Below are 55,446 nucleotides of genomic sequence, written 5' to 3'. Positions count from 1 at the left end.
CCTCACCCCCATCCCCGGCGCCCCCATGGGCCTGCTGGAATCCGCGCCCGGATGCGCCTTCGCGCCCCGCTGCCGCTTCGCCGAACCCGGCCGCTGCGACACGGCCGCGCCGCGGCTGGAGCAGCACGGCCCGGCCCAGGTCGCCTGCCACCGCGCCGCCGAACTCCGGGAGGACCGTTGACCGCCACCGATTCCGCCCCGCCCCTCCTCCAGGTCACGGGGCTGCGCAAGACCTACCGCACCGGCGGCACGGAGGTCGTCGCCGTCGACGGCCTGTCCTTCTCGCTGCGCTCGGGCGGGGCGCTCGGCATCGTCGGGGAGTCCGGTTCCGGGAAGACCACCACGGCACGGATGCTGATCGGTCTCGAACACCCCGACGCGGGCGAGATCCTCGTCCAGGGGGAGCCGCTGGCCAGGTCCGTACGGGGGCGGGCGGCCCGGCTGGCGCGGGCCAAGGCGGTCCAGATCGTCTTCCAGGACCCGTACCTCTCGCTGGACGCCCGGATCGGCATCGGCGCGACCATCGACGGCGTCCTGCGGCTGCACGGCTCCCACGACCGCGCGGCCCGCGCGCGGCGGGTCGGAGAGCTGCTGGCCCAGGTCGGGCTCGGCGAGCGCGAGGCCGCCGCCCTGCCCCGCCACCTCTCCGGCGGGCAGCGCCAACGCGCCGCCATCGCCCGGGCGTTGGCGGTGGACCCGGCCGTCCTCGTACTCGACGAGGCGGTGTCCGCGCTCGACGTGTCGGTACAGGCGCAGGTGCTCAACCTGCTGTCGGACATCCGGCGCGACACCGGCATCGGGCTCGTCTTCGTCAGCCACGACCTCGCCGTCGTCCGCTACGTCTGTGACGAGGCCCTGGTCATGTACCGGGGCCGGACCATGGAACACCGCCCCGTGCGTGAACTGCTCGCCTCCCCGCAGCACCCGTACACCCAGCTGCTGCTGGCGTCCGTTCCGCACGTGGGATGGGACCCCGACTCGATCAGCCGACGGCGCCGCGAGCTGGATCCGCTGACGGGGGGAGGTCCGTCTGGGGTATGACGCGGCGCGCGCAAAGTCCTACTTTGCTCGTAAGAGTGCCGTCTGTCCGTCAACGTACGGTGAAGTACATGGACAGGAAAGCGGGACGTGGCGGACGGGGCGGCAACGGTTGTGCGTGGATGGCGGTGGGGGCGGCCCTGGTCGTCGTGGCCGGTATCGCCGTCCTCGGCAGCGACATGACCTGGCTCAAGAGGTCGGTCGGCGGGGCCGGCTGGTACCTGACGTACGAGGCCAAGGGCGCGGACGGGCACACGTCGCAGGCCCGGGAGATCTTCTACGGCCGGAACGTCGACAGGTACAAGTCAGGTGTCTCCACCGAACGTGTCGGGTCCGTCCCGCTGCCCTGGACCCAGGAGGCGGTGATCAACGTCGGCGAGAAGGCCAGGGTCGAGGTCCGCCCCCAGAAGGGTGGTGTGGCCTCGTGCCGGATCCTCCTCGACGGCATCCGCGAGGTCGCCTCGGGCACCTCGCCCGCCCCGGGCGAGCCGGCGGTGTGCGAGGTCGTCACCAGCTCGACCCCGGAGAAATGGGACCGGAAGTAGTGCCGGCCCCCGAGTGGGCGGGAGGGTAGCCGCGGTCCCGTACGAGTTCCCCGGCGAGCCGGCTGAACGCACGGGCGGCAGCGGGCTGGTAGGCGCTCTCCCGGCGCAGGAGGGCCACGGTGCGCGCGGGCAGGGCCGGGTCCAGGGGGACCGGGGCCAGGTGGGGGTGGTCGTCGGTGACGGCATCGGGCAGGACGGTGACCAGCGGGGTGCGCCGGACGATCTCGGTGAGCGCCTGGATGGAGTTGGCTTCCACGGCGATGCGCGGCCGCACCCGGTGGGCGTCGAGGTAGGCGTCGATGTGCCCGCGTGTCGCGAAATCCCCGCTGAGCAGGGCCAGATGACGCCCCGCCAGGTCCCGTACGGGCAGTGGCTCCGGGTCCCCGCCCTCGGGCAGGTGCGCGGTGGCAGCGACGAGGCTGAGCGTCTCGGTGAACAGCGCGACCGCGCCGATCCCGGGCAGGTGGGCGCCGTGGAAGGCGATGCCGAGGTCGAGTTCGTCGGCCAGCAGACCCGCTTCGATGCGGTCCTGCGTCAGCTCCTTCACGTCCAGGCTGATGCCCGGGTGGCGGGAGTGGAGCTCCGCGGTGAGCGGCCCGACGAGATAGGCGGTGAAGGTCGGGGTGACCGCCAGCCGTAGGTGCCCCCGGGAGAGGTCGGCGACGTCGAGTACGGCGCGCTCCGCCGCCGCCAGGTCCCGCAGCGCCCGCCGGGCGTAGTGCGCGTACGTTTCGCCGGCGTCGGTCAGGCGTACGGTCCGCCCGGTGCGGTCCAGTAGCTGTGCGCCCACCATCCGCTCCAGCTGTTTGACCTGCTGGGACAGGGTGGGCTGGGAGATCCGCAGCTCCTCGGCGGCGCGCGTGAAACCGGCGTGCTCGGCGACGGCGAGCAAATAGCGCAGATGACGTAGTTCCGGAGCCATGGACAGCACTATAGATGACATCGATGGCTGGTATGAACATCACGTCTTGGACACTATGGATGCAGGTCATGCATGGTGGAACTCGTCAGCCCCACGGGGCCGACAGCCACCGAAGGGAGTGACCGTGCACGACCTCACCGAGGGCGTCACCCGATTCCGGCGCGACGTCTACCCGGCCAAGGCGGAGCTCTTCGCCCACCTGGCCGCGACCCACCGGCCGAAGACGCTGTTCATCAGCTGCTCCGACGCCCGCGTGGTGCCGGAACTGATCACCCAGAGCGAACCGGGCGAGCTGTTCGTCATCCGCACCGCCGGCAACCTCGTCCCGGCCCGCACCACCGGCCCGGACGGCGTCGCAGCCAGCATCGAGTACGCCGTGGCCGTCCTCGGCGTCACCGACATCGTGGTGTGCGGGCACTCCGCCTGCGGTGCGATGACCGCCCTCGCCGAGCAGCACGACCTGAGCGCCGCGCCCGCGATCGCCGACTGGCTGCGCCACGCGGCCCCAGGCGGCGGATCGCAGCAGGTGGAAGCCCTGGTGCGCGAGAACGTCCTCGCCCAACGGGCGAATCTGGCCACCCACCCGGCGGTGGCCCGCGCCCTGGCGGCCAAGGCGGTCACCCTGCACGCCTGGGTCTACGACATCCCCACCGGAACCGTCGAGCAGCTCGGCGACACCGCCACCCGCCGGCCCGTCCTCGCGGTCTGACTCCGCTCCCTCCCCGCGAACGCGCCCCCTTTCGAAAGGAAGCACTCCCATGGTGCATGCCCAGTTCGACCCCGCCGCCCGTCAGAGCCTGGCCCTCGCCGCCGTCGACGCCAAGATCCGCAGGGACCTGTCCTGGCAGCAGATCGCCGACGCCGCGGGCCTGTCGGTCGCCTTCGTCACCGCCGCCGTACTCGGCCAGCACCCCCTGCCGGAGGCCGCGGCGAAGGCCGTCGCCGAGCTCCTGGGCCTGGACGACGACGCGGCGCCGCTGCTCCAGACCATCCCGACCCGCGGCTCGATCGACGGCGCCATCCCCACCGACCCGACCATCTACCGCTTCCACGAGATGCTCCAGGTCTACGGCACCACCCTCAAGGCCCTGGTCCACGAGCAGTTCGGCGACGGCATCATCAGCGCGATCAACTTCAAGCTCGACGTGAAGAAGGTCGCCGACCCCGAGGGCGGCGAGCGCGCGGTCATCACCCTGGACGGCAAGTACCTCCCGACCAAGCCGTTCTGACCGCTCGTACGGAGACAAGCCCCCAGCCCCCGGCCACCAGCCCCCGCCGGGCGCGAATCGCCGGGATGATGAACACTTGTCCTTCATGAGCGAACAGCACAGCAGTCAGGTCAAGGCCGGCCCGGGTGGGGCGATGACCGACGAGGTCGGCGTCATCACCGGCGATCTCACCGTCACCACCACGGCGCAACCGCAGGGCCTGGCCCGGATCGACGTCCAGTACACCGACGCGGACGAGTGGTACACCCTGACCGGGAGCCCCGTACCCGTGCCGGCCGGGGGTCTGGCCGATCTGCACGCGCGGGTCCTGGACGCGGTCCGGGCCGGGGGCGGGGCCGAGGCGCCCGGCGCGTGACGGGGACGGGCGTCAGGCGTCGAGCCCGATGGCGTTCTTGGCCCGGGCAACGGATTCCTCGGAGGCCGGGCCGCCCGGGTTCTCGGTGGCCAGGGCCTGGTTGAGGGTCACGAACGGCCGCATGCGCTCCTCGTAGCGGCCGAACGCGGCACGGTGGCCGGCGCCCGCCCGGCCCAGCTCGTCGGCGAGTACGTGGGCGCCGACCAGGGCCAGGCTGGTGCCCTGCCCCGACAGCGGGGAAGCGCAGTAGCCGGCGTCCCCGAGCAGTACGACCCGGCCCCGCGACCAGCGGTCGACGTGGATCTGGGCCATCGCGTCGCAGTAGAAGTCGGGCGCCTCGGCGGCGGCCTCGGCCAGCCTCGCCGCCTCCCAGCGCAGCGCCCCCAGCTTCTCGGTGACCAGTCCCCGCAGCCAACCGGTGTCGCGGTGGTCGCCGTCGAGGGGGCCGGACTCGAATCCGAAGGCGATCCGCAGCTCGGTGTTGTCGCGCACGGGCATGATGCCGAAGCCCGCGTCGCCGTCCCGAAGCCATGTCTGCCAGTTGTCCAGCCCGAGGAAGTTCTCCGCGCTGAACACCGACACGTAGCTGCCCAGATGCCGGGAGAACTGCTCCTGCGGCCCGAACGCCAGCCGCCGTACCGTCGAGTGCAGTCCGTCGGCTCCCACCACCAGATCGAAGGTGCGCGAGGGGCCGTGCGCGAAGTCGGCGCGCACGCCGTCGTCGCTCTCGGTCAGGGCGGTGAGGCTGTCGCCGAAGAGGTGCTCGACGTCCTTGCGCGTGCGCTCGTGGAGCAGGCGGACCAGGTCCTCCCGCAACAGCTCGATGTCGGCGCTGTCGAGGCGCCCGCTGCTGAAGGTGGCCTCGGTGGACCGGTCGATCTCGTTGCCGTCGGCGTCGAGTATCGACATGCCGCGCATCCGGGTGCGTAGCTCCCGCGCCTGCTCCAGGAGCCCCATGCGGTCGACGACCTCGAGCGCGACGCCGCGGATGTCCACGGCCTGGCCGCCCCGGCGCAGGGCGGGGGAGCGTTCCACCACCGTGGGCTCGAGGCCGCGGTGGTGGAGCAGGTGGGCGAGTGCGGACCCGGCGATTCCGCCACCGGAGATCAAGACAGTGGTCATGTCGAAGCTCCTTCGATACGGTGTACGCAACTGAATGTACGGCGTACTCGAACCGCTTCCAACTGGCCTTTTGCGACTACTGTACTAGGGCAGAAGCCACGGTTGAACGTATCGCGGCCGGTAGCCTCTGCACTAGTACAGGGCTGGCAGGCCGGAAAAAAAGAATGGGAGAGGTGATTCGGCGTGGCCGAGACAACCGATGACGCACCGAACGCGCCCTACGCACGCATCGCCGCCGACATCCGGCGCCGCATCCGGGACGGCGAGCTCGCGCCGGGGGACCGGGTCCCCTCGACCCGGCAGCTGGCCAGGGACCACGGGGTCGCGCTGGCCACCGCCACCAAGGCGCTGACCGCGCTGCGCATGGAAGGGCTCGTGGAAACCCGCCCGCGCGCGGCCACGGTCGTCGCGGGCCGCGCGGAGCCGCGGCCCCCGCAGCGGCGTGCCGTCCCGCCCGTGGACCAGGAGCTGACGCGGGCGGGGATCGTCCGTACCGCCATCGCGATCGCCGATGCCGAGGGGCTCGCCGCGCTCTCCATGCGGGGTGTCGCCGCGCGGATGGGCGTGGCCGCGATGTCCCCGTACCGCCATGTCGGGAGCAAGGAGGAGCTCGTCCTGCTCATGGCGGACGCCGCCTTCGGGGAGCTGGCGTACCCCGACCCGGGCCCCGAGGGCTGGCGGGCCCGCCTGGAGCTCGGCGGGCGCACGATGTGGCGGCTCTACCGCAGGCATCCCTGGCTCGCCCACCTCGGCCCGCTCGGGCGCCCCCTGATGCTGCCGAACCTCATGGTGCACGCCGAGTGGATGCTCGGAGCCCTGGACGGGCACGGTCTCGACGCGGTGACCATGTTCGACCTGCACGTGCTGCTCTACGGCTACGTACAGGGCATCGCGGTCAACCTCGAACAGGAGGCCCAGACCGAGGCGGCCACCGGTCTCACCGAGGACCAGTGGATGGACCTCCACGCCTCGTCACTGGACGCGCTCGTCACGTCGGGCCGGTTTCCCGTCTTCGCGCGGACCGTGACCGCACTCCAGGAGGGCTACGACCTGGACCTCGACGCGCTGTTCGAGTTCGGCCTGCGGCCGCTGCTCGACGGGATCGCCCGCATCATCGGCCCTTGAGCTTGGCCCACACGGTCTCCAGTGCCTGGATGTCGGAGTCGTCCAGCCGGTCGTCGAAGACCTCCCGCAGGGCCTCCCGGCGGGTGGCGTCGGCCTCGGCGAACGCCTCGCGGCCGGCGGCGGTGAGCGCGACGCACACGGATCGGGCGTCGGTGGGGGAGGGTGCCCGCTCCACCAGGCCGCGGGCCTGGAGCTGGTCGACCACGCGGGAGACCTGGCTGCGGCTGAGCAGCGTCCTGGCCCCCAGGGCGGAGGCGGCGACCGGCTCGCGCTGGCCGCTCAGCCAGAGCATCACCTCGAACCAGGACAGCGGCAGGTCGTGGGCCCGCGACAGGGCCTGGTCGATCCGGGCCGAGAGCGTGGTGCCCGCCCAGATCAGACCGTAAAAGGCATGATCGCGAGGGGTGAGGTCACCCATGGTGAGGTCGGTGCGTGGCATGAGGCGAGGGTACCTGTTTGCGTGTGCGCGCACATATCTATATTGTGTGTACACGCACAGAAATGGAGAACCCCATGACCACCGCGAACACCCCCAAGACGGTCCTGATCACCGGCACCTCCTCCGGCATCGGACTCGCCGCAGCCGTGGCCGCCGCCGAGGCCGGCTGGCAGGTCGTCGCCACCATGCGCGACACCGGCAAGGCCGATCCGCTCCGCCGCGCTGCCGCCGCGGCCGGCGTCGCCGACCGCATCCAGGTCAAGCGTCTGGACGTGGTCGACCACGGATCCGTCACCGACTGCCTCGACGAGGTGCTCGGCGAGTACGGCCACCTGGACGCCGTGGTCAACAACGCGGGCGCCGGCCGCGTGGGCACGATCGAGCAGGGCAGCGTCGAGGACGTCCGCGCGACGATGGAGGTGAACTTCTTCGGAGTCGTGGCGGTCACCCGGGCGGCCATGCCGCACCTGCGCGCCTCGCGGGGCCGCGTGATCACGGTCACCAGCGTGGGCGGAGTGGTCGGGCAGCCCTTCAACGAGGCCTACTGCGCGGCCAAGTTCGCGGTCGAGGGCTTCATGGAGTCGCTGGCCCCGGTCGCCGCGACCGTCGGCGTCGGCGTCACGGTCGTCGAACCGGGCGCCGTGGCCAGCGAGTTCGTCGCGAGCGTGGGCGTGGACGTCCCCGCACTGCTGGCGGCGGCGGGCCCGTACGCCCCGGCGCTCCAGGCGTACATCGAGCGCACCATGAAGACCTTCGGCCAGGCGCAGACCCCGGCCGAGGCGGCCCGGCCGATCGTCGAAGCCCTGACCGCCGAGGAGCCCGCGTTCCGGGTGCAGACCTCCGACTGGGCCCGCGACTTCGTCGCCGCCAAGCTCTCCGACCTGGACGGCTCCGCGGTCCAGGCCGTGACGGAAAGCTGGATGCGCTGACGCCGGCCGCGGCCACGCGGCGGGGCCCGCTGCTCTCGCTGCATGCAGGGAGTCTTTCGGATCCTGTACCGGCGCTCCAGCGCTGTGGACTTCGGTGGCTTCATGACCACCCACCGATCGACCACCCGGCGGCCCGGCTCGTCACATTTCCCTGGCGCGCCGGGTCAGAGGGGCATGACTGCCAAGACGATCGCCCTCGCCCTCCCGCTCGCCGCCGTCCTCGTCGCCGGGGTCGCGACCACGGCCGCCGCCGCCCGCCCGACGCCCTGGCGCAGTGCCTGGGGCACTTCGCAGCAGGCACCCGCGCACACCGACTGGTACCCCAACTGGTCCGAGGCGGGCTTCGCCGACCACTCCGTACGCCAGGTGATCCGCGTCGGCGCCCAGGGCTCCGAGCTGCGCGTACGGCTCTCCAACGCGTACGGCACCACCCCGCTTCGGCTGACCGGCGCGAGCGTCGCCCGCAGCGCCGGCGGAGCCGCGGTGCAGCCGCAGAGCGTACGCCCGCTCCGCTTCGACGGGACCGGCGCGGTGACGATCCCCGCCGGCCGGGAGCTGTCGAGCGACGCGCTGGACCTGCCCGTCGCCGCCTTCGAGCAGCTCACCGTCACCCTGTACTTCGAGGGCCCCACCGGCCCGGCCACCTTCCACAACGCCGCCATGGCGACCACCTACCGGGCCGGCGGGGACCACCTCGGGGACGCCTCCGCGGAGGCGTTCACGGAGCAGAGCTACTCCTGGTACTACCTGGCCGGCATCGACGTGAAGAGCGGCGCCGGCCCGGTCGGCCGCCCGGGCGCGGTCGTCGCCTTCGGCGACTCCCTCACCGACGGCTTCGGCTCCACGCCCGGCGCCGACCGCCGCTACACCGACGCCCTCGCCGACCGCCTCGCCGCGGCCGGGCGTCCGCGCCCCGTGGTCAACGCCGGCATCGGCGGCAACAAGCTGCTGGGCGACTCCGAGTGCTACGGCGAGAGCGGCCTCGAACGCTTCCGCCGGGACGCGCTCGCCCGCCCGGACGTGCGTACCGTCATCGTCCTGGAGGGCACCAACGACATCGTCCAGCCCGACCTGCCCGCCGACCACTGCAACACACCCAGCCCCAAGGTCACCGCGCAGGAGCTCATCGCCGGCCACCGGCGGCTGATCCGCGAGGCCCACGCCCGCGGCGTCCGGATCCTCGGCACCACCATCCCGCCGTACTGGGACCGCGACGCCGCCTACTGGACCGAGCGCGGCGAGAGCGTACGCACCGCCGTCAACACGTGGATCCGTACCAGCGGGGCCTATGACGGCGTCGTCGACCTGGACCGGGCCGTGGCCGACCCGGCCGACCCGCGGAAGATCCGGCAGGAGTACGCCGCGCCCGACCACCTCCACCTCAATGACGACGGGTACAAGGCGCTGGCCGCCACCATCGACCTGAACTCCCTCTAGTGCTGTGACCGGAAAGGTTCACCGCGTCGCGCCGACCGGTACGGCGCCTCGCCGTGTTGTCGGACCGCGCAAGTACGTCCTGTGCTGTGACCGGCCCCGGAGCCGCCGAGCACAAGATCGCCCGATCCGGGGGCCGCTGGCGGGAACTGGTCCGCGCCGCGAGCCACAGGCAGCACAATCGGGGTGTGACCGATGATCCTTTCCTGTGGCTCGAAGACATTGACGGTGCGGACGCGCTCGCCTGGGTGGCGGAGCGCAATGCGGAGACCCGGGCGGCGCTGACGGCGGACCCGGGCTTCCTCGCCCTGCAGAGCGAGCTGCGGGAGGTGCTCGACGACACCGGCCGCATCTCCTACACCACCCGCCGGGGCGAGTTCCTCTACAGCTTCTGGCGGGACGCCGGGCATCCGAAGGGGATCTGGCGTCGCACGACGCTCGACCAGTACCGCACGGACGACCCCGAGTGGGAGCTCCTCCTCGACGTCGACGCCCTCGCGGCCGACGAAGGGGAGAGCTGGGTGTGGGCCGGGGCGAGCGTGCGGTACCCCGACTACCGGCGGGCCCTGGTGCGGCTGTCGCGGGACGGCTCCGACGCCGTCTGCGTCCGCGAGTTCGACCTCGCCGCGAAGGCCTTCGTGGCGGACGGGTTCCGGCTCCCCGAGGCGAAGACGGGCATCAGCTGGATCGATGACGACCACGTCTTCCTCGCGACCGACTTCGGCCCGGGGACGCTGACCGACTCCGGCTACCCGCGCACCGTACGCCGCTGGCGCCGCGGTACCGCGCCGGAGCGTGCGGAGCTCGTCTTCGAGGCGGCGGCCGGGGACGTGTCCGCCTTCGGCTGGCACGATGCGACCCCCGGTTTCGAGCGCAGTTTCGTCGGCCGCCGCCCGACCTTCTTCACCAGCGAACTCTTCCTCCTCCCAAACGCCGGAGCAGGAGCCGGAGCCGGCGAACGAGCGGCGGAGCCGGTGAAGGTGGACGTGCCCGCCGACGCCGACGCGGACGTCTGGCGGCAGTGGCTGCTGGTGACGCTGCGGACGCCGTGGCTCGGGCAGCCGGCCGGATCGCTCCTCGCCTTCGACTTCGAGGGGTTCCTGGCGGGGGAGCGGGAGCCACAGGTGCTGTTCGCACCGGACGAGCGCACGGCACTGGCCGGGTTCTCCCCGACCCGGCGCCATCTGATCCTCAACACCTTCGCGGACGTGTCCACCCGCATGGAGGTCCTGACCCCCGGCCCGCAGGGCTGGACGCGCGCACCGCTGGCCGACGTCCCGCGGCTGGCCTGCGCCACCGTCACCGACACCGACCCCGACGTGAGCGACGAGTACTTCCTCGACGTCGACTCCTACCTGCGGCCCTCGACCCTCTACCGCGGCGAGATCGGGGTGGGCACGGAGACCCTGAAGTCCGCGCCCGCCCACTTCGACACCACCGGGCTGTCGGTACGGCAGCACTTCGCCACCTCGCCGGACGGCACCCGGGTGCCGTACTTCGTGGTGGGCCCCGACCCGGACGCCACCCCGCACACCGAGGCCGGCCCCGGCCCGACGCTGCTCTACGGGTACGGGGGCTTCGAGCTCTCCATGGTGCCCGCGTACAGCGGGGTCACCGGCCGGGCCTGGCTCGCCCGCGGCGGCACGTACGTCGTCGCCAACATCCGCGGCGGCGGAGAGTACGGGCCCCGCTGGCACCAGGCCGCCCTCGGAGCGGACCGGGTCCTCGCCTTCGAGGACTTCGCGGCGGTCGCCGCCGACCTGACCGCCCGCGGGATCACCACCCCCGGCCGGCTGGGCATCGCCGGCGGCAGCAACGGCGGACTGCTCATGGGGGCCATGCTCACCCGCTACCCGGAACTCTTCGGCGCGATCGTCGCGCAGGTGCCGCTCCTGGACATGCTGCGCTTCCACCGGCTCCTGGCAGGGGCCTCCTGGACGGCCGAGTACGGCGATCCCGACAACGAGGCCGACCGCCCGCACCTCGCCGCGTACTCGCCGTACCACAATCTGGCCGCCGGTCAGATGTACCCGCCGGTGCTGCTGATGACCTCGACCCGCGACGACCGGGTCCACCCCGGACACGCCCGCAAGACGGCCGCCCGCCTGCGCGAACTCGGCCACGCGGTCCTCTTCCACGAACACACCGGCGGCGGCCACGCCGGCGCCACCGACAACGAGCAGAGCGCCTTCAACCGGGCGCTGACCCACACGTTCCTGTGGCGGCACCTCGGCGAGCAGACCGCCTGACCGCCCTGACGGGGCGGGTACGCCGTGCCCGGGCCGGGCACGGTCATCCCACCGGCAGCAGCTCCGGGCGCTTCGCGGCGCGGCCGTCACCGGAGGACCGGCCGCGCAGCCGGCGCCCGAGCCAGGGGCCGAGGAACCCGGCCACCCAGCGCAGTTCGGCCGCCGCGGCCTGCGATGCCGTGGGGAGCGCCCGCGGCGGCAGCGGGAGGGTCCAGGAATCGTCGCTCCCGGGCAGCCGGACGGCCGTGGCGATGGCCGCGGCGATCCGGGCGTGGCCGAGGGGGCTGGCGTGGAGCCGGTCGGAGGTCCACAGGCGCGGGTCGGTGGCGACGGTCTCCCGGGCCGCGTCGGCGACCGCGACGCCGTGCCGGGCGGCCGCGGCGCGGACGTGCGCGTTGAGGTCGAGCACGCGGGACCGCAGCGGCCGCGCCAGCGGAGCGATCTTCCCCACGTCGGGGAAGGTCACGGTCGCCACGCGCGCCCCGGCGGCCGTGAGCGCGGCGAACATCTCCTCCAGGTGCCCGGCCACCTCCGCGGCGTCGAAGCGCGGCCGCAGCAGGTCGTTGACCCCGGCGACGACGGTGGCCAGGTCCGGGCGCAGGGCGAGCGCGGGCTCCAGCTGCTCGGCCCGGACCTGGCCGGCGAGCCGGCCCCGCACGGCGAGATTGGCGTACCGGACCTCCGGGTCGGCCGTCGCGAGGTGCTCGGCGAGCCGGTCGGCGAAGCCGCGCAGGCCCACCGTGTCGTCCCCGTCGCCGAGCCCCTCGGTCTGGCTGTCGCCGAGGGCCACGTAGCGCAGGTATTCACCGTTCGGCACAGGTCGTCTGCCTCTCCCGTAGAACGTCCGCCATCCGCAGGCACCAGTCCCGGTGCTCCCGCTCGAAGGCCAGGCCGCGCAGGCCCGTGAGGTACGGGCCGATCCGCTCGCCGTGGCGCAGGAACTCCTCCTCGTCCGCGTCGCCGCGCATCTGCCGCAGCAGCTTGCCGAGGAGCTCGATCTTGCCCTCGGCCGCGGACGCCCGCTCCACGAGCTGCTCGATCACCGGACCGGTGCCGATGAGGTCGGCGGACTGCACCTTGACGAGGAGGTCGTCGCGGATGAAGGAGGGCTTCGGCGTGGCCGCGGCGAACCGTTCCAGCTCGGCGCGGCCGGCGTCGGTGACGTGGAACAGGCGTTTGTTGGGCCGCGTCTCCTGGACCACCTGCCGACCCGCGACCAGGCCTTCCTTCTCCAGCTTGGCCAGCTCGGCGTACAGCTGCTGGGGCAGCGCGTGCCAGAAGTTCGCGACGCCGACGTCGAACGTCTTGGCCAGCTGGTATCCGCTGTACTCGCCGTCCAGCAGCGCCGCCAGGACGGCGTGTCGCAGGGCCATCGAAGACCACCCCTTCCCTTTCCTCGTCCGTCCCTGCATGATACTCAAAAAACTGACTAGTCACATTCTTGAGTATGAAGATAAGCGACCGAGCATCTGGAGGGGTCATGGAGACTGCCGAACGATTCCGTGCTGCCGTGGAGAAGCGCGATTTCTCCGTACTGGACGAGCTGTTCGCGGATGACATCCGCTTCTACAGCCCGGTGAAGTTCACGCCCTTCGAGGGCAAGCCGATGGTGCTGGGGCTCTTCGGCGTGCTGCTGCGCGTCTTCGACGACCTGCGCTACATCGGGCACTTCGAGGGCGTGGCCGAGACCAGCGCCGACGGGTCCGAGGCCCCCTCGGTGATCCTGCCGTTCCGGGCCACCGTGGACGGCAAGCAGATCCACGCGATCGACATGCTCCAGTTCGACGAGACGGGGCGCGTCAAGGAGTTCACCGTGATGGTCCGCCCCCAGTCCGCGGTGCACGCCCTGAGCCAGGCGGTCCTCGCCGGCCTGGTCGCCGACGGCCTCGTCCCCGCGCCGGCGCCCGAAGGCAGCTGAAACTTTCTTCCGCTCACGTGTCACATCCGCGCTCCGCGTTCCGTCAGTGCGGTGGATGACGAGCTCGGGCCGGTGCGCAAGGCGCCGGCGGCTCACGAGACGCGAGACGGAAGAGAAGCTCATGAACGCCCGTATGAAGAACCCCGCGATGGTCCTGCCCGACGCCATGAAGGGGATCCAGAACCTCTACAAGGCGATGTACCAGGGCGGCGTGCCGCAGGAGCTCATGGAGCTGGTGCACCTGCGCGCGAGCCAGATCAACGGCTGCAGCGCCTGCGTGTTCGCCGGGGTGGAGAACGCCAAGAAGGTGGGCGAGACCGACGAGCGCCTCCACGCGGTGGCCGCCTGGCGCGAGGCGCCGTTCTTCACGGACGCCGAGCGCGCCGCCCTGGCCCTCGCCGAGTCCGCGACCCGCCTCGCGGACCGCACCGGCCAGGCGGTGCCGGACGCGGTCTGGGACGAGGCCGCCGACCACTTCGACGAGCAGCAGCTCGCCGCGATCATCCTCATGATCGCCACGACCAACTTCTTCAACCGGCTCAACGCCACCATCCAGGAGCCCGCCGGCGCGACCTGGAGCTGACGCAGACCGCCCGCGGGCGGGCGAGTGCACTCGCCCGCCCGGGTGGCCAACCTGTGAGTGACCTGTACAGTTCCGCTGACCTGACGGCGGTATCAGGACTGTCATACATTCACGGGGGCGGGATCCAGGGATGAGCACGTGCACTTCAGCCGGAGAACTGCGGCGGGAGAGCCGTACCCGTGACGGAGCCCACCCTCCCGGCCCGGACGCCGGGCGGCGCCTGGTCGTCCTGGACGGAGTCCGGATCCTTGCCGCGCTCTTCGTTCTCCTCTACCACTACCTGGTCCTCGCGAGTGCCTGGGGCGGACCGACGGCCGACATCTTCCCGGTCGCCAGCCGCTTCGCCGCATACGGCTGGCTGGGCGTGGAGATCTTCTTCCTCGTCAGCGGCTTCGTCATATGCATGAGCGCCTGGGGCCGCAGCGTGGGTGACTTCGCGGTGTCCCGGGTCTCCCGCCTCTTCCCCGCCTACTGGGCCGCCGTGGCCTTCACCTCCGCCGTGCTGTTCGCCTGGCCCGAGGTGCGCCCCCTCAAGGGGCTGACCGACGTGGTGGTCAACCTGTCGATGCTCCAGGGCGGCATCGGGGTCCCGCACATCGACGACGGGTACTGGACGCTCTTCGCCGAGCTGAAGTTCTACGTGCTCTTCGCGGTCGTCGTGATGCGCGGCACGACCTACCGCAACTGCGTGTTCTTCTGCGGGCTGTGGACCCTCGCGGGAATCGTGGCTCCGACCGCCGACAGCGGTGTGCTCTCGTTCTTCGCGATCTCGCCCTACGCCCCGTACTTCACCGCCGGAATCGCCTTCCACCTGATGCGCCGATTCGGGCCGAACGCGGTCCTGTGGGGCATCGTCGGCGTCCAGTACCTCCTCGCGCAGCACTACGTGCACGACCGCATGATCACCAACCTGGGCCGCGGCCTGGCCGGGCAGACGCCCGTCTGGCCCGCTCACGTGATCATCACGCTGGGCTTCCTGGTCATGGCGGCCATAGCGCTCGGGGTCCTCGACGGCATCCGCTGGCGCTGGCTCCCGCACGCCGGAGCGGTCACCTACCCGCTCTACCTGATCCACATGATGGCCGGGCTCACCGTCATCCACCACTTCCGGGACAGGGTGGCACCTGTCCCCCTGGTCCTCGGCGTGGCCACCACCATGATGCTGCTGGCCTGGACCGTGCACCGCCTGATCGAACGCCCCCTGGGACGGGTCCTGCGCGACAGCCTGCGCCGCGGTGTCCAGGACATCCGCTCGCACACCCCGCACCGCCCGGGACTGGCCGGGTTCCCCGCACAGCCCACCGCGCCCGAGGTCGAGCGGGTACCGTCCCGCCGCTGACGATAAGTTTGGCGGATGTCCACGCTCCCTGTGATCCTCCTGCTGTCCGGAAGCCTGCGGGCCGGCTCCTCCAACGAGGCCGTGCTGCGCACCGTCCAGGCCGTCGCGCCCCCGGACGTCCGAACCGCCCGCTACGAAGGCCTGGCGGAGCTCCCGCACTTCAATCCCGATCACGACACCGAGCCGCTGCCCGCACCCGTGGCCGAACTGCGTGCGGCGATCGCCGGGGCGGCCGCCGTCCTGATCTGCACGCCGGAGTACGCGGGCACCCTGCCGGGCTCCTTCAAGAACCTGCTCGACTGGACGGTGGGCGGGACCGAGATCTGCGACAAGCCCGCGGCCTGGGTGACCGCGGCCGCCCCCGGCCGCGGCCAGGGCGCCGAGGACACGCTTCGGACGGTGCTGGGCTACACCGGCGCCGACATCGTGGAGCCGGCCTGCGTACGGATCCCCGTGGACCGCGGCATGCAGGACGCGGACGGATTCATCACCGACGCGGACGCCCGGGAGCGGCTCGCCAAGGTGCTCGCCGCGTTGATCGGCCGATAGAGCCCGGGGACGGGCACCCCCGGCGAGGGCCCGCCGCGCACGCGCCGGGATGAGTACGCGTGCTCAGGCCCGGGCCGGCCGGCGCTCCCACCGTGGTCACCACGCAGCCGAAGACGGCGATGACGGCCTGACGGCCGAGGGGCCGTGTCGCACCACCGTGCCGCGGCGGCGCCGGGTCGATAGTGGGACCGTGAGCAACGCGTCGCAGGACCCCGGGCACCCCGGGCCGGGAGAACAGACCGCCTGGTCCGGGCACGAAGGGGCGCAGGCCTTCGCCGCCGTGGAGGCGGCCACCGACTGGCTGCTCGGCTATCCCTTCGTCTTCCGGGAGCTGTCGCGCCGGATCGGCGCCGGCGACGTCCTGGTGGACTACGGATGCGGCCCGGGCAAGGTGGCGGACCAGGCCGCCCGGCGGCTGGGGGCGCGGGTGCTGGGGGTCGACACGTCCCCCGAGATGCTGGCGCTCGCCCGCGGCTCGGGCACGGCCGTGGCGGAGTACCACCTGGTCGAGGACGGGCGCGTGACCGGCCTGCCCGACGGCTGCGCGGACGCGGTGATGTGCAACCACGTCCTGGCGTCGGTGCCGACCGAGGAAGCCGTGCTCGCGGTGTTCACGGAGATCCGCCGACTGCTGCGCCCGGGCGCCCCGCTCGTCCTGCTGACCACCGACCCGGCGTGCAGCGGTACGGAGTACGCCTCGCTGCGGATCGGCGAACCCGGCGAGGTGTACGGGCCGGGGGAGGAGCTGACCGTACGGCTGCGGCGTACGGACGGGTCCTGGCAGGAGATGCGCAACCACGCGTGGCCCGTGGGTCTTTACCCGACACTCCTGGAACGCGCAGGCTTCCGGGACGCCGTCCCGCAGCGCCCGTCCGTGGCCGAGGCGCTCTCGCTCGCCGATCCGGACCTCGCCCGCGGCCGCCCCTGGTCGGCGGAGCGCGAGCGTCCGCCGCTGGTGATCACCACGGCGTCGGCGGCCTGAGCGAACTCTGCCCCACAGGCGGTGACATCGCGCCAGGGGCCTTGTGGTGCCGGGCCCCGGGCAGGCAGGCTCAGGGCATGAACACGGCTAGGCGCGCCAGTGAACGGCTGCTGGGTTGGCCCGCGCTCACCGAAGGCCGACCGCCCTGTGACGCGGAGTTCGCACTGAACTCCGGATCGCAGGAGATCGTCCACTTCCACGGCGAACACGAGGCCGATGTCCACCTCACCCGGGCGATGATCACGAAGCTTCGGCCGGCCCTGTCCCGGTCCACCGCCGTCCGCCTGCGGACCGGATCGGAATGGGTGACGGTACGCCTCGACATCGGTTCCGACATCGACCTGCTGGCGACCCTGGTCAGCGCGGCGCTGCAAGCCGCCACGGGCGGGGAGGGCCGGGGCCCGGATCCCTGCACCCGGCACCGGAGCGCCGGGGGCGCCCCCGCCCGCCCGTGGCCGGCCCCGGTGTGGCCGACCCCGATGCGGCCGGAGCCGGTCGGTCAGCCGGTCCGTCAGCCGGCCGGGAGGCTGTCGGTGGCACGGCTCTGGTCGCGGATCCACACGCCGCCCTGCGCGGCGGAGTAGTTCCGGTCGCAGGAGAGCGCGGGTGAGGGCCGTCAGCCCGCGCAGTCGACGTCCCCGGTGGGGCGCCGGCCGGTGGTCAGGAACCCGGTGACGGCACGGTCCCCGCAGGCGTTTCCGTTGCCGAGGTACACGCCGTGGCCACCGCGCTCCACCGTGACCAGAACGGCCCGGTCGCCCAGCGCCTCGCGCATCTCCAGGGCCGCGGAGTGCGGAGTCGCCGGATCCCGACGGTTCTGGATCATGAGGATGTTGGACGGGCCGTCGTCGGTGATCCGCACCGGCTTATGCGCCGGGGCGTTCTGCCAATAAGAGCAGGGCAGGACGTTCACCGGCATGCCGGCGGTCAGGGGGCGCCGGGCCCGGTCCGCGTCGACCGCGCGCTGGTACGAGGCCACGGATGCGCGCGGCCACTCCACGTCGTTGCAGATGACCCCGACCATCACGGCGGCGTCCTCGTCGCGCAGGGGCTGGGCGAGCTCCGGCGGGAGCACGGGCGGGTGCGCCGGGTCCTGGACCGCCTTGACCAGGCGGGCGAAGGAGGCGAAGGCGGAGTCGCTGTAGAGGCTGTTCTGCAGCGCCTGGCGCAGGCCGTTGCCCGTCAGCGGCACACCCGGGGTCGTCGACTCCCGCGGTGCGCGGTCCAGCTCGGCCGCCAGCTCCAGGACCAGCGGCTCCACCTCCTCGGGCCGCGCCGCCAGCCGCAGGCCCTCCTGCTCCCGGTCCGGTTGGGCCGCCCAGGCCGCGAAGTCGGGGAAGCGGTCGTCCGCGCCTTGCGACATGTTCGCCAGCCAGCCCCGTGCGACCCGCTTCGGATCCGGGTCGCCGCTGCTGTCGAGCACCCAGCGGTCGGTGCGCTCGGGGAACTTCTGCGCGTACTGCGCCGCGACGTACGTGCCGTACGAGACGCCCCATGCGGAGAGCTTCCGTTCGCCGAGCGCCTCGCGGAAGCGGTCCAGGTCGCGGACCTGGTTGGCCGTGGTGAAACTGCGCAGCACGGCGCCGCCGCCCCGTGCGCAGGCCTCCGCGATGCGCCGGGAGCGGGCCACGTTCCCGGTGATCTCGCCGTCCGGGCCCGGCCAGGACCGCAGGTTGGTCAGGTAGCGGTCCTCGGGGGCCAGATCGCAGCTCGCGGTGGTGCCGGCGCCGACCCCGCGCGGGTCGAAGGCGACGAGGTCGTACGCGCCGGCCGTCTCCTTCTGCAGGGCGGCGCCCTTCTGCGCCAGCCGCTGGACGCCCGAGCCGCCCGGGCCGCCGGGGATCACCACGAGCGTGCCGCGCCGGGCCTCGGGCCGCTCGCTGCGGATCCGGGAGACGGCGACGGTGATCTGCCGGCCCGCGGGGTCGCCGTAGTCGAGCGGCACGGGCAGCTCGGCGCACTCCTGTGCGGCGGGACCGTCCGGCCGGGCGCAGGGGTGCCAGTCAAGCTGTGGAGTAACGGACTTGGGCCGGGCGGTGGCCGCGGCCGCGGGCGCGCCGGCTCCCGTGACGGTCAGGCCGGCGGCCACCGAGGCCGCGGTGAGGGCGAGCAGCAGGGTCTTCTGCGCGTAAGTCGTCATGGGGCAAGCCTTGTTGACGGCGGCCCGGCGCCCCATCCGGCAGGCCGGTCGCCCCAGGGTGGGGCCAGCCCCCCGCCGCCGGCGTCGACCACGAAGAGCCGGGGTGGTCCCGAAATGTATGCCGGCCATGTCCATCGGGCGAGTCCCTGCGCACTCCGCTCTCGGCGAAGAGCGGGCACACGGGCCCCCGGGCCGTGTTTGAGTGGGCCGATGGAGATCTTGGTACTGGGTGGAACGGCATGGGTGGGCCGCGAGCTGTCGCGGCAGGCACTGGCACGCGGGCACCGGGTGACCTGCCTGGCCCGCGGGGAGAGCGGCGAAGTGGCCGACGGGGCGACGCTGTTCGCCGCGGACCGGCGCGACCCCCGCGCGTACGACGGCCTGGCCGGTCGGGACTGGGACGCCGTGGTGGAGGTGTCGTGGCAGCCCGGCTTCGTCCGCGGGGCGCTGGCGGCACTGGGCGGACGGGCGGCCCACTGGTCGTACGTGTCCTCGGTCAGCGCGTACGCCTCGCACGCGCGGCCGGGCGCGGACGAGTCGGCCGAACTGCTCCCGGCGGCCGAGGCGGACGAGGTCGACCGGGACCAGTACGGGCAGGCCAAGGTGGCTTGCGAGGAAGCCTCGACGGACGCGGTGGGCGAGCGGCTCCTCATCGCGCGGGCGGGCCTGATCGGCGGCCCCGGCGACCACAGCGGCCGCACCGGGTACTGGGTCGGCCGCGCGGCCCGCGAGCCGCTGGCACCGATGCTGGTGCCCGCCTCTCCCGGCGTCCCGACCCAGGCGGTCGACGCCCGGGACCTCGCGGCGTGGCTGCTCGACTGCGCGCAGAAGGGCACGACCGGAACGTACGACGCGGTCGGCCCGATCGTGCCCTTCGGGGAGTGGGTCGCCCTCTCGAGGCGGATCGGCGGGCACACCGGGCAGGTGGTGGATGCCGATCCCGACTGGCTGCTCGGGCAGGAGGTGGTCCAGTTCATGGGCCCGGAGTCGCTCGCGATGTGGATGGCGGACCCGGACTGGTCCGGTTTCAGCTCCCGCAGCGGAGCCGCGGCGAGCGCGGCCGGTCTGCGCCACCGGCCCCGGGCCGAGCTGCTGGCGGACACCCTGCGCTGGGAGCGCGAGGCGGGCCTGGGCCGCCCCCGCCGGGCCGGCCTCAGCCCCGAGCGCGAGCGTGAGCTGCTGGCGGCGCTGGGGTGAGGACAGCGGCGGGGGCCCGCGGCGAGGGCCCGCGGCGGAGGCCGGTCCGCGTCGCTGCCGCGGCCGGTCCGCGCCGGGCATCGGATGATCGGACTGTTATCGTCCGCCTATGCCCGAGCTGATCACGCCCACCCCCCGCCTGTACGACTCGTGGCTCGCCGCGCAGAAGGAATGGGGCGACGACGCCCACATGGACGGAGCCGGGCTCGGCTCCGACGACCACGTGGACACCCTGGAGGGCTTCGCCGCCTGGACGGAGCAGCTGCGGCGGTACGGGGACCGGACGCTGCCGGTCGAGCACGGCCGCGTCCACGCGACGTACTGGTGGATCGCCGAGGACGACACCTACCTCGGCGCCATCGACCTGCGGCACTACCTGAACGGCTTCCTGCTCGACGCGGGTGGCCACATCGGCTACAGCGTCCGCCCCTCGGCGCGCGGCCGCGGCCTGGCCACCTGGGCGCTGGGCGAGGTCCTGCACGAGGCGCGGCTGCTGGGGATGGACCGGGTGCTGCTGACCTGTGACCCCGGCAACCGTGCCTCGATCCGCACGATCGAGCACAACGGCGGCGTGCTGGAGGACGTCCGCGAGACGCTGATCGGTCCCAAGCGGCGCTACTGGATCGACCTTTAGAGCCCGGGGCCCGGGGCCCCGGCTACCGCGGCGCGGGCCGGATCGGGGGGAACGCCGGGGCGGCGGGCGCCGGACCCAGCGTGGTCGTGCCGGGAGCCGCGCGATGGCCCAGGCCCGTCCGGTACGCGTCCAGGGCCGCCTCGGGCCGGCCGGTCCGCCGCAGCAGGTCACCCAGGAGCCGGCACAGATCGGCTAGGTCGCCCGTCGCCCCGCTGCGCTCCAGCAGCGCCAGGGCCTGCACGTAGTGCTCCTCGGCGGACTCGATCTCGCCACGCTCCTCGGCCATCAGGCCCAGCAGCCGGTGCGCCCCGCCCGCGTGCACGGCGCCGTGGCTGTCCCCCAGTTCCAGCAGTGCCGAGAGGAGCCCGGCCGCCTCCTCGTACCGGCCGAGCTGGCGCAGTACGTCGGCCAGCTCCACCTCCACCTGGGCGGTGTACAGGGCCGCGCGCCGGGCCGAGAGCATGTCCCGGGCCGTACGCAACTCCCGCTCGGCCGACGCCAGGTCGCCGTTCTGGGCCTGTACGTAGCCGCGCATCCAGTGGCAGTGCGCCAGATCGGTGCGCAGCTGTAGCTGCCCGTAGATCGCCTGGGCCTTGGCGAGGGAGGCGTCCGCGTCGGCCACGCGCCCCTCGGCGAGGAACGTCCGGGCCACCTGCCGGTGCATGCCCGCGACCAGGGCCGGGTCGCTGACCTGCGGGGCCAGTGAGAGCGCGAGTTCGGCGGCGTGGGCCGCCCGGGCATGGGCGCCCATGTCGATGTACGGCCCGATCACCGCGGCGTAGAGCAGCACCAGCGCCTCGGGGTCGGCCAGCCCGCTCGCGCCCAGCTCGTCGATGGCGCTCTCGAGGAGGTAACACGCGTAACGCAGCTCCCCGGCGAGCAAATGCGCGATGGCGCGGCCGCGGATCGGGCGGGCGCGGCGGGTGAGCGGTTCGTCGGCCAGGAGCCGTTCCGCGGCCTCGAAGTTCACGATCGCCTCGGGCAGTTCACCCGACTCCAGGGCGCAGTCGCCGAGCCCGAGCAACGCCTGTGCCTGCTCGGGGGCCAGACCGAGGCGCCGCGCCTCGGCGAGCAGCCGGCGGAAGTGCGCCGCGGCCTCGTCGGCGGCGCCGGACGCCAATGTCTGCTGGGCGTCGGTGAGGGAGAGCCGCAGCTCGGTGGCCAGGTGCACGGGGCGCCCGGTGGTCAGCTCCTCGTACGAGGTGCCGAGGCGGCCGGCGAGAAAGCGCAGCGCGGCCTCGGAGGGCCGCACCTTGCCCGATTCCAGCGTCGAGATGTAGGCCGAGGTGTACGAGGGCTCGGCCAACTTCCGCTGTGTCAGCCCGAGGTCCGTGCGCATGCGCTGAACCCTGCGGCCGATTGCGGCCGGTTCGTCCATGGAATCCCCCTGGTTGCTCGAACTCCCCAGTATTCAGGGGGAGCGGGCCATTGCGCACCACCCGCGCGCCCTTTAGTTTAAGCAACCGATTCACTGCACTTACCTTCCCGTTTAACTTCCGTTGCCGCAGGAGGACTTCATGGCCCCGCCCAAACGTCCGGCCGTCCGTACCGCACTCCGCTCAGCCGTCGCGGCGGTCATCGCGAGCGCCGCGCTGCTGGCCGCCGGACCCGCCCGCGCGGCAGGCACGCCGGACGCACCGGCGAAGACCCGGGTCGAGGTGGAGATACCGGGCCCGGAGCACGGCGGCGAGGCCGGATCGGGTCACGCCCGCGTACCCGCCGGCGGCGGCGCGGCCAAGAGCGGGTCCGCCCGGCTCTCCGAGGCGGACCGGGCCGCCGACGGCGAGGTCACCAAGGTCGTGGACAACGGCCCCACCACCGACCGCCTGGACGTGGTCGTCATCGGCGACGGCTACACCGCGGCCGAGCTGGCGAAGTTCCACACCGACGCCAAGGACAAGTGGGCCGAGGTGACGGCCGTCGAGCCGTACGCCACCTACCGCAACCTCTTCAACGTCTGGACGGTCGACGCCGTCTCCCACGACTCGGGCGTCTCCGGCGACCCGGACCGGGCGACCACGCGCGACACCGCACTCGGCGCGTACTTCTGGTGCGAGGACATCGAGCGGCTGCTCTGCATAGACCAGCCCAAGGTGGACTCGTACGTGGCGAAGGCACCCGCGGCCGACCTGGTCATCGTCCTGGCCAACAGCGCCAAGTACGGCGGGGCGGGCTACAACGAGCCCAGTGCCACCCTCGGCTACGAGGGCATATCGACCGCCTCCGCGGGCCACGCCAAGTCCGGCCAGGTCGCCATCCACGAGACCGGCCACTCGCTCGGCAAGCTCGCCGACGAGTACTTCTACCCCGGCGTCCCGGACTACGAGAAGTACACCGGCCCCGAGCCCGGCGAGTCCAACATCTCCACCCTGACCGCCGACCAGTTGGCCGCCCGGCGGGCCAAGTGGTACCGCTGGCTGGGCGAGCCCTCGCCGGACGGCGGCACGGTCGGCGCGTACGAGGGAGGCGGCTACTACGTCACCGGGCTGCGCCGGCCCACCGACAGCTCGATCATGCGGGTCCTCGGCAAGCCCTTCAACCTCCCCGGCGTCGAGTCGATGATCGCGGGCTTCTACCAGCACGCACGGATCGCCACCCCGCTCACCCCGACCGACCGCACCCTGCGGCTGCGCCACACCGCGAAGGCGGCCGTGCCCCGGCTGGCCGGCGCGGACGGCCGCCAGCCCGTGGTCCGCTGGTACCTGGACGGCCGGGAACTCAAGCGGTTCCAGGGCCGGACCGAGGTGGCGGTCGCGGACCTGTGGCTCTTCGACCTGCGGACGCACAAGCTGACCGTCACGGCCGAGGACCGCACGCCGTCGGTCCGCGACCCGAAGATCGCCCGCACCCTGCGCTCCTCGGTCGACTGGAACGTCCGCCTGTAGGCCCGGAGCAGGCCAGCCGGTCAGCAGGTCAGCCGACGCTCAGGCTCTCGACGAGCATCCGGTGGTCCGAGCAGGGCGTGGGGGTGACGGGCGTCGGCCATCTGCCCCTTGACGACGATGGCCGTCCCCGCGCGGTCGGCCCGCCCGGTGTCCTCACCACAGCGGCTGTTCCACTTCGCGCCGTTCTGCGACCGCTGGTACGGCTCGAAGCTCTTGCTCCAGCCCGCTCCGGAGCGGCCAGGCCATACGGGTGGCGCGGGTGCGAACGCGGGGCTCATCCGGTGCCGAGCCGACCGGGCCGGCCCCTCGGCGCGCGGGCGGCGTCCGTGCCGAGCCAGCCCGCGACGAGCGGACCCACCGGGTCGTCCGTCCCCGCGTCCGCGCCAGGTCCCCGGCCCAGAAGTCCGGCCGGGAGAGCGACGCGTTGCCGCCGGCCACCCGGTCGTCGTCACACGCGGCAGGACTGCCCGCAGCCTGCCCCGCCCCGGCGGACCGGGGCAGGGCAGGGGCAGTCAGGCCCCGTCGCTACCGAGCCAGCAGTACGCCCGCGACCGACGACGGTACCGGCGCGAGGCCGGTCGGCCGGGTGGTGAAGGTACCCCGGCCCTGCGTACGGCCGCGCAGCCGGGACGCGTACCCGAAGAGCTCCGCCAGCGGCACGGTGGCAGTGATCACCGCGGTCCCGGACTCCGTGGTGGACCCGGACACCCGGCCGCGGCGTGCGGCGAGGTCCCCCAGAACCGCCCCGACGCCGTCATCCGGAACGGTGACCGTGACCTCCACGACCGGCTCCAGCAGCTCCAGCGTGCTCGCGCGCAGCGCCTCGCGCAGCGCGAAGCGGCCCGCCGCCCGGAACGCCATCTCCGAGGAGTCCTTGGAGTGGGTCGCCCCGTCGACCAGCGCCACCCGCAGCCCCGTCACCGGATGACCGCCGAGCGGCCCCTCGGCGAGGGCGTCCCGGCAGCCGGCCTCCACGGCCCGCGCGTACTCCTGCGGCACCCGGCCGCCGACGACCGTCGACCGGAACTCGAACCCCGCCTCCTCCAGCGGTTCGACGTCGAGGACCACATGCGCGAACTGGCCCGCGCCGCCGTCCTGTTTGACGTGCCGGTACACCAGACCGGTCACGCCGCGCACGACGGTCTCCCGGTACGAGACCTGCGGACGGCCGACGACGACCTCCACGCCCTGGCCGCTGCGGATCTTCTCCACCGCGACCTCCAGATGGAGTTCGCCCATCCCCGACAGCACGGTCTGGCCCGTCTCCGGATCGGACCGCACCACCAGCGACGGATCCTCCTCGGCGAGCCGCGCCAGCGCGGCCGAGAGCCGGCCCGTGTCGGTGCTGCGACGGGCCTCGACCGCCACGGACACCACCGGTTCGGCCACCGAGGGCGGTTCGAGGACCAGCGGCGCACCGGGCGCGCACAGGGTCGTTCCGGCGCGGGCGGCCTTGAGGCCGACCACGGCGACGATGTCGCCCGCAACCGCCTCCTCCCGTTCCTCGTGCCGGTCCGCCTGCACCCGCAGGATCCGGCCGACCCGCTCCGTGCGGCCCGTGACCGCGTCCAGCACGGACGCGCCCTTGCGGAGCGTGCCCGAGTAGACGCGCAGGTAGGTGAGCCGTCCGGTCGCCGTCGCCGTCACCTTGAAGGCGAGCGCGGCGAACGGCCCCGCCGGGTCGGCGGCCCGCTCCTGCTCCGCGCCGCCCGCACCGTCCACCGTCCCGCGTACCGGCGGCATGTCCGCCGGTGAGGGCAGGTACGCCAGGACCGCGTCGAGCAGCGGCTCGATCCCGCGGTTGCGGTACGCCGAACCGCACAGCACCACCACACCGTCCCCGCGCAGGGTCAGCTCCCGCAGGGCGCGGGCCAGGGTCGGCCCGGTCAGTGTCGAGGTCGCGCAGAACTCCTCCAGTGCGTCCGGATGGAGTTCGGCGACGGCTTCCTCGAGGAGCCGTCGACGCCGGTCCGCCTCCTCGCGCAGCGACTCGGGGACCGGCCCGGCCTCGTACGTGTCGGCGCCCGCGTGCCAGAGCAGCGCGCGCATCCCCAACAGGTCGACGACGCCGGCGAATCCGTCCTCCCGCCCGATGGGCAGTTGGACCACCAGGGGGACGGCGCCCAGCCGCTCCCGGATCGAGGCCACCGCCGTGTCGAGGTCGGCGCCGGCCCGGTCCAGTTTGTTGACGAACGCGATCCGCGGCACACCGTGCCGGTCGGCCTGCCGCCACACCGACTCGCTCTGCGGTTCGACCCCGGCGACGGCGTCGAACACCGCGACGGCCCCGTCGAGCACCCGCAGGGACCGCTCGACCTCGTCGGAGAAGTCGACGTGCCCCGGGGTGTCGATGAGGTTGACGCGGTGACCGCCCCAGGTGCAACTGACGGCCGCGGCGAAGATGGTGATGCCGCGGTCGCGCTCCTGGGCGTCGAAGTCCGTGACGGTGGTTCCGTTGTGGACCTCGCCCCGCTTGTGGATGGCGCCGGTGGCGAACAGGATGCGTTCGGTGATGGTGGTCTTGCCCGCGTCCACGTGGGCGAGGATGCCCAGGTTCCGGACGGTGGTCGTGGGGGAAGTGCTGGTGCGCATGGCCCGAGGCCTTTCGAATGATCTCGAATGATGAAGAGGACGGCGCGATTCCCGGGCACGGCTCCGCCCGCCCCGACGGTGTACGGCGCGCGGGGCGGCGTACAGGGAGCGGGGATGTGCGGAAGCGGAAACTAAAGGTGTGTCACGGGCATACGGTGACGGCCGCGCAGCCGGCACCGCGCACTGCGAGACACCGGGATCACGTCGTACCGGGACGGGGGAACGAAGGCGACGGTGCGGTGAATGCACATGGCCCGGTTCCCCTTCTTCTCATCACTCGGCATCAAAAGGCGCGGCTCCATCGGCGGCGCACATGGGCGAGTGTAGTGAGGATGATCGACGTAAGGCACTGCATTTATGCTTTCGGGATGACCGACACCGCTCTGCCTCCATGTCCCAAGTGTTCCGGCGCCTACACCTACGAAATGGGTGCCCTGCTCGTCTGCCCCGAATGCGGGAACGAATGGTCGGCCGCCCCCGCCGAGGCCGCGGCCGATGCGGGGGAGCGCGTGGTCAAGGACGCGGTGGGCAATGTGCTCGCCGACGGTGACACGGTGACCGTGATCAAGGGTCTGAAGGTCAAGGGCAGCACGTCCGGCATCAAGGCGGGCACCAAGGTGCGCAACATCCGTCTGGTCGACGGGGTCGACGGACACGACATCGACTGCAAGGTGGAGGGCTTCGGTCCCATGCAGCTCAAGTCCAGCGTGGTCCGCAAGGCCTGACGGCCCGGCCATGGCGTGAGGGCCACGGCCGGGCGCGGACGGGTACGGCGCGGACGGTTACGGCGCGGTCGCGTACGTGCGGTTGCAGTGGCCGCCTTCGAGGAGCGTCTTGTCGAAGTTCTGGCGGAACTTCTCGTAGATGCCGGTGTTCTCGATCTTCAGGAGCGTCTCGTCCTGGGAGCGCAGGTTCGGGTACGTGTAGTTGTGGCTGCCCGTGAAGACGAGCTTGCGCCCGCCGGTTCCCAGGTACGTGCCGTCGATCAGCAGGTACTTCGAGTGGATGCCGAGGGCGCCGGCTCCCGCCTCGGTGCCCTCGCACACGCGCAGCGTCTTCAGCCCGGAGGTCGCGAGGGCGCTCTTGACCGCGCTGCCGACGTTCCCGGGGTCCCCGTTGTGCACCACCTGCACCTCGCAGCCCGCGGCCTGCATCTCGCGCAGTGTGTCGGCGACCTGGGTCCGGGTGAAGGCGTACATGCCGATGCGGACCTGGGTGGCGGGTACGGCCTTGCAGTCCACGTTCTGCAGGAGCGAGACGACCGTGTCCGTCCCGGCGTCGTTGCGCGGGTCGACGGGGGAGCCCGGCGCGATGTCCTTGTCGGACTCGATGCGCGGGAAGAAGTACGTCTTGTACGTACCGACGTCCTTGGTCGTGTAGTTGTCCGGCATGCCCGCGCCATGCGTCCCGTGGTCCAGTAGTTGCGTCCAGTAGCGGCTGTACTCCTGGTACAGCCCGGCGTCGGGGATGGTGACGGCGTTGTTGTACATGCCGACACGGTGGTTGGACGTCAGGTTCGCCGAGGCCTGGAAGACCACGTTCGAGGTGGCGCCGACCTTCTCGAAGAGGAAGAACTTGTTGTGGTTGATGGCGGACTCGCCCTCACCGGTGCCGCCGGCCGGCGCGAGCACGCGGTTGCCGACGCACCCGCGGTCCTCCGGACAGGCCAGGACGAACGAGCCCGCGGTGTCCGCGTCGATGCTCTGCCCGTACTCCGCCTTCCCCAGCGCATCGCTGAGCGCCTTGTACTCGCTGCCGGTCGCCACGGCCTCGGGAGCGCCGTCCGGCCCCGGCCTCCACACCTGGCTCGCCACCGCGTCCCCGTCCAGGAGCAGCTGGATCCGCAGGTCAGCCTTGCGCGCCAGGAGCGCCTTGCGGACCTCGTCATCGGTGAACAGGTAGACGGACCCGCGGACGAGCGAGCCCTTCTCGGCGCGCCGGATGAGGTCGATCAGCTGGTCGCGGACCGCGTTCTGGTTCCCCCACGCGCTGGGACTGACGCCCTGCGGCCGCGGAGCCGTCTTGGCGGGATCGTTGAACGTGGCCTCCAGCGGCACCGGAGCGGGGTCCGCCAGGTACCCCGCGAAGTCTTCGACCGCGTACGGCATGGAGCCCTCGCCGGCGGCAGGAGCGGCGGGCTGGGCGACGGCGAGTGCGGTTACCCCGACGCTGCCGAGGGCGGTGGCCGCGGCCAGGGCCACGAGGGTTCTACGGGGGCTGCGTATCACGGTGTTCCTTTGTGGCGGGCCGGGCCGATCTTGGGCATTCCGGGGAGACGGTAGCCCCTGGATCCGGGCCGATCAACCATGACTGAGATCGGCTCAGCTGTGATTGATCCCGGACTCGCCGCCGCGCGCATCCGGGCTGCGGGTGATGATCGTGCCCTGGGTCCGGACAAGGTGAGGGGTGAGGCGGGTGGGCGACGGTGCGGGAATCGTTTCGGCGCAGGAGGCGGCGAACGACGAGCTGGTGCTCGCGTTCGGGCGGCTGCAAGGGGCCGCGGGACGGCTGGAGTACCTGCTCGGCGGTGCGATCGAGGAGGAGTTCGGGATCACCCACGCGATGTACGAGGTGCTGCTGATCGTGGGCAGGGCGGGCGGTCCGGGGGTGTCGATGCGGACGGTCGCGCAGGAGCGGGTCCTGACCACGGGCGGGATGACGCGTCTGGTGGACCGGATGGAGGCGGCCGGCCTGGCGGTACGTGCCGATGATCCCGGCGATCGAAGGGGCCGGCTGCTGCGGCTCACGGAGCACGGCGAGGACGTCGTGGTGCGGGCCAGCCGGCTGCACGTGGAGAACATCCGCCGCCATTTCCTGGCTCCGCTGCCCGAGGAGGCGCGGGAGCAGTTCATGGAGTGCCTGCGGATCCTGTCCCACTCGGCGCGGGACGCACTGCCCCGGCTGCGGTAGGGCTGCGGCAGGTCGTACGTCCCGAGGGCGGGGCCTTTCGCCGCGCGGGAATACCTGACGAAGCAGATACTGTTCAGGCAGGTACACCGCTCCGGTGTGGAGCGACTCCAGATTCCAGACTCCCTCTGCAAAGGTCCGCGCATGAAACTCCTCTACGTCTTCGACGCCTATTGCGGCTGGTCCTACGGCTTCGCGCCCACCCTGGCCGAGGTCACGCGCCGCCACCCCGAGCTGCCCGTGGAGGTCGTGTCGGGCGGCCTGTTCACCGGGCCGCGGGCCGTGCCGATCCGCGAGTTCGGCTACGTCCAGGGCGCCAACGCCAAGATCAGCGAGCTGACCGGTGTCGTGTTCGGGCCCGGGTACGAGCGGCTGATCGCCGACGGCTCGTTCGTCATGGACTCCGCGGACGCCGCCCTGGGCGTGGCGGCGCTGCGGCAGGCGGCGGCCCCGGAACGGGCGGCGGAGCTCGCCATGGCCGTGCAGGCCGCGTTCTACGAGGACGGCCTGAGCCTGTCCGATCCCGGCACGTTCACCCGTATCGCCGCGGCGGCCGGCCTCGACGCCGCAGCGGTCGGCGCCGCCCTCACCGCACCGGCCGCCCGGCACGCCGCCGAGGCCGACTTCCGGCGGGCCGCGGCCCTGGGCGCGCAGGCCTACCCGACCCTCCTGGCCCAGGACGGCGACCGTACGGCGGTGCTGGCCGTCGGCCACGCCGAGCCCGACACGATCGACACCCTCCTGGAGCAGTTCGCCTCCGCCCGCACCGGATCGATGGTGGTGTGATCATGAGCGCTCTCGACTTCAAGGTCATCGACCTGGACTTCCCCGTCGGCTCGAAGAACAAGACGGCCACCCTCATCACCGGTGAGCGGGACGCGCTCCTGATCGACACCGGCTTCACCCGTGCCGACGGCCACCGGCTGGCCGCCGAGATCCTCGACTCCGGCAAGAACCTCACCACGGTGTTCATCAGCCACGCGGACCCCGACTACTACTGGGGCGCCGAGGTCATCGCGGACGCCTTCCCCGATGCCGAGATCCTCGCGACGCCGATCGTCATCGACCACATCAAGGCCGCCTACCAGGGCAAGCTCGCCGCCTGGGAGCCCGTAGGCGTCAACCGCCCGACCCGCCTGGTCGAAATGGAGCCGCTGACCGGAGACATCACCCTCGAGGGCTTCCGCTTCGAGCTCAAGGCCGCCTCCCCGGAGCTCCCCGACCGGCACTACCTCTGGCAGGCCGAGCACCGCGCCGTCGTCGCCGGCGTGCTCACCTTCCAGCAGGAACACGTCTGGGTCGCCGACACCGCCACCCCCGAGGCCCGCGCCGCCTGGGTCGGGGCCCTGGACGAGATGGCCGCACTCGACCCGGCCCTGGTGGTGCCGGGCCACCGCCTGCCCGGCACCGCCACCGATGCCACCCCCATCTCGTACACCCGCGACTACCTCACCGCCTTCGAAACCGAGCTCGGCAAGGCCGCCGACGGCCAGGCCCTCACCGACGCCATGACTGCCCGCCACCCCGACGCGGGCATGCTGATCGCGGTGCAGATCGGCGCGAAGGTCGCCACGGGCGAAATGACCTGGAGCTGATCCGGATGCACCAGCACACCGACACCGATCCCGCCACCTCCGCGACGCCCGCCGCCGTGGTGCGCCGCCAGTACCTGGCCTCCGCCGCCGGAGACCTCCAGGCCCTGCGTGCCACCCTGGCCGACGACGTCGAATGGACGGAGATGGCCGGCTTCCCCCTCGCCGGCACCTATCGCACGCCTGAGGGCGTCACCTCCGCGGTGATGGAACGCCTGGCCGCCGACTGGGACGACTGGACCGCCCACGACGACACGTACGTCACCGAGGGCGAGCACGTCGTCGTCCTGGCCCGCTACACCGCGACCCACAAGGCAACGGGCAAGCCGCTCGACGTCCGCGTGGCCCACCACTTCACCGTCCGCGCGGGTCGGATCGTCCGGTTCGAGCAGTTCGTCGACACCGCGAAGGTCCGAGACGCCATGACCCCGTGAACCATGACCCCGTGACCCGTGACCCGGCTCCATGCCTGGACCGGCCTAGGCTCGGGCACCGGATACGGGCGTACGACACGGGGAGCACGGGACATGGACGACGCGGGAACGGCTCGGGCGGCGAAGGCGGTCGCCGCCTTGCGGTCGCTGCGGCAGCGGGGCGACGAGGTCGAGTTGGCCGACGGCTTCACGGATGCGGAGATGGACGCCTGGGGCGTGCACGTGCCCGAGGAGGTACGGGTCGTCCTGCGGGAGATCGGCGGTCTGGAGACCGAGGAGCACGAGTACAGCTTCGGACCGCGCGGCCGCGCGGTGTTCTCGGACGGCTACTGGACCCTCGGTGAGGCGGAGTTCGGCGTGGGGTCGCTCATCGTCGGGACCGGGAGCGCCTGCTGGGGGCCCGTCGTGGCGGTCAACCCGTGGGGCGACGAGTGCGAGGTCACCGTCGAAGCGGCGGAGTTCACCGACTGGCTCCACGGGTTCGCCGAGCGGCCGGCCGACGCAGCCGCAGTACGGCCGGCCACCGGTACGCACCTCGTGCCGGCCGTCCCGAGCATCGAGGTGGCCGAGGCCGAAGGGGCCGACGCCGAACTCTCCGCACTCGTCGGGCGCGGCGACTCGCTGACCGACCTCGTCGACCTGCGCGCCCTGCCCGGCTACCCGTGCGCGGTGAACTGGGAGCCGCACTTCTCCACTCGCCACAACACCGCCGACACCGGAAGCAGCGAAGTGCAGTTCCGGATCGTGGGCGACGGACGGGCACTGCTCCTGACCAGTGCGGTCAGCGGGGACTTCCTCGGCCGGCCGGTGCGCCGCCACACCGTACCGCGCGACGCCGCCCGGCGCGCGGTGGAGCAACTGCGTGCGCTGGAAGACGAGTTCCCCGGCTTCGTCACGCTCGAAGCGGGCTGCGCCGACGCCGTCATGGACGGCTGGGCGGTTGCGGTGCCCGAGGACGTCCGGACGGTGCTGCGCGCCTTCGGCGGGGTGGCGGTCACCGGCCTGCCCGCCCTGCGGCTGCTCCCCGGGGCGCCCGAACACGCGGTGGACCCCGAGGTGCACCGCATGCTCGGCGGGGACGGGACGTACTGGCCGCTGGCCCGGATCACCTACGGCCGCGGCAGCGCACTCGCGCAGATCCGCATCGACACGGACACGGGGGAGTGGGGGTACGCCGTGTCCGTGCCCGACCAGGCGAAGGGCCTGCGGGAGTACCCCGACGTGAAGCTGATCGCCGAGTCCCTGGCCGACCTGCTGCTGACCTTCGCCCGGTTGGCCCGGCAGGCCGCGGACCGGCCCGGATTCACCGGGCGGGTCTCCCGGGACGGCGGGTGGCTCTTCCCCAACACCGGAGAGCCGTGGCCGCGGCCGGTCCCGGTCGGCGAGTGGGCCGGCTCGCCCGACCCACTGCGCGCGGCCGCCGCAGAACTCCCGCAGGGCACGCACGCCGCGGACCTCCGTGAGGCTCCGATCCCCAGCGACCTGTGCTTCCACCGCGCGGCGGGCTGGCGGTACGGGGTCATCCTGGACCGGCTGCACTTCGCGGGAGCGGGCCGCCTGGCCGCGGCGGTCCCCGCCGCGGGCTGACCCGGGCGGCGCCGGACCGCGACGCGCCACCCGGCCTCCGGCGGATCCCGAGGCGATCTGGATTTCGACTCCAGCGACTCTGCAGCGCTCCGGCGGAACCTTGGGTTCGAGACCGGGTGATCCGGCCTCGAACCCGACCGGGCCTCGAGCAGGTTCCGTTGCTGCCGCGGCCCGGCGGTCGGTCGACCTCGAAGTGCTCTTCGAGGCTTCCTCCAGTACGCCCCCGGCTTTCCTCTTTCCGCTCCACCACGGGAGACACGTATGTCCGACACGGCACGCAACACCGAATTCGACCTCCAGGACCTGGACCTCGGCGACCTCACCGTGACGTCGATGCGCGACACCGCCGCGCTGCCCGAGGGCGGCGCGTCCTGGGGCTCCTGCTCCTGCCAGGGCTCGTCCTCCTGCGCGCAGCCGCAGATGGAGACCGGCGTCCTCACGGACTGACCGCCGAGAGCCACGCACACCCCGCACCCCGGCCCTCCACCAGAGGAGACAGGCATGACCCACTTCGACGACACCCCCGGCTTCGACCTCGAGGAGCTCGACCTCGGCGAACTGACCGTGACCTCCATGCGGGACACGGTCGCGCTGCCCGAGGGCGGCGCGTCCAACGGAGGCAGCTCCTGTTCCTGCGGCTCGTCCTCGTGCGCCCACCCGCAGCTTCCGGAACTCCCGCTGTAGCCCTCCACCCGCACGCCGGACGCTTCCCGCCGCACCCTGGCAAGCGGCGGGAAGCCCGCGCCACCACCGACAGGACGGGACACCATGCCGCAGCCGCACCGCACGGCCGCCGGCGCCGACGGGTACCGGGTCACCTCCGCACCGTACGCACTCGCCCGCGCCACCGTGCTCGCCCACCCGGCGCAGCGGCCGGACGCGGCGGAGTTCCGCGCCCTGCTCGGCCGACTGCACCGGGTCGAGACGCGACTCCTGCAGAGCGTCACCCCGCTCTGCGACAGCCTGTACGAGAGCCTGGACGGCCACCCCGCGGACTTCCACCGCGACGTCGTCCTCCCGCTGCGCCGCGCCCTGCACAACGGGCGCGAGCCCCGCCCCGCCCTGCTGGACCGCCTCGGCGACCTGCCGGACCGCGTACCCCGGCTCGCCACCTGGATCGCCCTGCGCGCCCGCCGCGCCGCACTCCTCGCCGAGCTGGGCGCCGCCGCCGAACGGGCCCTGGCCGCCGAACGCAGCGACCTGGCAGCCCTCTGCCGTGAACCCGCCCTCGGCAAGGCCGTCGCCCTCACCAGCGCCGACCTGCTCCGGGCCGTCGACCGCGCGGGCACCGGCGCGGCCGACCGCCGGGCGCGCAAAGAGGAACCCGGCGTACTGCGCTACGCCCTGCGGGCCAGCACCAAGACCAGTCCGCTGTCCTGGTTCACCGCGGTCGGCTGGGGCGCACTGCCCGAGGCGCCCGCCCGTCCGGTCCCGTCCTGGGGCGCCCCGCCCTTCTTCGAGGGCCCCCTGAACGCGGTCGTGAAGGCCAACCGCACCCTGACGACGGCCCTCACCCTCGCCCTCCTGGACGCGCCGCACCGACGGGCCGCGCTGCCCCACCGCATCACCAGCACCGCCCGGGTCGCCGACGGCCGGGCGACGTATTCCCGCGACCGGGCCGCCTTCGCCGGCGGCCGCTACCTCGTGGCCGGCGAGGACGAGGTCGAGGTGGCCTTCGGCGGGCCGCTGGGCCTGGTCACCGGACACGCCGAAAGTCCGCTGCCGCTCGGGGAGTTGACCGGCCTGCTGGCCGCGGCCCTCAAGGGGGCGGGCGGCGACGGCCGGACCGCGGCCGTCACCTTCCTCGACCGTCTCGCGGACGCCGGCCTGCTGGCGCCGGGCGACCCGGTCCCGCCGCAGGACCCGGACCCGGTGGCGCGCATCGCGGCATGGCTGCGGGGGCTCGGCGAAACGCACCCCGAGGACGCCGCGCTCGCGGACCGCATCGGCGAACTCGCCCTGCTGACGGAGGCGTTCGCCGCCGCACCCGCCGCGGAGCGTCCCGCCCTGCTCGCCGGCCTCTCGCAGCGCTGGACGGCAGCGCTGGCCGACGCCGGGCGTCCCGTCCCGTCCGTCTCCGCCGCACTCACCGTGCTGTCCGAGGACGTCGTCGCCCCGCGCCCGCTGGCGCTCGACGGCTTCCTCGACGCCGCCGACCACGAGGCGCTCGGCGAGGTCACCGCACTCGCGGAGCTCTTCGACCTCGGCCATCTCGTACGCCGTGTCGTCCGCGACCGCTTCGTCGAGCGGTACGGCCGCGGCGGCAACTGCCCCCGCCCGTGGGAGTTCGGCGCCGAGGTCACCGAGGCCTGGGAGGCCGCCGGACGACTCGCGGTCCTCGATCCCGCCGACCGGCCCGCCTTCCCCACCGGCGGCGACGAGCTGGCGGACCTCCGTACGGAGGTCGCCGACGGTCTGCGGGAGGCCATCCGGGACGCCGGCGCCGGGAATCCGGCCGACGGCGCCGAGGTCGTCCTGCCACCGGACCTCGTCAAGACCCTCGGCGAACGCCTGCCCCGGTGGGCGGTGGAACGGCCGCTGAGTTACGCGTACTTCCTGCAGCGCGACCCGGACCGGGGCCGACTGGCCGTGAACCACGTGTACGGAGGCTGGGGCCGGTTCACGAGCCGCTTCCTCGACGCCCTGGACCCCCGCGCGACCGCCGAGGTGTCCCGGCAGATCGGCCGAGGCCTGGGACCCGGCGCGCGGGCCGCCCAGATGCGGCCCGTCGGCGGGTTCAACGCCAACCTCCACCCCCTGCTGGTCCCGGACGAGATAGGCCCCGACCGCCGGTGGGCCTCCATCGGCGAAGGCGACCTGGACCTGGTCCACGACGAGGCCACCGACCAGGTGCGGTTCCGCCTGCGGAGCACCGGCGAACTCCTCGACGTGCTCTACCCCGGCTTCCTCGCGCCGGTCCTGCTGCCACGCCGTATCGGGGCCCACCTGTGCGACCAGCCCCACGGTGTCGTCGACTTCCGGGCGCTCGTGCCGCGGCGCACGCTCCCCGCGCCGGGCGGCCAGGTGATCCACAGCCCCAGGCTGAGCCACCGCCACGTGGTGCTCCAGCGCCGCCGCTGGACGCTGCCGCCCGACGTGGTGCGCGCACTGCGAGCCGACCTCGGAGCAGGACCGGTCCCGGCGGTGGCGGCCCGCTGGCGCGCGCTGCTGGACCTGCCCGAACAGGTCTTCCTGCACCCGGCCGCCACCGCTCCCACCGGGCGCGCCACCGAGGACTTCCTGAGCCGGCTGAGCATGCCCAAACCCCACTTCATCGACCTCGGCAACGCACTGCACCTGCACTGCCTGGCCAAGTGGCTCTCCCGCCACGCCGACGGCGCGGTCCTGGAGGAGGCGCTGCCGGCGCCCGGCGGCCTGGCCGCCCCGACCCGCGCGGTCGAACTCGTACTGGAGGTCTACCGGGCCGGGCGGTCGCGGTGACCCGCCCGCAGACGACAGAGGAAGGGACGGTGCCGCACGTGCACCCCCACGACACCGGCGCCCGCGACGTGGTCGCCTACCACCACCACCCCGTCAAGGCCCCGCTCCTGCGCGAGGTGATGCTGCCGCTCGCCGAGTCCTGCGCGGCGGACGGCCTGGCCGCGCACGTCGAACGGCACTGGCTGCACGGCCCCCACCTCAGGCTGCGTCTGCAGGGCCCGCCGGCGCAGGTGGACGCCGCCGCCGAGGCCGCCGCGTCCCGCATCCGCGGCTGGCTCCGCACACACCCCTCGCACGGCGACCTCACCGAGGCCGAACTGCTGGAGCGGGCCGCCGAGGCCGGGCGCGCCGAGCTCATCGCCCCGCCCTACGGCCCGATCGTGGCGGACAACACGGTCCGGATCGAGCCCGTCGACCGCTCCCCGGTACGCGGCCTCCTCGGCGACGACGGCGCCGGGCTGCGCGACGACCTGCTCCGGGCCGGGCTCGGCGCGCTGCGGGCCGGAGCAGGTTTCCTCGGGGACCACGGCGACAGCGCACAGGCACGGCTCCAGCTCGCGGTGGCCGCTCTCGCCGCGCACGCGGCCGCCCATCCCGGAGGTCTGGCGGGCGGCCACTTCTCGTACGTCTCCCACCTGGAGGACTTCCTCCTCCACGACGACCCGGACGGGCGGCTGCGCGCCCGCTTCGAACAGCACTGGGAACAGGCCGGCGACACGGTGACCGCTCTCGTCGGGCGGATCGCCGCAGGCGGCGCGCAGGGCTGGGAGCGGGCCTGGGCAGACTTCTCGGCGGGCGCCTGGCAGCTGACGCAGGGCCGGTACGACGCGGGCGCCGACCTGCACGGCGCCCCGCTCGAATATCGGGCGCGAGCCGCCGCCACCGGGGACGCCGCGGCGGCCGAGCGCTGGAACCAGGACGTCCGCACCCAGTACAGCGAGTTCCACCGGCTGCTGCGGCGCTCCGACCCCGACGGGGCGATGTGGAGCCGTCCCGACTACCTGGTGTACCGGTCCTGCACCAACGCCCTGTACCGGCTCTTCGCGATCTGCGACATCCGGCCGCTGGAGCGGTACCTGGCGGCGCACCTGGTCGTCCGTACGGTGCCCCGCCTCACCGGCTGCGACTGGCGCGCGGAGATCGACGCGGTCATCGACGTCGTGGAGGCGAGGGCGTGAGTGCCGTGACCGCCGCCCCCGCCGAGCCCGCCCCCGCCGCCGCTCCCCGGACCGTACGGAGGCTGCGTCCCGGAGTCGCCGTGACCCCGCTCCGCAGCGGCCTCCACCTGAGGGGCCGGCGCGGGAGCGTCACCCTGGAGGGCAGCACCGCGCTGCCCTCGCTGTGGCGCCTGCTGGAGGAGCCGCTGCGGGTCGGCGGGGTCGAGGACCTCCTGGACGGCATGGAGCCGGACGCGCCCCTGCGCGCCGCGCTGGACACCCTCCTCGGGCAGTTGGCCGCGCACGACCTGCTCGTGGCGGCGCCCGCCGGGCCGGCCGCCGCAGACCCGGTCGCGCAGTGGATCGCCGTCACGGCGCAGCGTCCCGCCGCCGCGGCGGCGGCGCTCGCCACGACGCGGGCCGAGGTGGTGGCCGGCGCCCCCGACACCCCGCTGGCCGGCGCCGCCGGGCGGGCACTTGCGCGGGGCGGGCTCCCCGTCTCGTACACCGTCGACCCCGACCTGCCCGCGGGCCGGGTCCTGCTGTACGCCCACGGCGCCGGACCGGGGCGCGGGGTCGCTGCCGGACTGTGCGGCGAGCGCGGCTACGCCACCGCCCCGGCCAGCGCGGCCCGACTCCGGTCCGACGCGGCGGCCCTGGAAGCACGGCTCGGGCCCCCTGCGCCCGCGCCGGCGGGGTCCACCGCGTTCGTCTCCCTGCTCGCGGGCGCCGCCGCGCACCGGCTGCTGTGCAGCGCCGCCGGGCTGCCGGACCCGGCGCACGAGGGCGAGGACGAGCGGCTGCTGCCCGGGCTTCCCGCGGTGCTCCTCGCGGACGCCCGCCCGCTGCGGGCCGAGTACCGCACCTGGCCCGGCCCCGGCCGGGCCGACGCCGACCGGCCGACGGACCTCGCGCCCGCGGCCACCCTCGGCGAAGCGTTGCGCCGGATGGCGGCCCTGTGCGACGCGCGGTGCGGCGTACTGCCCGAGCCGCTCCCGGGGGACCTGCGGCAACTGCCCGTACCGCTCGCCGCCTGCGAGCCGCCCGCGACCGCGCAGTGCGGCGGGAGCCTGGTCGGCGGCGCGCCGCGGCTGGACCTGGCACGCCTGGAGGTGTTCTGCCGGGCCGCCGAACTGCTGTTGGGCGGGGCGGCTTTCACTGTCGGCGCGAACCCGGGGCACGCCCGCGGCCGCGCCCTGCGCGAGGCGGCCGTCCACCGCTGCGGACCACCGGCCGGGCTCCCGTCCGTGGCCGAGGCGCGGTGGGCCGGGCATCCGCAGGTCCGCCACTGGTGGACGGCGCTGACGGGCCGCCTCGCCGTGGCCGCCCGGCTGGAGGTGTTCCGGGCCGCCCCGGGCGAGGAGGTGTACCGGGCCGTCGTCCGCCGGAGCGCATCGGTCGTGCTGGGTGACGCCGTCGAGGCGACACCGGGTGACGCGGCGGCGCACGCGGCGCTCGCCGCGGTGGCCGCCGTTTCCGCCGGGGCGCCGACCCCCGTACGCACCCCTCCCTCGGGCGGCGCGGTCGCCCCGCTGGCGTCCGCCGGAGCGCAGACGGCCGCCTGGGAGGACTGCGGGTGGACCGGACGCTGGCTCGCGGACACCGCCGGACGCGAGGAGGAGCTCCAGGACGCACTGCACAGGCTGACGGGAGCGGGAGCGGCCTTCCCGGCCTTCCCCGCGCGGGCGCCCGTACCGCATCGGGCCCGGCAACTCGCCGACACCCTACGGGCCTTCGGCTTCACCGTCCTGTACACCCCGGGGGAGGCCCGATGACCGCCGTGACCGGGAGCGGGAGCCCGACCGTGACCGTGACCGGCCCGCTCGGCGCGCTGCCCGTACCGGTGCTCGACGCCGGCTCCGCGACGGCGGCCGTGGCCGGCCCGGCCGTGGTCCTGCTGCCCCGGTGGACGCCGGGGCTCGCCGAGGAGCTGAGCCGGCACGCGCTCGGCCACCCCGTGGCCCTGGTCCCGGTGCGCTTCGACGGGGCCCTGACGGTGGTGGGACCGGTGCTGCGCCCAGGCGCGGCGGCCTGCCTGTGCTGCGCCGAGTACCAGCGGCTGGCCACGGCCGGCGGCCGGGTCCCCTGGCAGAGCCCGAAGCTGGCGCTGGCCGGCGTGCCGTCCCCGGCGCTCGAAGAGTCCGTCGGCGCCCTCGTACTGGACCTGTTGGAACCGCGGGACGGTGACGACGATCCGGGAAGCGCCGTCGTCCATGTCGTGCACCAGGGCCGCGCCACCTGGTCCACCCACCGCATCCGCCCGGTCGGCGGCTGCGCGGTGTGCCGTCCGCTGCCGTCGGACTGCGCCGCCGGGGCGGCCCCGCTGCCCTCGCAGCCCCGGCCGCTGCCCGACCCGTACGTACTGCGCAGCCCCAACCCCCGCACCGGATCGGACGAGTTGAGGGCGGCCCTGTACGACGAGCGGTTCGGTCCGGTCCGACGCCTCTTCCGCTCCGAGGACTCGGCCTTCTGCCTGACCACGGCGTTCGTGACGGACGGCCGGTCCGTCGACGACGGCGGCTACGGCCGGGCCCACGACTTCGCCGACAGCGAGCGGATCGCGCTGTACGAGAGCATCGAGCGGTACGCCGGGATGCGTCCGACCGGCCGGCGCACCGATCTGCGCGCCTCCTTCGCCGACTTGGGCCCCGGCCGGGCGGTGGACCCCGAGCGGCTCGGCCTGCCCGACCCGGCCTACCACGGGCACCCCGCGTCACCCACCGTCCCGTACACACCGGATCTGGAGCTGGACTGGGTGCACGGCTGGTCGCTCACCCGGCGGCGGGCGACGGCCGTCCCCGAGCACGTGGCGTACTGGGACGTGCCGGGCGCCGGCCGGCCGCGCGTGGTGTACGAGTCCTCCAACGGCTGCGGACTGGGCAACAGCCCCGAAGAGGCGGCGCTCTACGGCCTGTTCGAGGTGGCGGAACGCGACGCCTTCCTGATGGCCTGGTACGCGGCGACGCCGCTGCGCCGCATCGAGCCGCCGCCGGACGACCCGGGTACGGCCCTGCTCGCGGACCGGGCGGCCGTGGCGGGCTACCGGCTCGTCCTGCTCGACGCGACGAACGACTTCGGCATCCCGGCGGTCGTGGCGGTCTGCCGGTACGAGGGCTCCCACCCGCAGGCGCCGCGGATGTTCCTGGCGGCCGGGGCCCACCACGACCCGCGCGCGGCGATCCGGTCGGCGGTGGCCGAGGTCGTCACCAACGTGCTGGAGTCGGCGCACCGCTCGCTCGCCGCGGGCCGCCCGCGCGATCCCGAGCGGCTGCGCCCGATGCTGGACCGGCCGGAGCTGGTCGTGAGCCTGGACGACCACGTCGGGCTGAACACCCTTCCCGAGGCGGCACCGCGCCTGGAGTTCCTCTTCGCCGACATGCCGTGCCTGGCGGTCGCGGAGGCCTGGCCGGGGGCGCCCGAGCCGGTGGGCGACCTGACCGCCCTGCTCGAAGCCACGGTGGAGCGGCTGTCGCGGGCCGGCCTGGAGGTGATCGCCGTCGACCAGAGCGAGCCGGGGGTGCGCGACCGGCTCGGCCTGCACTGCGTGAAGGTCGTCGTGCCCGGCTCGCTGCCGATGACCTTCGGGCACGTCAACCACCGCACCCGTGGGCTGCCCCGGCTGCTGGAGGTCCCCTACCGGCTCGGCCGCACCGACCGGCCGCTGCGGTACGAGGACCTGGCGCTCCACCCGCACCCCTTCCCCTGATGCCCGCCGACCGCAGACCTGGACGCGAGGACCACCCGTGACGACGACCACCGACACCTGGCACAGCCACCACCTCTTCCTGCACTCCACCCCCGAGGACATCGACGCGTTCCTGCTGCGGGACGCGGCCCCGGTCCTCGACGGCCTGGTGGCCTCCGGGCAGGCCGACCGGTGGTTCTTCATCCGGTATGCGCAGGACGGCCCCCACGTACGGATCCGGGTGCGCGCCCCCGGTGGATCGGCCGCCGCGCAGCTGCCCGAGCAGCTGGTCCGTGCGGCGCGGGCGGTGCCGGTGGCGCCGGGCCCGTGGCCGTCCCGCCACGGCGAGGTCCGCGCCGTGGCGTACGAGCCCGAGGCGGACCGTTACGGCGGCCCGGGTGCGCTGGCGGTCGCCGAGGAGGTCTTCGCCGCTTCCACCCGGGTGGTGCTGGAGGCCTTGCGGGCCTTGCACGGCGGGGAAGGGGGCGGGGCCGCGGCGCGGCTGATGCTCGCGGCGGACCTGGCCCACACGACGGCGTACGGGCTCGGTATGGACCGGCTCACCGCGGCGCGCTGGCTGCGCAAGCACGCGGCGGGCTGGCGGTGGGTGACCGAGGTCCCGCTGCTCCCGGGCGCCTCGGTGCACATGCAGGTCAACTCCGTCTACGGTGCCCAGCGCGCGGGGCTGGCGCGCCGTGCGGCGAACGTGCGGGAGCGGCTCGGCGCGGGCACCGCCGCGCCCTGGCTCGGCGCGTGGGCGCAGCGGGTCAGCGAGGCCGACGCGCTGATGGTCACCGGGAGCGGGGAGGAACTGACCGAGGACAGGCGCGCGTGCGTCTGGGCATCGCAGCTCCACATGCTGTTCAACCGGCTCGGGGTCACCCCCGACGAGGAGCGGGCGGTGTGTCGGCTCGCCGCCCGGACCCTGCTGGAGACGGACGAGCCGCCCGGCTTCTTCCCGCCCGGGCACACCGCGTCCGACGTGCAGTACCTGGAGCGCAGCAAGTTCCAGATCGGCCGGGGCGAGGACACGGCGCTGCGGTCGCTGCCGCCCGGGCCGCCGACGGCCAGTGACGCGCAGGAGGCGGCGACCCGGCCGGAGATCGACCTTCCGGCGGCCCCGCTGCCGGAGGTGTCGCTGCGCAGCGTGCTGGCCGGCCGATCCTCGCTGCGGGGTGCGCTCGGGGGGCCGGTGGACGCGGGCACGCTGGGATCCCTGCTGTGGCACTCGCTGTCCGAGAGCAGCCGCACCGAGCACGGCCCCGCGGACGGCCCGGTCCAGGTCCTGGCCCACCGGCCCTATCCGAGCGCGGGCGCCCTGTACACGGCCCGGGTGCGGATGCTGGTCCTCGACGTGGCCGGCGTACCGGCGGGCACGTACGACTGCGTACCGGAACGCCGTACGCTGCGCCGGGTCGGCCCGGCGCCCGAGGCGTCGCAGGTCAAGGCGCTGTCCACGTATCTCTCCCGCCCGGCGACGGACCCGGACTGGATCGGCGTCGAGGCGGCTCCGGCCGTTCTGGGCGTGTACGCGGACCTGGGCCTGCTGCGCCGCCGCTACGGCCTGCGCGCCCTGCGCCTGGCCCTGCTGGAGACCGGCCACATGGTGCAGACGCTGCTTCTCACCGGGGCCGCCCTGGGCCTTGGCGGCACTCCGCTGGGCGGCTTCCACGACGACCTGGCCCAGGAGCTCTTCGGCCTGGACGACCTGGACCAGCCGCTCCAGTACCTGCTGCCGCTCGGGCGCCGCACGACGGGGTGACGGGGGACGGAGGTCAGCGCTTGCGCTGCGCGGGGGTGCTCACGAGCAGCGAGTCGGTGACGAGCCGGGCTCCGCGCGACAGGCGGCCGAGCTGCTCCAGCTCGATGGCGTACATCCTGATCGTGTTCTCGATCACGGACTCGGCGACGCCCATCATGGGCAGCTCGGCCCGGCAGGTGTGCAGTGCCACGCGCACCGCGCGCATCTCGTGCTGGAGCTGGAGCTGCACGTGCCTGGCCAGGAGCGCGGGATGACGGGTCAGCGTCAGGTAGCCGCCGTATCGGGCCGGCAGGAGGTCCCGCAGCCAGCGCGTGGCCGTGCGTTCCCAATCGTGAGTCCCGGGGGCCTTGACCTGCAAGGGCCAGTCCGGGCTGCGCGTGATGGTGGCCGTCTGGGGCATTCTCGTCACTTCCGAGTGGTGTCGAACTCTGATCGAGAGCTGTGCTGGGGCGGCCTCGGCCCAGGGGTTGACCGAGGCCGCCATGCGTTCAGCGGGATCCGTAAGCCGGACTGGACGACCCGCCGTGACGTGAGGAGGAGCATCACGCCGGGTGTCTGTTCTGGGAGGACGTGGGGACGTCTCCCTGGCATCTTGGTGGATCCGGAACGCCGCCGTCAGTAAACATATATACCGTCGAGTAAGCAAGAGAATGAAAAATTTCATACGCCTGGATGGCGTGAATACGCCGGGGGTGGATCAGGTGAAATTCTCGCTACAGGAAGAAACCGTGCTGGTCGGCGACCTGCTCGTACCCTTCGAGGCGGGCCTGGGTCCGCTCGGGATCCGCATCGGCCATGGCTTGCAACAGTGCGGCGGAAAGCATCCCGGGCGCCGCGTACGAGTCGAACACCAGGCGTGACCCGGTGGGGGCGGTCAGTGCGACATCCGCCTCCTCGACCAGCGGCCCCAGGGTCGGGTCCGTGATCAGCGCGACGCGCAGCCCCGTGCTGCGCGCGGCCCGGAGCGCGGCCAGGGTCTCCCTGGCGTGCCGGGGCATGGCGAAGGCCAGCACCCACGTGCCGCCCGCGGCCCTGGACTGGAGCAGGCCGTCGTACGCGACGCTGCCCCCGCGGGTCACCACGCGGACATCCGGGTGGATGCGGCGGGCCGCGTAGGCGAAGTACTCCGCGAGCGAGACCGAGATGCGCAGGCCCAGAACCGTCAGCGGCACCGAACGGGCGAGCTCCCGGCCGATGTCCAGCACCTGGTTCGTGTCGGCCAGCAGCCGCCGTACGTTCTCCAGGTTCTCGATCTCGGCGTCAACGGCTGCCTGGAGTTCGTTGCGGCGGATCTGCTCGCGGCTGTCCGGGGTGGCGGGGGCGCCGGCCACCGCGCTCAGCGCGATCGGCTGGAGCACGTCCCGTAGGGCCGGATAGCCGCTGAAGCCCAGCGACGCGGCGAACCGGGTCACGGACGGCTGGCTGACGCCGACCCGCTCGGCCAGCTCGGTGATGGAGAGGAACGCGGCCTCGGTGAGGTGGTCGATCAGGTACTGGGCGATCCGCCGTTGCCCGGGCGACAGCCGACGCCCGTCGAAGAGCGCGAGCAGCCGGTCGGCCGGGGCGCGTCCCAGCTGCGACGCCTGCTCACCCGGCCCGGTCGGCGTGATCGCAGAAGCCTGTGCGCGTGCCTGCTGCCCCGATGACACCGGCGGGCCTCCTTCTTATGTCACTCGTGTTCAAACATAGCTCACCCCTTGTGTTCGGATGATCAAATACCACGCCCGGCACCGCCGCGACGACCCCGGCAGCGCCGGAGCCGTCGCGGCGGGGGCGATCAGCTCGGGAGGTACGCCTGCCGCGAGGCGCACTTCCACACCACGGCCCGGGTCTTGCCCGAGGCGTTGACGGCGCTGCCCGCGGCGCGGTCGTCGTCGGACACGGCGACGGCCGAGGCGGCCTTGCCCGCGGCCAGCCGGGGGAGCGCCAGCACGGGGCCCGAGCCCGGCCACAGCACGGCCTGGTCGGCCGCGTTGATGCCGGCGTCCTCGGGGTGGAAGCGGGCCGAGCCGACGGCCGCGCCGGTGGAGGGGCTGATCCCCTCCAGGCTCGCGAACGGGTGGGTGCTCAGGCGACCCGGCGAGGAGCCCGGGGCGCCGTACGGGGCCGTCCACACCCACGGCGTCCACTCGTAGCCCGGCCCGTACCAGTCGCTGCCGACGATCGTCCCGTCCGTCGCGATGCCCGTCACCCAGCTGTAGTTGCCCCCGCTGCCGGCCTGCGGGAGGACCCGGGCCGGACCCCCGTCCCCGGGCCACAGCACGGGGTGGGAGTACTCCACGCGGCCGCCGGTGTCCGGCTCCGACCTGTGCACGCTGGCGACCACGTCGCCACGGGAGTTGATGCCGCCGACGGTGGCGACGTACGCGTCCGGGCCGATCTCCTCGGGAATGCCGAGCGTCCGCTCCAGCGCCCCGTCGGCGTAGACCCGGATGGAGTGGTCGCCGTACCCTGCGGCAGCCACGCGGCCCGCGTCGTTGACCTTCAGCCCCGCCACCGACCGGATGGCGTCGGGCAGGCGGGAGACGGAGGCGTCGCCCGCCCGGTAGGTGAAGCCGACCTGGTCGGTGGTGCCGTAGGGCCGGTACCAACCCGTCATCAGACCGCCCTGGTTCACCCCGACCAGCTCGCTCTCGATGCGGCTGCCGTCGGGGACGGGCACCCGGTGCACGGTGCTGCCGGTCCAGTAGACCGCCTTGCCCCGGGACGAGCCGACCGACAGGGTGCCGCGGCCCAGGGCGCGTACGCCCTCCTGCGGCCAGGACACCTCGGCGCCGGGCAGCGTCCCCAGCGCCGTGAGCGCCGGCTTGCAGGGCACGGACCCGGCCGCCGCGGCCGGGCCGGCCGCGGTGACCAGTCCGGCCAGAACGACCGCGGCCCCGGCGGCGGCCATGTATTTCCTCATGTGTTCCCCCCTGGTTCGTATGTACGGAACTCATGGTGCCCCGGGGGCGGGACGGAAAGGGGGTGGAACCGAACAGACCGCGGTGGACAGGCTGATTCCGGCCGTGGGCGGGCCGATTCCCGGCCATCGCGGGCCAGTGACGCGGCGGAAGCCGGACGTCCCGCCGGCGATCGAGTTGCCGAAGGGTCTTGCGTCCGGAAGGTGACAGATGAACAAATTCGGAAGGCGGAGCGCTCGGGGACAGCGCGCGCCGGACGATCCGAGGGGGAACGCACACCATGTCGCAGCAAGAAGTCACCACACTGGCACCCACCCTGACGCCCATGGTGGTGGTGGAAGGGGTGCGCCGCAGCTTCGGCAGCGGCGCCCAGGCCGTGCACGCGCTGCGCGGCGTGTCCTTCGAGGTCCGCCGCGGCGAACTCACCGCGCTCAAGGGCAGGTCCGGCTCCGGCAAGACCACCCTGCTCAACGTGGTCGGCGGCCTCGACACCCCGACCGGCGGAACCGTCCGCCTCGACGGAACCGACCTCGCCGAACTGGACGAGACCGGGCTGCTCGCGCTGCGCCGGGACCGGATCGGCTTCGTCTTCCAGTCCTTCGGCCTGATCCCGGTGCTGACCGCCGCCGAGAACGTGGGGGTCCCGATGCGGCTGGGCAAGGTCCCCGCCCAGCAGCGCGAGGAGCGCGTCCGCACCCTGCTCGCCCTGGTCGGCCTGACCGAGCACGCCGACCAGCGCCCGGGCGAACTCTCCGGCGGCCAGCAGCAGCGGGTGGCCGTGGCCCGGGCCCTGGCGAACGAGCCGGCCCTGATCATCGCGGACGAACCCACCGGGCAGCTGGACTCCGAGACGGGCCGCTCCATCATGCAACTGCTGCGCGCGGTGGTGCACAGCGAGGGAGTCACCGTCCTGGTCGCCACCCACGACCCGGCCTTGATGGAACTCGCCGACCGGGTGGTGGAACTGCGCGACGGGCACATCGTCGAGTGAAGAATGTCCGCCATGAGCACGAGCGAGAGCGCGAGCGACAGCACGAGCGGTGACGGCGCGGGGCCGGACCGGGAACTGGTGGAGCGGCTGCACCGCCGACTCGACCGTATCGAGAGCCTGCTCGAACCCTCCGTCGGACCGGGGGAGGGGAGACCGGCCTGGCGTCAGCCCACCGAGGGGGAGGAGCGCTGGGCGGTCACGGTGGCGATCCTGGTCGCCGTGGGACTCCAGCTCTTCCTGCCGAACCGGCTGACCGTCCAGCCGCACTGGCTGCTCCCGGCACTGGAGGTCACCTTGCTGCTGGCGCTCGCGGCCCTCAACCCGCACCGGCGCCTCGACCGCAGCTCGTACCTGCTGCGCGGGCTCAGCCTGAGCCTGGCCGCCTCGATCAGCCTGGCCAACGCGTGGTCGGCCGTGAAGCTCGTACGGGAGCTGCTCCACGCCACCGGGGCAGGAGGAGCGCTGGAACTGCTCAGCACCGCCGGCTCCGTCTGGGTGACCAATGTGATCGCCTTCGCACTCTGGTACTGGGAGTGGGACCGGGGCGGCCCGGCGGCCCGGGCCCAGGGCACCAAGGACTACCCCGACTTCCTCTTCCCGCAGATGGGGCAGGAGCAGATCGCCCCGCCCGAATGGCAGCCCTCCTTCAGGGACTACCTGTACGTGGCCTTCACCAACGCCACCGCCTTCAGCCCGACCGACACCATGCCGCTGACGACGTGGGCGAAGCTGCTGATGATGACTCAGACCGCGGTGTCACTGATCACGGTGCTGCTCGTGGTGGCCCGGGCGGTGGGCATCCTGCAGTGACGGGCGGCGGCCGGACCGGTCACATGCCGGGGCCGTAGCCGGGGTCCTCCGTCTGGCGAGGGGTCCACCACTCGGTGAGCCCCCACGCCCCGAGCGCGAGCGCGGCCAGGGCCGGCAGGAGCGCGAGCCAGGGGTTGCGCACCCACCGCGTGGTCAGCGTCCAGGTGACGAGCGGAATCAGGCCGCCGCCGAGCAGGATGAGGGGCAGGTCGACGAAGAGCACGCTCAGATCGCGGGCATGAGCCTCGAATCCGCCGTCGAGGCTGAAGGCGGCCCGCGGCGCCCACAAGAGGGCCCCGGTCGTCGCCCCGAGACCGGCCAGGAGGCGTCCGGCGAGCTGCCTCACCTTCGGATCCATGTCCCTGGCCCGTCCCGCGGTCCGTCTTGGGGTTCCTTCACTGGTTCCTTCGCTCATACCCGCGACAGACGCGGCGGCGCGGCGCTTGGTTCCAGCGGATGCGGGGATACCTTCGGCGGCATGGACGGTGATCGCCGAGGGTGGCGCCAGTGTTTGCTCGGCGGGGCGGTGTTCGCGGTGTGCATGGCCGGCACCACGCTGCCGACCCCGCTCTACGGGCTGTACCAGGAGAAGTTCGGATTCTCCGAGCTGACCGTGACCGTCGTGTACGCCGTGTACGCCTTCGCGGTCATCGGCGTGCTGCTGCTGGCGGGCAACGCCTCCGACGCCGTGGGCCGACGGCCGGTACTGCTGGCGGGCCTGGGCTGCGCGGCGGCGAGCGCCGTCTGCTTCCTGGCCGCCACCGGCCTGGGCTGGCTGTACGCGGGGCGGCTGCTGTCGGGGCTCTCCGCCGGGCTGTTCACCGGCGCCGCCACGGTGTACGTGATGGAGCTGGCCCCGCACGGAGGCGCCTCCCGGGCCACGTTCGTGGCGACGGCCGCCACCATGGGCGGCCTGGGCTGCGGACCGCTGCTCGCGGGAGTGCTCGCGCAGTACGCGGCCTGGCCGCTGTACCTGCCGTTCGCCGTGCACCTCGTACTCGTGGCCGCCTCGGCCCTCGTCCTGCTGCGGCTCGAGGAGACCGTGGGGGAGCGGCGGCCGCTGCGTACCGTACGGCCGCAGCGGCCCGGCGTGCCCGCGCAGGTGCGGGCGGTGTTCGGGCCCGCGGCGATCGCCGCCTTCGTGGGGTTCGCGCTGTTCGGGGTGTTCACGTCGGTCAGCCCGGCCTTCCTCGCGCAGTCGCTGGACGTGCACAACCACGCCGTGAGCGGGTTGGTCGTCGCACTGGCCTTCTTCTCCTCGACCGCCGGGCAGCTCGCGGTCGGCCGGGTCGGGGTGGGACGATCGCTGCCGTTGGGTTGCGCCGGGCTGCTGGCCGGGCTCGGGCTGCTCGCGGGCGCACTGCGCTGGGACCTGTTGCCGCTGGTGCTGTTGAGCGCGCTCGTCGGCGGAATCGGGCAGGGCCTGGCCTTTCGGGGGGCCGTGTCCGCGGTCGCCGAGGCGTCTCCCGCGAACCGCCGCGCCGCGGTGATCTCGACGCTGTTCGTGGTGGCGTACGCGGGCATCTCGGTGCCGGTGATCGGTGTGGGGGTCCTGGTGGGTCCCCTCGGTCTGGAGGGCGCCGGGCTGGTGTTCATCGCGTGCATGGCCGTCCTCGTCTCGACCGCGGCCCTCTACCTGCTGCGCCGGCCGGTACCGGCGAGGCCGTGAACGCGGACGCGGACGGGGTCGATCGGCGTGAGCACGCCGAGCCGGTCCTCGACCGCCTGGGCCGCGTCCAGGCACAGGTCCTCCCGGAAGGCGCGGCCGACGATCTGCACCCCGCACGGGAGCCCGTCGACCACCCCCGTGGGCACGGCCACGGCGGGCACACCCACGAAGCTGGTCACCGTGCACAGGCGCATGCCCGACGCGACCCGGTCCCGGCCCGCCCTGTCGCGTGACTCCAGCCCCGGCTCCACCGGCGGTTCGGTGAACGAGGGGCCGAGCAGGAGCGGGTATTCGTCGAGGAACTCGGCCCACGAGCGGCGGATGTTCAGCCAGGTGCCCATCAGCTTCATGAACTCCTCCGCGCTCGCGGGCGGAGTCCGCTCCATCGCCATGCCGATGTAGCGGTCGCCGCCCGAGCCGAGGAGGGTGCGTACCGCCGGCCAGGCCGGGGCGAACTCGGTCACGGTGATCCGGCCGTACGCGTCGAGGGCCTCGTCCAGCCTCGGTACGTCCGCCACCTCGCGCACGTCGTATCCGGCCTCGCGCAGCGCCTCGGCCGCGGCCTCGACGGCCGCGAGGACCGTGGGGTCGACGCCGTGCCCGCCCGGATCCGCCACGACCGCGACCTTGACCGGTCCGGGGAGCGGATCGCCGTACGCGGGCACCGGTACGGCTCGCGGGTCACGCGGATCGGTGCCCGCGAGCACCTCGTACGCCAGCCTCAGGTCGGCCACGCTACGGGCCAGCGGGCCGTCGGTGACCAGCATCTGGGACGCCGGTCCGGGGTCGTCGGGGCCGAGGAAGCGGTGGTCCGCGGGGAAGCGCCCGGTGGTCGGTTTGAGGCCCGCCACACCGCAGAACTGGGCCGGGACGCGGATCGATCCGCCGGAGTCGTTGCCGAGGCCGAGCGCCGCCATGCCCGTGGCGACGGCCACGGCGTCGCCGCCGCTGCTGCCGCCCGGGGTCCGGTCGCGGTCCCAGGGGTTGGCCGTGTCGCCGAACAGCTCGCTGCGCGTGTGCATCCCGGCAAGGATCAGGGTGGGTACGTTGGCGTGCCCGATCGGGATGGCCCCGGCGGCACGCAGCCGCGCCACCGGGGGAGCGTCGGCCGATGCCACGAGATCGCGGAATCGCTCCACGCCGAAGGTGGTCGCCGCGCCCTCGATGGCGGTGGTCTCCTTCACCGTGAACACAACGCCCGCGAGCGGCCCCGGCGTTCCGCCGGCGGCCCGGCTGCGATCCGTCCGCGCCGCGGCCTCGCGCGCACGCTCCGCCAGGAGTTGGGTGACCGCGTTGACCTGCGGATTGACCGTGGCGATGCGGTCCAGGTGGCTCTCGACCAGTTCGACGGCCGACACCTCTCCGCTCCGTACGGCTGCCGCCTGAGCGGCGGCCGTCCTCTGCCACAAGGCGTCCTGCATGGCTCGTACTCTCCCCGTCGTCGTTGCTGCTGTCGCCTGTTTCGATGCGCTTGCATCGGAACCATACCCGGTGAACCGATGCGGGTGCATCGAATAGAGTGGCCGGCACGACAGCCCGCGGAGGGTGGGGGAACGAGGAGGCGATCGGGCATGCCCAGACAGGTGGACCACGAGGGCCGGCGCCGGATCATCGCCGAGGCCGTCTGCCGGCTCGCCGACGAACGAGGGCTGGAGGGCGTGACCCTGCGCGACGTCGCCGCCCGCGCGGAGGTGTCCATGGGCGCCGTCCAGCGGTGCTTCCGCACCAAGGAGGAGATGCTCGTCTTCGCCCTCGGGCACATCGGCGAGCGGATCGGCGAGCGCGTGCAGGCGCGCCTCGTCAGGAGTCCGGCCCAGTCGGCCGCCTCGGCCCTGGGCCACGCGGCCACCGAGGTCGCACTGCTCCGCGAAGAGCACCGCGCCGAGGCCAGGGTCTGGCTCGCCTTCGTCGCGCAGGCGGCTGTCAGCAAGGCACTCGCCGAGACGCTGAAGGCGAACTACGCGGCCCTGCAGGCGGCGTTCGCCCACCTCGTCTCGGAAGCCCGCGAGGACGCCGACCACGCCGCGCCCCTCGATCCGCGACGGGAGGCCCGTACCCTCCTCGCCCTCGCGGACGGTCTCACCATGCACGTCCTCATCGGCCACCTCACCCCCCAGGAGGCCCAGGAAGCCCTCCATGCCCACCTGGCGGGCCTGTGGGGCGGGCCGGGGGGGATGGCATGACCGGCCGGGCCCCCGGCGTGAAGGCCTGCGTCGGGGACCCGGCTGACGAAAGTGGACTGCGGCTGATCGGCCGTCAGGAGACGCGCTTCAGCGTCCATGCGTTGTTGTTGAAGCTGGGGTTCGAGGAGTACACGCAGCTGCTGGTGTAGTACGACGCCGTCTGGACCCAGCCCGCGGGCTGGTAGGTGGAGGCGCAGGCCTGGACGACGGTGCCGACGGGCAGCCCGGTGAGCTGCTTGATCTGCTTGATGTTCGGGCTGAAGCTCTGCGTGCCGCAGCTGCTGCTGTAGCCCCAGCTGACGTCGACGAAGCCGGCCGGGGTGAGGACGCTCGCGCAGGAGGTGGTGACGTCACCGGGGGCCGCCTGGGCGGGCGCGGCGGTCAGGGCGAACATCGCGGCGGCTCCGGCGAGGGCCATGCCTGTGGTGCGAAGGCGAGTCATGGGTGATGGCTCCTTGTTCATCGTGGACGGCCGATCAGGCCGGAAGCCATTACTACGGTCTGATGATCACTTCCGGATAGCGGCTTTCCGGCCTAAAGATCCGGTCATCCCGCCGGGACCGTCACCGTCGGTGCGTTCCACCCGGAAATGCGCAGTTTCGGCGCCGAGCCGCGCAGGTCACCGGTCCGGTACGCGGCCGTCAGCGTCGCCGACTCACCCGGCCAGAGGCTGATCTGGTTGTCGCTCCACCGGACGGGCAGCACGGGCGCGCCCCGCGCCCCCACCAGGTGGACGTCGGTGAGCAGAGCGGGCGTCTTCCCCGGGCCCGCGTTGCGTACGGTCACCGTGGTCGTGGACGTCCCCGCACCGTCCGCCGCCGTCGAGGCCGTCGCGGTGACGGTCGCCCGCCCCATCGAGTTCAGGCCCCTGAGATCGGCGTAGGAGGTGGTGGGGGTGTGGAACCAGGTGCCGTTCCCGTAGTCGAGCACGTCCGCCGTCGTGGAGAGCCAGTACACGTTGCGGCTCACCTCCCGCCCGCCCGCGTCCGTCAGCAGCAGCCGCGCCAGGTAGGTGGTGGACAGGCCGGCGATCGACGCCGGGACCGTCAGCGCGGTGCGGCTCGCGCCGCCGCCCGCGACGCTCAGGCCGCTCACCGTCCGGTCGTACTTCTGTGCGCCGTCGGTGTTGAAGAGGGTCACCCGCGCCGTCAGCCCGGAGGCCGCGGAAGCCCGGTTGTTGACCACCGACACCGCGCGGTTGTCGTACCCGTACTGGACGTGCAGGGGCTCGTTCGCCTTCTTCGCGCCGAAGTAGGCCCCGCCCTGGTCGAGGTACCGGTCCAGCAGCTGCCACTGCAGGGAGGTCCAGCCGCTGTTGAACATCCAGTAGATGACGCCGGTCGACGGGGCAGAGGAGTCCTTGGCGTTGCGGGCGTACGCCTCGAACTGGGCGCGCACGTTCTCGTACTGGGCGAGCTGTGCCTTGCGCACGTAGTCCTCGAGGCCGGTCGGGGGCCCGTAACGGCCCGCCAGGGCGGCGTCGTAGAGCCGCAGCGTCGCGAAGGTGGGCGAGGGGGAGCGGTGGAACTGGGCGGCGGACGGATCCCTCCACAGCGTCTCCAGCTCGGCCGGGGACATCATGCGGCGCAGCGTGTCGAGGGTCGGGACGTCCGGACCGGCGCTGGTCTCGGAGTTGAAGCCGGTGGCGCCGCCTTCCCGCTTGTCGTACCAGTAACCGGGCGGGACCCAGTCGTACGGACCGGTCATCCTCATTCCGGAGCCGCCGGTGAGCGGGGCGGAGGAGTCGGAGGCCGCGGGAACCACCGGGGTCCTCCAGTCGGCGGCCTTCAGCGCGTCGACGTAGCCCTCCTCGATGTCCTCGTTCGGTGCGAAGTCACTGCCGATCAGGAAGGAGATCACGCTGGGGTGGTGGCGCAGCCGGGCGGCCTCGGCGGCCATCGAAGCCCTGGCCACGGCGAAGTCGGGGGTGTCCCAGCTCTCCCCGGCCTCGGTGCCGTTGACCTCTCCCTCCCATTTGTCGCAGCACTCCCAGCCGGGAAGCGTCAGGATCCCGTACCGGTCGGCGAGGTCGAAGAACTCGTCGGGCTCGATGTGCCCTTCCAGGCGCAGGGTGTTCAGGCCGAGGTCCAGGGCGTACTTCAGCCGGTCCTCGACGTAGGTGCGGTCCCAGCGCAGGAACTCGTCGGGGGACCAGCCGCCGCCCTTGATCAGCAGCGGGCGGCCGTTGATCCGGTACTGCCGGGCGTCGTCGGCGTTCAGCGGAGCACGTACGTCGCGGATGCCGAAGGACTCGTGCGCGGTGTCGGAGGGCGCCCCGTTCACCGTCGCGGTCAGGTCGAGACGGTACATCGGCTGGCCGCCCATGGCGGCGGGCCACCACACGCGGGGCGAACGCAGCCGTAGTGCGGGGTGGTCGGCGGGGGAGAAAACCACGGTCTTGGTCTCGTGGGGGGCCAGGGAGACAGTGCGGCTGACGGTGGCCGGACCCGCGGTGCCGGACACGGTCGTGGTGACGGCGGCCGATGAGTCGTTGCGCACCCGGGCCTTGACGGTCAGGTCGGCCGAGGACATCGACGGCATGGCCAGTGCGGTCACCACGTGTGCGTCGCGCAGGGCGACCGGCCCGCCGCGGCGCACGGTGACGTCACGGACGATGCCCATGTTCTCGTCGGGCGGCGGCTGCAGCCAGTCGAGCCAGCCCATCGTGAGGTGCTCGCGCGGATTGTTGGGCTGGATCCGGAAGGCGACCGTATTGGTGCCCGCCTTGATCAGGTCGGTGACGTCCAACTCGTGCCGGGTGTACGCCCCGGCCACCGTGCTCGCGGCGGCGATCCGGCGGCCGTTGACGAAGACGTCCGCGGCGGAGATCACCCCGCTGAAGTCCAGGTACGTACGAGCGGTCGTGCCGGGGACGTTGAAATCGGACCGGAACCACCAGGGCACCTTGAAGTCCTCGGCGGGGATCCGCTTCTGGTGGGTGGAGTGGAAGGGGTCGGGGTACACCCCGGCGGCGAGCAGCGCCGCGAGGACGGTGGAGCGGGGGCCGGCCGGATACCAGCCGGCCGTCCGATAGCCGGGGCTGGAGACGGCGGCCGCGGACTCCGCGACCTTCTCCGTCGACTGGATCGTGTACCCGGCCAAGGCGGTCGCACTGCCCGGGGCCGCGCCGATCGTGGTGGCCCGTGGGCCGGGGGCGGCCGGGTGCGGGACGGGAGCCGCCCGGGTGGTGCCCGCGGTGACGGCCAGGACCAGGCCGACCACGGCCAGGGCGGTGGTTCTCGCGTGGACGAGGGCGAGGCGGTGCAACACGTGGCCCTCCTGAGGAAGCGGACCCCACCCCTATCGGTCGCCGCCCGCCACCGTCCACCCACGCCGCCGTGCCTTCAGCCCAACGGACCAACGAAGAGGTGTGAGGGGCGACGGGCGCCCGCCGATGTCGGATGTACCGCCGGCCGCGTGCTGTACGGGCACTTCGGCCTGCGGCGCTTGCGGGCGGCCCGGCGCCACCGGGGACGGTCGCGCGCCTCGCCGCGATCGTGGTCGACCCGTACCACGCTGCCGCCGACCGCTGGTGGCCCGGCGACGACGCCCAGGCCGCCGCCGCGCGGCTCCTGCTCGACGGGCTGGTCACCGTCAACCACCGCGGCAACCTGAGCCTCACCGAGACCGGCGCCGACCCCGCGCGCGGCGCCGGGCACCCGCTGCCGGACGCCCTGCTCGCCGCGCTGCGCCGGCGTACCGCACCCGCCGCACTAGCTCCGCGACGACGTATTGCGTACCGCCCGGCAGGAGTTCCACGCCGCCTGCCGCGCGCTCCTGCCGTCCGGGTCGTCGGCGCCGGAGTCCGTCCGCGGCTGCCTGGGCTGCACCGGGGTGCTGCTGTGCGCGGAGTTCAGCTTCAGCAGGGCCGCGTTGCTGGACCGCGTACCCCGCGGCGGCCCGGTGCGGTGGGCCGCGGCCGTGGCCACGGGTCTCGCGCTGGTCGCGCAGGGGCCGCATCCGGCGCTCGTGGAACTGGCCGGGCGGGATCCGCAGGGTGTGACCCGACTGCGCATCAGCCGGATGCGCACCCGTCGCGGCCGCAACCGGGGCCGGCCGCGCCGCCGCGTCGAGCACGTCGGGTATGTCGAGCGCGGTGCCCGCCCGTGAGGCGGGCAC

Annotated in this window: 53 protein-coding genes (1 of these 53 only partly in view); 37 read left to right on the top strand and 16 right to left on the bottom strand. The window is 73.3% G+C overall.

The genetic code is table 11. The features are described 5' to 3' along the window. The 3 genes from ACFWBF_RS13070 to ACFWBF_RS13060 all read left to right on the top strand — a co-directional run. Window positions 1–181, top strand: partial view of an ABC transporter ATP-binding protein gene (locus ACFWBF_RS13070; protein WP_385599688.1) — the end only. It extends 788 nt beyond the left edge of the window; 181 of the gene's 969 nt are visible here — the last part of the coding sequence; the start codon falls outside the window, past its left edge; its stop codon occupies window positions 179–181. After that, window positions 178–1,041, top strand: coding sequence for an ATP-binding cassette domain-containing protein (locus ACFWBF_RS13065; RefSeq protein ID WP_385599685.1), 864 nt, complete (start codon window positions 178–180; stop codon window positions 1,039–1,041). Before ACFWBF_RS13070 ends, ACFWBF_RS13065 begins: the two co-directional genes overlap by 4 nt. A 68-nt stretch (window positions 1,042–1,109) precedes the next feature. Continuing rightward, window positions 1,110–1,583: a hypothetical protein gene (locus tag ACFWBF_RS13060; RefSeq protein WP_385599682.1), complete on the top strand. Its 474-nt coding sequence runs from the start codon at window positions 1,110–1,112 to the stop codon at window positions 1,581–1,583. On the opposite strand, the gene cynR is transcribed toward ACFWBF_RS13060, so the two are convergent. Continuing rightward, window positions 1,546–2,505 carry a transcriptional regulator CynR gene (cynR, locus tag ACFWBF_RS13055; protein WP_385599680.1) on the bottom strand — a complete coding sequence of 320 codons (960 nt, stop codon included), beginning with the start codon at window positions 2,503–2,505 and terminating at the stop codon, window positions 1,546–1,548. The two genes, ACFWBF_RS13060 and cynR, sit on opposite strands and share 38 nt — an antisense overlap. Window positions 2,506–2,629: 124 nt before the next feature. On the opposite strand from cynR, the gene ACFWBF_RS13050 reads away from it, so the two are divergent. From ACFWBF_RS13050 to ACFWBF_RS13040, 3 genes are all read left to right on the top strand, one after another. Next, window positions 2,630–3,214, top strand: a complete 585-nt coding sequence (locus ACFWBF_RS13050) for a carbonic anhydrase (RefSeq protein ID WP_385599678.1) — start codon at window positions 2,630–2,632, stop codon at window positions 3,212–3,214. A 49-nt stretch (window positions 3,215–3,263) separates the two neighbouring features. Beyond that, entirely contained in the window at window positions 3,264–3,734 is a 471-nt protein-coding gene (cynS, locus tag ACFWBF_RS13045; RefSeq protein ID WP_385599675.1) for a cyanase, read from the top strand. Between the two features lie 85 nt (window positions 3,735–3,819). Further along, window positions 3,820–4,089, top strand: coding sequence for a hypothetical protein (locus tag ACFWBF_RS13040; RefSeq protein WP_385599672.1), 270 nt, complete (start codon window positions 3,820–3,822; stop codon window positions 4,087–4,089). A 12-nt stretch (window positions 4,090–4,101) separates the two neighbouring features. Here ACFWBF_RS13040 and ACFWBF_RS13035 read toward each other — a convergent pair whose 3' ends face one another. Continuing rightward, on the bottom strand, window positions 4,102–5,211 hold the full coding sequence (locus ACFWBF_RS13035; RefSeq protein WP_385599670.1) for an FAD-dependent monooxygenase: 1,110 nt from the start codon (window positions 5,209–5,211) through the stop codon (window positions 4,102–4,104). 183 nt (window positions 5,212–5,394) lie between these two features. Between ACFWBF_RS13035 and ACFWBF_RS13030 the strand changes: the two genes are divergently transcribed. After that, the gene (locus ACFWBF_RS13030) at window positions 5,395–6,336 is read left to right on the top strand and encodes a TetR/AcrR family transcriptional regulator C-terminal domain-containing protein (RefSeq protein ID WP_385599667.1); all 942 of its coding nucleotides are present in this window, start codon (window positions 5,395–5,397) and stop codon (window positions 6,334–6,336) included. Here the strand turns inward: ACFWBF_RS13030 and ACFWBF_RS13025 are convergent. Next, the gene (locus ACFWBF_RS13025; RefSeq protein WP_385599665.1) at window positions 6,323–6,775 is read right to left on the bottom strand and encodes a MarR family winged helix-turn-helix transcriptional regulator; all 453 of its coding nucleotides are present in this window, start codon (window positions 6,773–6,775) and stop codon (window positions 6,323–6,325) included. The genes ACFWBF_RS13030 and ACFWBF_RS13025 overlap by 14 nt on opposite strands. Window positions 6,776–6,849: 74 nt before the next feature. Here ACFWBF_RS13025 and ACFWBF_RS13020 point away from each other — a divergent pair, with 74 nt between their 5' ends. From ACFWBF_RS13020 to ACFWBF_RS13010, 3 genes are all read left to right on the top strand, one after another. Next, window positions 6,850–7,704, top strand: a complete 855-nt coding sequence (locus tag ACFWBF_RS13020; RefSeq protein ID WP_385599662.1) for an SDR family NAD(P)-dependent oxidoreductase — start codon at window positions 6,850–6,852, stop codon at window positions 7,702–7,704. 174 nt (window positions 7,705–7,878) lie between these two features. Next, window positions 7,879–9,141, top strand: coding sequence for an SGNH/GDSL hydrolase family protein (locus ACFWBF_RS13015; RefSeq protein ID WP_385599659.1), 1,263 nt, complete (start codon window positions 7,879–7,881; stop codon window positions 9,139–9,141). Window positions 9,142–9,287: 146 nt separating this feature from the next. Then, a complete protein-coding gene (locus tag ACFWBF_RS13010) occupies window positions 9,288–11,387 on the top strand; it encodes a prolyl oligopeptidase family protein (protein ID WP_385599778.1) in 2,100 nt (699 codons plus the stop codon). A gap of 43 nt (window positions 11,388–11,430) precedes the next feature. On the opposite strand, the gene ACFWBF_RS13005 is transcribed toward ACFWBF_RS13010, so the two are convergent. After that, a complete protein-coding gene (locus ACFWBF_RS13005) occupies window positions 11,431–12,204 on the bottom strand; it encodes an SGNH/GDSL hydrolase family protein (protein ID WP_385599656.1) in 774 nt (257 codons plus the stop codon). Beyond that, window positions 12,191–12,760 carry a PadR family transcriptional regulator gene (locus ACFWBF_RS13000; RefSeq protein WP_385599652.1) on the bottom strand — a complete coding sequence of 190 codons (570 nt, stop codon included), beginning with the start codon at window positions 12,758–12,760 and terminating at the stop codon, window positions 12,191–12,193. Before ACFWBF_RS13000 ends, ACFWBF_RS13005 begins: the two co-directional genes overlap by 14 nt. 107 nt (window positions 12,761–12,867) lie before the next feature. On the opposite strand from ACFWBF_RS13000, the gene ACFWBF_RS12995 reads away from it, so the two are divergent. From ACFWBF_RS12995 to ACFWBF_RS12970, 6 genes are all read left to right on the top strand, one after another. Continuing rightward, complete coding sequence (locus ACFWBF_RS12995; protein WP_385599649.1) at window positions 12,868–13,305, top strand: nuclear transport factor 2 family protein; 438 nt, start codon at window positions 12,868–12,870, stop codon at window positions 13,303–13,305. Window positions 13,306–13,426: 121 nt separating this feature from the next. Beyond that, window positions 13,427–13,888: a carboxymuconolactone decarboxylase family protein gene (locus tag ACFWBF_RS12990; RefSeq protein ID WP_385599646.1), complete on the top strand. Its 462-nt coding sequence runs from the start codon at window positions 13,427–13,429 to the stop codon at window positions 13,886–13,888. Window positions 13,889–14,018: 130 nt separating this feature from the next. Beyond that, a complete protein-coding gene (locus ACFWBF_RS12985) occupies window positions 14,019–15,227 on the top strand; it encodes an acyltransferase family protein (RefSeq protein WP_385599643.1) in 1,209 nt (402 codons plus the stop codon). A gap of 15 nt (window positions 15,228–15,242) precedes the next feature. Then, window positions 15,243–15,776 carry an NADPH-dependent FMN reductase gene (locus tag ACFWBF_RS12980; RefSeq protein WP_385599640.1) on the top strand — a complete coding sequence of 178 codons (534 nt, stop codon included), beginning with the start codon at window positions 15,243–15,245 and terminating at the stop codon, window positions 15,774–15,776. A gap of 190 nt (window positions 15,777–15,966) precedes the next feature. Then, window positions 15,967–16,758 (top strand): class I SAM-dependent methyltransferase, encoded by a 792-nt coding sequence (locus ACFWBF_RS12975; RefSeq protein WP_385599637.1) that lies wholly within the window; start codon window positions 15,967–15,969, stop codon window positions 16,756–16,758. Between the two features lie 77 nt (window positions 16,759–16,835). Then, window positions 16,836–17,342: a luciferase family protein gene (locus ACFWBF_RS12970; protein WP_385599634.1), complete on the top strand. Its 507-nt coding sequence runs from the start codon at window positions 16,836–16,838 to the stop codon at window positions 17,340–17,342. Window positions 17,343–17,374: 32 nt separating this feature from the next. Here ACFWBF_RS12970 and ACFWBF_RS12965 read toward each other — a convergent pair whose 3' ends face one another. Then, the gene (locus ACFWBF_RS12965; RefSeq protein WP_385599630.1) at window positions 17,375–18,898 is read right to left on the bottom strand and encodes an alpha/beta hydrolase; all 1,524 of its coding nucleotides are present in this window, start codon (window positions 18,896–18,898) and stop codon (window positions 17,375–17,377) included. Window positions 18,899–19,108: 210 nt separating this feature from the next. Here ACFWBF_RS12965 and ACFWBF_RS12960 point away from each other — a divergent pair, with 210 nt between their 5' ends. Both ACFWBF_RS12960 and ACFWBF_RS12955 read left to right on the top strand, forming a co-directional pair. Beyond that, entirely contained in the window at window positions 19,109–20,095 is a 987-nt protein-coding gene (locus ACFWBF_RS12960) for an NAD-dependent epimerase/dehydratase family protein (RefSeq protein WP_385599627.1), read from the top strand. A gap of 109 nt (window positions 20,096–20,204) precedes the next feature. Continuing rightward, window positions 20,205–20,729: a GNAT family N-acetyltransferase gene (locus ACFWBF_RS12955; protein WP_385599624.1), complete on the top strand. Its 525-nt coding sequence runs from the start codon at window positions 20,205–20,207 to the stop codon at window positions 20,727–20,729. A gap of 22 nt (window positions 20,730–20,751) precedes the next feature. On the opposite strand, the gene ACFWBF_RS12950 is transcribed toward ACFWBF_RS12955, so the two are convergent. Further along, window positions 20,752–22,107 carry a tetratricopeptide repeat protein gene (locus ACFWBF_RS12950; RefSeq protein WP_385599621.1) on the bottom strand — a complete coding sequence of 452 codons (1,356 nt, stop codon included), beginning with the start codon at window positions 22,105–22,107 and terminating at the stop codon, window positions 20,752–20,754. Between the two features lie 139 nt (window positions 22,108–22,246). On the opposite strand from ACFWBF_RS12950, the gene ACFWBF_RS12945 reads away from it, so the two are divergent. Then, on the top strand, window positions 22,247–23,614 hold the full coding sequence (locus tag ACFWBF_RS12945) for a M64 family metallopeptidase (protein ID WP_385599618.1): 1,368 nt from the start codon (window positions 22,247–22,249) through the stop codon (window positions 23,612–23,614). A 525-nt stretch (window positions 23,615–24,139) separates the two neighbouring features. Here ACFWBF_RS12945 and fusA read toward each other — a convergent pair. Beyond that, a complete protein-coding gene (gene fusA, locus ACFWBF_RS12940) occupies window positions 24,140–26,206 on the bottom strand; it encodes an elongation factor G (protein WP_385599615.1) in 2,067 nt (688 codons plus the stop codon). Between the two features lie 368 nt (window positions 26,207–26,574). Here fusA and ACFWBF_RS12935 point away from each other — a divergent pair, with 368 nt between their 5' ends. Then, window positions 26,575–26,931 (top strand): zinc ribbon domain-containing protein YjdM, encoded by a 357-nt coding sequence (locus ACFWBF_RS12935; protein ID WP_385599612.1) that lies wholly within the window; start codon window positions 26,575–26,577, stop codon window positions 26,929–26,931. A 57-nt stretch (window positions 26,932–26,988) separates the two neighbouring features. Here ACFWBF_RS12935 and ACFWBF_RS12930 read toward each other — a convergent pair whose 3' ends face one another. Next, window positions 26,989–28,407: a phospholipase D-like domain-containing protein gene (locus tag ACFWBF_RS12930; RefSeq protein WP_385599609.1), complete on the bottom strand. Its 1,419-nt coding sequence runs from the start codon at window positions 28,405–28,407 to the stop codon at window positions 26,989–26,991. A 214-nt stretch (window positions 28,408–28,621) separates the two neighbouring features. Between ACFWBF_RS12930 and ACFWBF_RS12925 the strand changes: the two genes are divergently transcribed. The 12 genes from ACFWBF_RS12925 (at window position 28,622) to ACFWBF_RS12870 (ending at window position 42,771) form a co-directional block, all read left to right on the top strand. Beyond that, window positions 28,622–29,116: a MarR family winged helix-turn-helix transcriptional regulator gene (locus ACFWBF_RS12925; RefSeq protein ID WP_385599606.1), complete on the top strand. Its 495-nt coding sequence runs from the start codon at window positions 28,622–28,624 to the stop codon at window positions 29,114–29,116. 141 nt (window positions 29,117–29,257) lie between these two features. Continuing rightward, entirely contained in the window at window positions 29,258–29,899 is a 642-nt protein-coding gene (locus tag ACFWBF_RS12920) for a DsbA family protein (protein ID WP_385599603.1), read from the top strand. Between the two features lie 2 nt (window positions 29,900–29,901). Further along, entirely contained in the window at window positions 29,902–30,708 is an 807-nt protein-coding gene (locus ACFWBF_RS12915) for an MBL fold metallo-hydrolase (RefSeq protein WP_385599600.1), read from the top strand. Between the two features lie 5 nt (window positions 30,709–30,713). After that, the gene (locus ACFWBF_RS12910; protein ID WP_385599597.1) at window positions 30,714–31,139 is read left to right on the top strand and encodes a nuclear transport factor 2 family protein; all 426 of its coding nucleotides are present in this window, start codon (window positions 30,714–30,716) and stop codon (window positions 31,137–31,139) included. A gap of 93 nt (window positions 31,140–31,232) precedes the next feature. Next, complete coding sequence (locus ACFWBF_RS12905; RefSeq protein WP_385599595.1) at window positions 31,233–32,726, top strand: hypothetical protein; 1,494 nt, start codon at window positions 31,233–31,235, stop codon at window positions 32,724–32,726. Between the two features lie 261 nt (window positions 32,727–32,987). Beyond that, window positions 32,988–33,173 (top strand): thiazolylpeptide-type bacteriocin, encoded by a 186-nt coding sequence (locus ACFWBF_RS12900; RefSeq protein ID WP_385224298.1) that lies wholly within the window; start codon window positions 32,988–32,990, stop codon window positions 33,171–33,173. A gap of 54 nt (window positions 33,174–33,227) precedes the next feature. Further along, on the top strand, window positions 33,228–33,410 hold the full coding sequence (locus ACFWBF_RS12895) for a thiazolylpeptide-type bacteriocin (RefSeq protein ID WP_385224300.1): 183 nt from the start codon (window positions 33,228–33,230) through the stop codon (window positions 33,408–33,410). Between the two features lie 84 nt (window positions 33,411–33,494). Continuing rightward, complete coding sequence (locus ACFWBF_RS12890; protein WP_385599592.1) at window positions 33,495–36,167, top strand: lantibiotic dehydratase; 2,673 nt, start codon at window positions 33,495–33,497, stop codon at window positions 36,165–36,167. 29 nt (window positions 36,168–36,196) lie between these two features. Then, window positions 36,197–37,345, top strand: a complete 1,149-nt coding sequence (locus tag ACFWBF_RS12885) for a lantibiotic dehydratase C-terminal domain-containing protein (protein ID WP_385599589.1) — start codon at window positions 36,197–36,199, stop codon at window positions 37,343–37,345. Beyond that, window positions 37,342–39,099: a hypothetical protein gene (locus ACFWBF_RS12880; protein WP_385599586.1), complete on the top strand. Its 1,758-nt coding sequence runs from the start codon at window positions 37,342–37,344 to the stop codon at window positions 39,097–39,099. Before ACFWBF_RS12885 ends, ACFWBF_RS12880 begins: the two co-directional genes overlap by 4 nt. Further along, a complete protein-coding gene (locus ACFWBF_RS12875) occupies window positions 39,096–41,030 on the top strand; it encodes a TOMM precursor leader peptide-binding protein (RefSeq protein ID WP_385599583.1) in 1,935 nt (644 codons plus the stop codon). Before ACFWBF_RS12880 ends, ACFWBF_RS12875 begins: the two co-directional genes overlap by 4 nt. A 37-nt stretch (window positions 41,031–41,067) precedes the next feature. Continuing rightward, on the top strand, window positions 41,068–42,771 hold the full coding sequence (locus ACFWBF_RS12870) for a thiopeptide-type bacteriocin biosynthesis protein (protein WP_385599580.1): 1,704 nt from the start codon (window positions 41,068–41,070) through the stop codon (window positions 42,769–42,771). 13 nt (window positions 42,772–42,784) lie between these two features. Here the strand turns inward: ACFWBF_RS12870 and ACFWBF_RS12865 are convergent, their stop codons facing one another. The 3 genes from ACFWBF_RS12865 to ACFWBF_RS12855 form a co-directional block, all read right to left on the bottom strand. Continuing rightward, on the bottom strand, window positions 42,785–43,171 hold the full coding sequence (locus ACFWBF_RS12865) for a hypothetical protein (protein ID WP_385224378.1): 387 nt from the start codon (window positions 43,169–43,171) through the stop codon (window positions 42,785–42,787). A gap of 313 nt (window positions 43,172–43,484) precedes the next feature. Next, a complete protein-coding gene (locus ACFWBF_RS12860) occupies window positions 43,485–44,420 on the bottom strand; it encodes a MurR/RpiR family transcriptional regulator (protein ID WP_385224312.1) in 936 nt (311 codons plus the stop codon). Between the two features lie 128 nt (window positions 44,421–44,548). Beyond that, window positions 44,549–45,676 carry a hypothetical protein gene (locus ACFWBF_RS12855; protein WP_385599577.1) on the bottom strand — a complete coding sequence of 376 codons (1,128 nt, stop codon included), beginning with the start codon at window positions 45,674–45,676 and terminating at the stop codon, window positions 44,549–44,551. A 278-nt stretch (window positions 45,677–45,954) separates the two neighbouring features. Between ACFWBF_RS12855 and ACFWBF_RS12850 the strand changes: the two genes are divergently transcribed. Both ACFWBF_RS12850 and ACFWBF_RS12845 read left to right on the top strand, forming a co-directional pair. Next, window positions 45,955–46,665, top strand: coding sequence for an ABC transporter ATP-binding protein (locus ACFWBF_RS12850; protein WP_385599574.1), 711 nt, complete (start codon window positions 45,955–45,957; stop codon window positions 46,663–46,665). 12 nt (window positions 46,666–46,677) lie between these two features. After that, a complete protein-coding gene (locus tag ACFWBF_RS12845; RefSeq protein WP_385599571.1) occupies window positions 46,678–47,475 on the top strand; it encodes a hypothetical protein in 798 nt (265 codons plus the stop codon). A 19-nt stretch (window positions 47,476–47,494) separates the two neighbouring features. On the opposite strand, the gene ACFWBF_RS12840 is transcribed toward ACFWBF_RS12845, so the two are convergent. After that, a complete protein-coding gene (locus tag ACFWBF_RS12840) occupies window positions 47,495–47,833 on the bottom strand; it encodes a hypothetical protein (protein WP_385599569.1) in 339 nt (112 codons plus the stop codon). A gap of 120 nt (window positions 47,834–47,953) precedes the next feature. Between ACFWBF_RS12840 and ACFWBF_RS12835 the strand changes: the two genes are divergently transcribed. Then, window positions 47,954–49,144 (top strand): MFS transporter, encoded by a 1,191-nt coding sequence (locus ACFWBF_RS12835; RefSeq protein ID WP_385599566.1) that lies wholly within the window; start codon window positions 47,954–47,956, stop codon window positions 49,142–49,144. On the opposite strand, the gene ACFWBF_RS12830 is transcribed toward ACFWBF_RS12835, so the two are convergent. Further along, entirely contained in the window at window positions 49,108–50,565 is a 1,458-nt protein-coding gene (locus ACFWBF_RS12830) for an amidase (protein WP_385599559.1), read from the bottom strand. The genes ACFWBF_RS12835 and ACFWBF_RS12830 overlap by 37 nt on opposite strands. 150 nt (window positions 50,566–50,715) lie before the next feature. Between ACFWBF_RS12830 and ACFWBF_RS12825 the strand changes: the two genes are divergently transcribed. Then, window positions 50,716–51,327: a TetR/AcrR family transcriptional regulator gene (locus tag ACFWBF_RS12825; protein WP_385599556.1), complete on the top strand. Its 612-nt coding sequence runs from the start codon at window positions 50,716–50,718 to the stop codon at window positions 51,325–51,327. 73 nt (window positions 51,328–51,400) lie between these two features. Here the strand turns inward: ACFWBF_RS12825 and ACFWBF_RS12820 are convergent, their stop codons facing one another. Both ACFWBF_RS12820 and ACFWBF_RS12815 read right to left on the bottom strand, forming a co-directional pair. Continuing rightward, window positions 51,401–51,769, bottom strand: a complete 369-nt coding sequence (locus ACFWBF_RS12820) for a hypothetical protein (protein WP_385599553.1) — start codon at window positions 51,767–51,769, stop codon at window positions 51,401–51,403. A 104-nt stretch (window positions 51,770–51,873) separates the two neighbouring features. Further along, entirely contained in the window at window positions 51,874–54,597 is a 2,724-nt protein-coding gene (locus ACFWBF_RS12815) for an exo-beta-D-glucosaminidase (RefSeq protein ID WP_385599550.1), read from the bottom strand. A gap of 462 nt (window positions 54,598–55,059) precedes the next feature. Between ACFWBF_RS12815 and ACFWBF_RS12810 the strand changes: the two genes are divergently transcribed. Beyond that, a complete protein-coding gene (locus tag ACFWBF_RS12810) occupies window positions 55,060–55,437 on the top strand; it encodes a hypothetical protein (RefSeq protein WP_385599547.1) in 378 nt (125 codons plus the stop codon). The last annotated feature ends 9 nt before the right edge of the window (window positions 55,438–55,446 follow it).

Source organism: Streptomyces sp. NPDC060028, from assembly GCF_042736725.1.
Classification (GTDB): domain Bacteria; phylum Actinomycetota; class Actinomycetes; order Streptomycetales; family Streptomycetaceae; genus Streptomyces.
The sequence above is the reverse complement of the archived record's forward strand: the minus strand, read 5'-3'. Positions and strand labels throughout refer to the sequence as shown.

What these genes read in the sequence shown, in the direction of transcription:
- ACFWBF_RS12910 (WP_385599597.1), top strand. Translation starts at nt 30,714, where the DNA reads ATGCACCAGCACACCGACACCGATCCCGCCACCTCCGCGACGCCCGCC.
- ACFWBF_RS12995 (WP_385599649.1), top strand. Translation starts at nt 12,868, where the DNA reads ATGGAGACTGCCGAACGATTCCGTGCTGCCGTGGAGAAGCGCGATTTC.
- ACFWBF_RS12855 (WP_385599577.1), bottom strand. Translation starts at nt 45,676, where the DNA reads ATGAGGAAATACATGGCCGCCGCCGGGGCCGCGGTCGTTCTGGCCGGA.
- ACFWBF_RS12840 (WP_385599569.1), bottom strand. Translation starts at nt 47,833, where the DNA reads ATGGATCCGAAGGTGAGGCAGCTCGCCGGACGCCTCCTGGCCGGTCTC.
- ACFWBF_RS12990 (WP_385599646.1), top strand. Translation starts at nt 13,427, where the DNA reads ATGAACGCCCGTATGAAGAACCCCGCGATGGTCCTGCCCGACGCCATG.
- ACFWBF_RS12905 (WP_385599595.1), top strand. Translation starts at nt 31,233, where the DNA reads ATGGACGACGCGGGAACGGCTCGGGCGGCGAAGGCGGTCGCCGCCTTG.
- ACFWBF_RS12825 (WP_385599556.1), top strand. Translation starts at nt 50,716, where the DNA reads ATGCCCAGACAGGTGGACCACGAGGGCCGGCGCCGGATCATCGCCGAG.
- ACFWBF_RS12875 (WP_385599583.1), top strand. Translation starts at nt 39,096, where the DNA reads ATGACCGCCGTGACCGGGAGCGGGAGCCCGACCGTGACCGTGACCGGC.
- ACFWBF_RS12960 (WP_385599627.1), top strand. Translation starts at nt 19,109, where the DNA reads ATGGAGATCTTGGTACTGGGTGGAACGGCATGGGTGGGCCGCGAGCTG.
- ACFWBF_RS12835 (WP_385599566.1), top strand. Translation starts at nt 47,954, where the DNA reads ATGGACGGTGATCGCCGAGGGTGGCGCCAGTGTTTGCTCGGCGGGGCG.
- ACFWBF_RS12850 (WP_385599574.1), top strand. Translation starts at nt 45,955, where the DNA reads ATGTCGCAGCAAGAAGTCACCACACTGGCACCCACCCTGACGCCCATG.
- ACFWBF_RS13025 (WP_385599665.1), bottom strand. Translation starts at nt 6,775, where the DNA reads ATGCCACGCACCGACCTCACCATGGGTGACCTCACCCCTCGCGATCAT.
- cynR (WP_385599680.1), bottom strand. Translation starts at nt 2,505, where the DNA reads ATGGCTCCGGAACTACGTCATCTGCGCTATTTGCTCGCCGTCGCCGAG.
- ACFWBF_RS12950 (WP_385599621.1), bottom strand. Translation starts at nt 22,107, where the DNA reads ATGGACGAACCGGCCGCAATCGGCCGCAGGGTTCAGCGCATGCGCACG.
- fusA (WP_385599615.1), bottom strand. Translation starts at nt 26,206, where the DNA reads ATGCGCACCAGCACTTCCCCCACGACCACCGTCCGGAACCTGGGCATC.
- ACFWBF_RS12955 (WP_385599624.1), top strand. Translation starts at nt 20,205, where the DNA reads ATGCCCGAGCTGATCACGCCCACCCCCCGCCTGTACGACTCGTGGCTC.
- ACFWBF_RS12935 (WP_385599612.1), top strand. Translation starts at nt 26,575, where the DNA reads ATGACCGACACCGCTCTGCCTCCATGTCCCAAGTGTTCCGGCGCCTAC.
- ACFWBF_RS12845 (WP_385599571.1), top strand. Translation starts at nt 46,678, where the DNA reads ATGAGCACGAGCGAGAGCGCGAGCGACAGCACGAGCGGTGACGGCGCG.
- ACFWBF_RS12945 (WP_385599618.1), top strand. Translation starts at nt 22,247, where the DNA reads ATGGCCCCGCCCAAACGTCCGGCCGTCCGTACCGCACTCCGCTCAGCC.
- ACFWBF_RS12965 (WP_385599630.1), bottom strand. Translation starts at nt 18,898, where the DNA reads ATGACGACTTACGCGCAGAAGACCCTGCTGCTCGCCCTCACCGCGGCC.
- ACFWBF_RS12890 (WP_385599592.1), top strand. Translation starts at nt 33,495, where the DNA reads ATGCCGCAGCCGCACCGCACGGCCGCCGGCGCCGACGGGTACCGGGTC.
- ACFWBF_RS13060 (WP_385599682.1), top strand. Translation starts at nt 1,110, where the DNA reads ATGGACAGGAAAGCGGGACGTGGCGGACGGGGCGGCAACGGTTGTGCG.
- ACFWBF_RS12895 (WP_385224300.1), top strand. Translation starts at nt 33,228, where the DNA reads ATGACCCACTTCGACGACACCCCCGGCTTCGACCTCGAGGAGCTCGAC.
- ACFWBF_RS13040 (WP_385599672.1), top strand. Translation starts at nt 3,820, where the DNA reads ATGAGCGAACAGCACAGCAGTCAGGTCAAGGCCGGCCCGGGTGGGGCG.
- cynS (WP_385599675.1), top strand. Translation starts at nt 3,264, where the DNA reads ATGGTGCATGCCCAGTTCGACCCCGCCGCCCGTCAGAGCCTGGCCCTC.
- ACFWBF_RS12985 (WP_385599643.1), top strand. Translation starts at nt 14,019, where the DNA reads ATGAGCACGTGCACTTCAGCCGGAGAACTGCGGCGGGAGAGCCGTACC.
- ACFWBF_RS12970 (WP_385599634.1), top strand. Translation starts at nt 16,836, where the DNA reads ATGAACACGGCTAGGCGCGCCAGTGAACGGCTGCTGGGTTGGCCCGCG.
- ACFWBF_RS13020 (WP_385599662.1), top strand. Translation starts at nt 6,850, where the DNA reads ATGACCACCGCGAACACCCCCAAGACGGTCCTGATCACCGGCACCTCC.
- ACFWBF_RS12820 (WP_385599553.1), bottom strand. Translation starts at nt 51,769, where the DNA reads ATGACTCGCCTTCGCACCACAGGCATGGCCCTCGCCGGAGCCGCCGCG.
- ACFWBF_RS12865 (WP_385224378.1), bottom strand. Translation starts at nt 43,171, where the DNA reads ATGCCCCAGACGGCCACCATCACGCGCAGCCCGGACTGGCCCTTGCAG.
- ACFWBF_RS12980 (WP_385599640.1), top strand. Translation starts at nt 15,243, where the DNA reads ATGTCCACGCTCCCTGTGATCCTCCTGCTGTCCGGAAGCCTGCGGGCC.
- ACFWBF_RS13000 (WP_385599652.1), bottom strand. Translation starts at nt 12,760, where the DNA reads ATGGCCCTGCGACACGCCGTCCTGGCGGCGCTGCTGGACGGCGAGTAC.
- ACFWBF_RS13015 (WP_385599659.1), top strand. Translation starts at nt 7,879, where the DNA reads ATGACTGCCAAGACGATCGCCCTCGCCCTCCCGCTCGCCGCCGTCCTC.
- ACFWBF_RS12900 (WP_385224298.1), top strand. Translation starts at nt 32,988, where the DNA reads ATGTCCGACACGGCACGCAACACCGAATTCGACCTCCAGGACCTGGAC.
- ACFWBF_RS12915 (WP_385599600.1), top strand. Translation starts at nt 29,902, where the DNA reads ATGAGCGCTCTCGACTTCAAGGTCATCGACCTGGACTTCCCCGTCGGC.
- ACFWBF_RS13035 (WP_385599670.1), bottom strand. Translation starts at nt 5,211, where the DNA reads ATGACCACTGTCTTGATCTCCGGTGGCGGAATCGCCGGGTCCGCACTC.
- ACFWBF_RS12920 (WP_385599603.1), top strand. Translation starts at nt 29,258, where the DNA reads ATGAAACTCCTCTACGTCTTCGACGCCTATTGCGGCTGGTCCTACGGC.
- ACFWBF_RS12830 (WP_385599559.1), bottom strand. Translation starts at nt 50,565, where the DNA reads ATGCAGGACGCCTTGTGGCAGAGGACGGCCGCCGCTCAGGCGGCAGCC.